Origin of the sequence: Flavobacterium sp. LHD-80 (assembly GCF_030929605.1) — a bacterium.
Taxonomy (GTDB): Bacteria; Bacteroidota; Bacteroidia; order Flavobacteriales; family Flavobacteriaceae; genus Flavobacterium.
In genome coordinates this window covers 288,358-346,028 of the sequence record NZ_JAVFVS010000011.1, presented here as the reverse complement: position 1 = coordinate 346,028, position 57,671 = coordinate 288,358, and the positions used below count along the sequence as shown (strand labels likewise).

Annotated in this window: 47 protein-coding genes and 2 tRNA genes (2 of these 49 only partly in view); 35 read left to right on the top strand and 14 right to left on the bottom strand. The window is 34.0% G+C overall.

Going from position 1 to position 57,671, the window contains the following annotated elements; all coding sequences use genetic code 11:
• The 4 genes from RB619_RS16400 to RB619_RS16385 all read left to right on the top strand — a co-directional run.
• Nucleotides 1–1,268: the 3' portion of an ATP-dependent DNA helicase RecQ gene (locus RB619_RS16400; RefSeq protein WP_308099399.1), read on the top strand. The gene continues 628 nt to the left of window position 1, outside the view; the window shows 1,268 of its 1,896 coding nt (coding positions 629–1,896); its start codon lies off the left edge, out of view; it ends in the stop codon at nt 1,266–1,268.
• The gene (fmt, locus tag RB619_RS16395; protein WP_308099398.1) at nt 1,268–2,215 is read left to right on the top strand and encodes a methionyl-tRNA formyltransferase; all 948 of its coding nucleotides are present in this window, start codon (nt 1,268–1,270) and stop codon (nt 2,213–2,215) included. The genes RB619_RS16400 and fmt overlap by 1 nt, the downstream gene beginning before the upstream one ends.
• A gap of 180 nt (nt 2,216–2,395) precedes the next feature.
• Nucleotides 2,396–2,668, top strand: a complete 273-nt coding sequence (locus RB619_RS16390; protein ID WP_012022249.1) for an HU family DNA-binding protein — start codon at nt 2,396–2,398, stop codon at nt 2,666–2,668.
• Nucleotides 2,669–2,796: 128 nt separating this feature from the next.
• Nucleotides 2,797–3,357 (top strand): YqgE/AlgH family protein, encoded by a 561-nt coding sequence (locus RB619_RS16385; RefSeq protein WP_144338807.1) that lies wholly within the window; start codon nt 2,797–2,799, stop codon nt 3,355–3,357.
• On the opposite strand, the gene RB619_RS16380 is transcribed toward RB619_RS16385, so the two are convergent.
• The gene (locus RB619_RS16380) at nt 3,354–4,190 is read right to left on the bottom strand and encodes an aminotransferase class IV (RefSeq protein WP_308099397.1); all 837 of its coding nucleotides are present in this window, start codon (nt 4,188–4,190) and stop codon (nt 3,354–3,356) included. The two genes, RB619_RS16385 and RB619_RS16380, sit on opposite strands and share 4 nt — an antisense overlap.
• A 54-nt stretch (nt 4,191–4,244) precedes the next feature.
• Nucleotides 4,245–4,637, bottom strand: coding sequence for an START-like domain-containing protein (locus RB619_RS16375; RefSeq protein WP_026727620.1), 393 nt, complete (start codon nt 4,635–4,637; stop codon nt 4,245–4,247).
• Nucleotides 4,638–4,790: 153 nt separating this feature from the next.
• Here RB619_RS16375 and RB619_RS16370 point away from each other — a divergent pair.
• A tRNA-Met gene (locus RB619_RS16370) sits at nt 4,791–4,864 on the top strand.
• Between the two features lie 129 nt (nt 4,865–4,993).
• Nucleotides 4,994–5,248, top strand: a complete 255-nt coding sequence (locus tag RB619_RS16365; protein ID WP_308099392.1) for a hypothetical protein — start codon at nt 4,994–4,996, stop codon at nt 5,246–5,248.
• Between the two features lie 26 nt (nt 5,249–5,274).
• On the opposite strand, the gene RB619_RS16360 is transcribed toward RB619_RS16365, so the two are convergent.
• Nucleotides 5,275–6,195 (bottom strand): helix-turn-helix domain-containing protein, encoded by a 921-nt coding sequence (locus RB619_RS16360; RefSeq protein ID WP_308099390.1) that lies wholly within the window; start codon nt 6,193–6,195, stop codon nt 5,275–5,277.
• 123 nt (nt 6,196–6,318) lie between these two features.
• Nucleotides 6,319–8,259, bottom strand: coding sequence for an oleate hydratase (locus RB619_RS16355; RefSeq protein WP_308099388.1), 1,941 nt, complete (start codon nt 8,257–8,259; stop codon nt 6,319–6,321).
• A 362-nt stretch (nt 8,260–8,621) separates the two neighbouring features.
• On the opposite strand from RB619_RS16355, the gene RB619_RS16350 reads away from it, so the two are divergent.
• From RB619_RS16350 to RB619_RS16330, 5 genes are all read left to right on the top strand, one after another.
• A complete protein-coding gene (locus RB619_RS16350) occupies nt 8,622–9,143 on the top strand; it encodes a sigma-70 family RNA polymerase sigma factor (RefSeq protein ID WP_308099386.1) in 522 nt (173 codons plus the stop codon).
• Nucleotides 9,144–9,189: 46 nt separating this feature from the next.
• Nucleotides 9,190–9,399 (top strand): hypothetical protein, encoded by a 210-nt coding sequence (locus RB619_RS16345; RefSeq protein ID WP_308099384.1) that lies wholly within the window; start codon nt 9,190–9,192, stop codon nt 9,397–9,399.
• A gap of 12 nt (nt 9,400–9,411) precedes the next feature.
• A complete protein-coding gene (locus RB619_RS16340) occupies nt 9,412–10,170 on the top strand; it encodes a FecR family protein (RefSeq protein ID WP_308099382.1) in 759 nt (252 codons plus the stop codon).
• 185 nt (nt 10,171–10,355) lie between these two features.
• The gene (locus RB619_RS16335; RefSeq protein ID WP_308099380.1) at nt 10,356–12,974 is read left to right on the top strand and encodes a TonB-dependent receptor; all 2,619 of its coding nucleotides are present in this window, start codon (nt 10,356–10,358) and stop codon (nt 12,972–12,974) included.
• A 4-nt stretch (nt 12,975–12,978) separates the two neighbouring features.
• Nucleotides 12,979–13,818 carry a DUF4249 domain-containing protein gene (locus tag RB619_RS16330; protein ID WP_308099378.1) on the top strand — a complete coding sequence of 280 codons (840 nt, stop codon included), beginning with the start codon at nt 12,979–12,981 and terminating at the stop codon, nt 13,816–13,818.
• Nucleotides 13,819–13,870: 52 nt separating this feature from the next.
• On the opposite strand, the gene RB619_RS16325 is transcribed toward RB619_RS16330, so the two are convergent.
• The 3 genes from RB619_RS16325 to RB619_RS16315 all read right to left on the bottom strand — a co-directional run bounded on the left by RB619_RS16325 (nt 13,871) and on the right by RB619_RS16315 (nt 17,279).
• Nucleotides 13,871–14,455 (bottom strand): nucleosidase, encoded by a 585-nt coding sequence (locus tag RB619_RS16325; protein ID WP_308099373.1) that lies wholly within the window; start codon nt 14,453–14,455, stop codon nt 13,871–13,873.
• A gap of 94 nt (nt 14,456–14,549) precedes the next feature.
• Nucleotides 14,550–15,179, bottom strand: a complete 630-nt coding sequence (locus RB619_RS16320) for an MgtC/SapB family protein (protein ID WP_308099371.1) — start codon at nt 15,177–15,179, stop codon at nt 14,550–14,552.
• Nucleotides 15,180–15,470: 291 nt separating this feature from the next.
• Nucleotides 15,471–17,279 carry a glycoside hydrolase family 2 TIM barrel-domain containing protein gene (locus tag RB619_RS16315; protein WP_308099369.1) on the bottom strand — a complete coding sequence of 603 codons (1,809 nt, stop codon included), beginning with the start codon at nt 17,277–17,279 and terminating at the stop codon, nt 15,471–15,473.
• 465 nt (nt 17,280–17,744) lie between these two features.
• On the opposite strand from RB619_RS16315, the gene RB619_RS16310 reads away from it, so the two are divergent.
• From RB619_RS16310 to RB619_RS16290, 5 genes are all read left to right on the top strand, one after another.
• Nucleotides 17,745–19,211 (top strand): glycoside hydrolase family 130 protein, encoded by a 1,467-nt coding sequence (locus tag RB619_RS16310; RefSeq protein ID WP_308099367.1) that lies wholly within the window; start codon nt 17,745–17,747, stop codon nt 19,209–19,211.
• A gap of 132 nt (nt 19,212–19,343) precedes the next feature.
• Nucleotides 19,344–19,907 carry a DUF6642 family protein gene (locus RB619_RS16305; RefSeq protein ID WP_308099365.1) on the top strand — a complete coding sequence of 188 codons (564 nt, stop codon included), beginning with the start codon at nt 19,344–19,346 and terminating at the stop codon, nt 19,905–19,907.
• 11 nt (nt 19,908–19,918) lie between these two features.
• Nucleotides 19,919–20,830, top strand: a complete 912-nt coding sequence (locus tag RB619_RS16300) for a helix-turn-helix domain-containing protein (protein ID WP_308099364.1) — start codon at nt 19,919–19,921, stop codon at nt 20,828–20,830.
• Between the two features lie 61 nt (nt 20,831–20,891).
• Nucleotides 20,892–21,101, top strand: coding sequence for a hypothetical protein (locus RB619_RS16295; protein WP_308099362.1), 210 nt, complete (start codon nt 20,892–20,894; stop codon nt 21,099–21,101).
• Between the two features lie 27 nt (nt 21,102–21,128).
• The gene (locus RB619_RS16290; RefSeq protein ID WP_308099360.1) at nt 21,129–21,701 is read left to right on the top strand and encodes a pentapeptide repeat-containing protein; all 573 of its coding nucleotides are present in this window, start codon (nt 21,129–21,131) and stop codon (nt 21,699–21,701) included.
• A 92-nt stretch (nt 21,702–21,793) separates the two neighbouring features.
• Here the strand turns inward: RB619_RS16290 and RB619_RS16285 are convergent, their stop codons facing one another.
• The 4 genes from RB619_RS16285 to RB619_RS16270 all read right to left on the bottom strand — a co-directional run bounded on the left by RB619_RS16285 (nt 21,794) and on the right by RB619_RS16270 (nt 30,156).
• Nucleotides 21,794–23,359 carry a DUF5123 domain-containing protein gene (locus RB619_RS16285; RefSeq protein ID WP_308099358.1) on the bottom strand — a complete coding sequence of 522 codons (1,566 nt, stop codon included), beginning with the start codon at nt 23,357–23,359 and terminating at the stop codon, nt 21,794–21,796.
• 31 nt (nt 23,360–23,390) lie between these two features.
• On the bottom strand, nt 23,391–25,181 hold the full coding sequence (locus RB619_RS16280) for a RagB/SusD family nutrient uptake outer membrane protein (protein ID WP_308099356.1): 1,791 nt from the start codon (nt 25,179–25,181) through the stop codon (nt 23,391–23,393).
• A gap of 20 nt (nt 25,182–25,201) precedes the next feature.
• Entirely contained in the window at nt 25,202–28,429 is a 3,228-nt protein-coding gene (locus RB619_RS16275; RefSeq protein ID WP_308099354.1) for a TonB-dependent receptor, read from the bottom strand.
• A 560-nt stretch (nt 28,430–28,989) separates the two neighbouring features.
• Nucleotides 28,990–30,156: an MFS transporter gene (locus tag RB619_RS16270; RefSeq protein ID WP_308099352.1), complete on the bottom strand. Its 1,167-nt coding sequence runs from the start codon at nt 30,154–30,156 to the stop codon at nt 28,990–28,992.
• Between the two features lie 104 nt (nt 30,157–30,260).
• Between RB619_RS16270 and RB619_RS16265 the strand changes: the two genes are divergently transcribed.
• From RB619_RS16265 to RB619_RS16235, 7 genes are all read left to right on the top strand, one after another.
• Nucleotides 30,261–31,094: an AraC family transcriptional regulator gene (locus tag RB619_RS16265; RefSeq protein WP_155103486.1), complete on the top strand. Its 834-nt coding sequence runs from the start codon at nt 30,261–30,263 to the stop codon at nt 31,092–31,094.
• A 69-nt stretch (nt 31,095–31,163) separates the two neighbouring features.
• On the top strand, nt 31,164–31,541 hold the full coding sequence (locus tag RB619_RS16260; protein WP_308099349.1) for a hypothetical protein: 378 nt from the start codon (nt 31,164–31,166) through the stop codon (nt 31,539–31,541).
• Between the two features lie 164 nt (nt 31,542–31,705).
• A complete protein-coding gene (locus RB619_RS16255; protein ID WP_308099348.1) occupies nt 31,706–32,236 on the top strand; it encodes a DUF3347 domain-containing protein in 531 nt (176 codons plus the stop codon).
• A gap of 2 nt (nt 32,237–32,238) precedes the next feature.
• Nucleotides 32,239–32,799, top strand: coding sequence for an AraC family transcriptional regulator (locus RB619_RS16250; protein WP_308099346.1), 561 nt, complete (start codon nt 32,239–32,241; stop codon nt 32,797–32,799).
• Nucleotides 32,800–33,016: 217 nt separating this feature from the next.
• Nucleotides 33,017–35,548: a heavy metal translocating P-type ATPase gene (locus RB619_RS16245; RefSeq protein WP_308099344.1), complete on the top strand. Its 2,532-nt coding sequence runs from the start codon at nt 33,017–33,019 to the stop codon at nt 35,546–35,548.
• A gap of 9 nt (nt 35,549–35,557) precedes the next feature.
• Nucleotides 35,558–37,810 (top strand): multicopper oxidase domain-containing protein, encoded by a 2,253-nt coding sequence (locus RB619_RS16240; RefSeq protein WP_308099342.1) that lies wholly within the window; start codon nt 35,558–35,560, stop codon nt 37,808–37,810.
• Between the two features lie 383 nt (nt 37,811–38,193).
• Nucleotides 38,194–38,349: a hypothetical protein gene (locus RB619_RS16235; RefSeq protein ID WP_308099340.1), complete on the top strand. Its 156-nt coding sequence runs from the start codon at nt 38,194–38,196 to the stop codon at nt 38,347–38,349.
• 141 nt (nt 38,350–38,490) lie between these two features.
• Here the strand turns inward: RB619_RS16235 and RB619_RS16230 are convergent, their stop codons facing one another.
• On the bottom strand, nt 38,491–38,943 hold the full coding sequence (locus tag RB619_RS16230; RefSeq protein ID WP_026727702.1) for a DUF4442 domain-containing protein: 453 nt from the start codon (nt 38,941–38,943) through the stop codon (nt 38,491–38,493).
• Nucleotides 38,944–39,173: 230 nt separating this feature from the next.
• Between RB619_RS16230 and RB619_RS16225 the strand changes: the two genes are divergently transcribed.
• The 5 genes from RB619_RS16225 to RB619_RS16205 all read left to right on the top strand — a co-directional run bounded on the left by RB619_RS16225 (nt 39,174) and on the right by RB619_RS16205 (nt 43,507).
• On the top strand, nt 39,174–39,653 hold the full coding sequence (locus RB619_RS16225) for a DUF4870 domain-containing protein (RefSeq protein WP_308099337.1): 480 nt from the start codon (nt 39,174–39,176) through the stop codon (nt 39,651–39,653).
• Nucleotides 39,654–39,774: 121 nt separating this feature from the next.
• Nucleotides 39,775–40,107 (top strand): PadR family transcriptional regulator, encoded by a 333-nt coding sequence (locus tag RB619_RS16220; RefSeq protein ID WP_017498072.1) that lies wholly within the window; start codon nt 39,775–39,777, stop codon nt 40,105–40,107.
• 3 nt (nt 40,108–40,110) lie between these two features.
• Entirely contained in the window at nt 40,111–41,841 is a 1,731-nt protein-coding gene (locus tag RB619_RS16215) for a PspC domain-containing protein (RefSeq protein ID WP_308099333.1), read from the top strand.
• Between the two features lie 11 nt (nt 41,842–41,852).
• Nucleotides 41,853–42,587, top strand: a complete 735-nt coding sequence (locus RB619_RS16210; protein WP_308099332.1) for a head GIN domain-containing protein — start codon at nt 41,853–41,855, stop codon at nt 42,585–42,587.
• Between the two features lie 86 nt (nt 42,588–42,673).
• Complete coding sequence (locus tag RB619_RS16205; protein WP_308099330.1) at nt 42,674–43,507, top strand: GIN domain-containing protein; 834 nt, start codon at nt 42,674–42,676, stop codon at nt 43,505–43,507.
• A gap of 158 nt (nt 43,508–43,665) precedes the next feature.
• On the opposite strand, the gene trxB is transcribed toward RB619_RS16205, so the two are convergent.
• Nucleotides 43,666–44,613 (bottom strand): thioredoxin-disulfide reductase, encoded by a 948-nt coding sequence (trxB, locus tag RB619_RS16200; protein WP_308099328.1) that lies wholly within the window; start codon nt 44,611–44,613, stop codon nt 43,666–43,668.
• 177 nt (nt 44,614–44,790) lie between these two features.
• Here trxB and RB619_RS16195 point away from each other — a divergent pair.
• Together RB619_RS16195 and RB619_RS16190 are read left to right on the top strand one after the other, a co-directional pair.
• Nucleotides 44,791–44,865: transfer RNA gene (locus tag RB619_RS16195), tRNA-Pro, on the top strand.
• A gap of 415 nt (nt 44,866–45,280) precedes the next feature.
• Nucleotides 45,281–50,125, top strand: a complete 4,845-nt coding sequence (locus RB619_RS16190) for a RecQ family ATP-dependent DNA helicase (RefSeq protein WP_308099653.1) — start codon at nt 45,281–45,283, stop codon at nt 50,123–50,125.
• A gap of 332 nt (nt 50,126–50,457) precedes the next feature.
• Here the strand turns inward: RB619_RS16190 and RB619_RS16185 are convergent, their stop codons facing one another.
• Entirely contained in the window at nt 50,458–52,638 is a 2,181-nt protein-coding gene (locus RB619_RS16185; RefSeq protein ID WP_308099325.1) for a hypothetical protein, read from the bottom strand.
• Between the two features lie 487 nt (nt 52,639–53,125).
• Here RB619_RS16185 and RB619_RS16180 point away from each other — a divergent pair, with 487 nt between their 5' ends.
• From RB619_RS16180 to lepB, 5 genes are all read left to right on the top strand, one after another.
• On the top strand, nt 53,126–53,893 hold the full coding sequence (locus RB619_RS16180) for an AAA family ATPase (RefSeq protein WP_308099323.1): 768 nt from the start codon (nt 53,126–53,128) through the stop codon (nt 53,891–53,893).
• Between the two features lie 5 nt (nt 53,894–53,898).
• A complete protein-coding gene (locus RB619_RS16175) occupies nt 53,899–54,801 on the top strand; it encodes a ParB/RepB/Spo0J family partition protein (RefSeq protein WP_308099321.1) in 903 nt (300 codons plus the stop codon).
• Nucleotides 54,801–55,364: a DUF5683 domain-containing protein gene (locus tag RB619_RS16170; RefSeq protein ID WP_133525368.1), complete on the top strand. Its 564-nt coding sequence runs from the start codon at nt 54,801–54,803 to the stop codon at nt 55,362–55,364. Before RB619_RS16175 ends, RB619_RS16170 begins: the two co-directional genes overlap by 1 nt.
• Before the next feature lie 36 nt (nt 55,365–55,400).
• Nucleotides 55,401–56,102, top strand: a complete 702-nt coding sequence (dapB, locus tag RB619_RS16165; protein WP_308099318.1) for a 4-hydroxy-tetrahydrodipicolinate reductase — start codon at nt 55,401–55,403, stop codon at nt 56,100–56,102.
• 65 nt (nt 56,103–56,167) lie between these two features.
• A protein-coding gene (lepB, locus tag RB619_RS16160) for a signal peptidase I (RefSeq protein ID WP_308099316.1) crosses the window boundary here: on the top strand, nt 56,168–57,671 show its 5' portion. Its footprint extends 53 nt past the window's final position; only the first 1,504 of its 1,557 coding nucleotides appear in the window; the start codon lies at nt 56,168–56,170; its stop codon lies off the right edge, out of view.

Here is a 57,671-nt window from a genome sequence, read left to right as displayed (position 1 = left end):
AAGTTGAAGACAAATTGTATCGCGTTGAACAAATTCTGAAGAAAAATCCACAGCCTTCTATTATATATGTACGAAACAGGAAATCGTGTCTGAATATGTCGACTCAATTGCAATCGTTAGGATTCAAAGCAACATATTATCACGGCGGACTTTCATCTCAGGAAAAAGATAAAAATATGCAATTGTGGATGTCTGAGCAAGCGCAGGTTATTGTTGCCACAAATGCGTTTGGAATGGGAATTGATAAAGACAATGTAAAAACGGTTATCCATACACAACTGCCAGAAAACTTAGAGAATTATTATCAAGAATCAGGAAGAGCGGGGCGAAATGGCGAAAAAGCATTTTCGGTTTTATTGTTTAATAATTCTGATGCAAACCAAACGGAACAGCAATTTATCAGCATTCTTCCAGATAAAAAATTCCTGAAAACCATGTACGTCAAGCTCTGCAATTATTTTCAGATTGCTTACGGCGAAGGTTTAGACGATTCGTATTCTTTTAAATTGAATCACTTTTGTAATAAATATGACTTCCCTACTTTAAAAACCTATAACGCTCTGCAATTTTTAAATCAGCAGGGAATCATTACAATGTCTCAGGAATTTTCGGAAAAAGTGACGATGCAGTTTTTAATTGAATCAAAAGAAGTGATTCGATATATGAGCTTGAATCCAAATGATGAAGAAATTATTTTGGCTATTCTAAGAACATATCCTGGAGTTCACGAAATGAAAACACCACTGAATCTTTCGCTTATTGCTAAAAAATCAAATCATACGGAAGAACAAGTTTCGGGGGTTTTAGAAAAATTAAAAGAGAAAGACATTATAGAATATAAATCTAAAAATAACGACGCGACTATTTTATTTAATGAAGTACGTGAAGATGATTTGACAATAAACCGAGTTTCGAAATATCTGGAAAAACAGAATAAACTGAAACGCGATCAGCTTTCGTCTGTTCTTTATTATATAAAGGAAGACAAAACGTGCAAGAACCGATTAGTTTTGGATTATTTTGGAGAAGAAACAAAATCAAATTGTGGCGTTTGCTCCTATTGCATTACGCAAAAAGGAAAAATTACCGAAGCCGATTCTATTGCTGATAAAATTTTACACTTATTAAAAGCAACTGCCTTAACTTCGCGAGAAATTCAGAATCAAATAAAACTAGACGCTAAAGATGTGATTTTAGTTCTTCAGGAATTATTAGAAAACAATCACATCGTTATTTTAGCAAACAATAAATACACATTAAAAACATAATGGAAAAATTACGAATTATATTTATGGGAACTCCAGAGTTTGCTGTTGGCATTCTGGACACCATTATCAAAAACAATTACGATGTTGTTGGCGTTATTACAGCTGCAGATAAACCAGCTGGTCGTGGACAAAAAATAAAATATTCAGCTGTTAAAGAATATGCTTTAGAAAACAACCTTACTTTATTACAGCCGACCAATTTAAAAGATGAAAGTTTTTTAGCCGAATTAAAAGCTTTGAATGCCAATTTACAAATTGTTGTTGCTTTTAGAATGTTGCCAAAAGTAGTTTGGGAAATGCCGAGTTTAGGAACCTTTAATCTTCACGCTTCGTTATTACCAAATTATCGCGGTGCGGCACCGATAAACTGGGCTATTATTAATGGAGAAACCAAAACCGGCGTTACAACATTCTTTATTGATGACAAAATTGATACTGGAGCGATGATCCTAAATTCGGAAATTGCGATTGAACCATCAGAAAATGCAGGACAATTGCACGACCGCTTAATGAATTTAGGAAGCACAACTGTAATTGACACTTTGAAAGTTATTGAAAGCGGAAATGTAACGACAACAATTCAAGAAGACAATGACGAAATCAAAACTGCATATAAATTAAACAAGGAAAATTGTAAAATAGACTGGACAAAATCTGGCAGTGAAATCAATAATTTAATTCGCGGTTTAAGTCCATATCCTGCTTCTTGGTGTTTTTTGAAAGATAAAAATGAGGAATTAAACATTAAGATTTATGATGCAAAATTAGTTTTAGAAAATCATTCTTATGAATCTGGAAAACTGATTAGCAGTAAAAAAGAAATCAAAATTGCAGTAAAAGATGGCTTCATTCAGCTTTTGAGCTTGCAATTTCCTGGAAAAAAGAGAATGCAAGCAGTAGAAATCTTGAATGGCATCACTTTTTCTGATGACGCAAAGGTGTATTAACCTCAGTAAAACAGGGGTTTCTACCTGATTTTCATCGATAAACAACATGCTTTATGAACAAAAAAAGCAAGTTATTAACAATTATTGCTAAAATTAAAGAAAACACTTGCACGCAACGGATTTCCTACTAAATTTGTGTATTAACAATTTTTTTTAACCAACAATTAATAACTAATTATTATGAACAAATCAGAATTAATCGATGCTATCGCTGCTGATGCAGGAATTACAAAAGCTGCGGCAAAATTAGCTTTAGAGTCATTTTTAGGAAATGTAGGAACTACTTTGAAAAAAGGAGGAAGAATTTCATTAGTAGGTTTCGGATCTTGGTCAGTATCTGCTAGAGCAGCTAGAGATGGTAGAAACCCTCAAACAGGAAAAACTATCAAAATTGCAGCTAAAAATGTAGTAAAATTCAAAGCAGGAGCTGAATTAGAAGGTGCAGTGAACTAAGTAAGAAAGTTCTCTAAACTTATAATATAATTAAAACCCTCCATTAGGAGGGTTTTTTTGTGCGGTTTAACGATTTTTTTTGGGCAGTTCGAAATTTTATGATTAAATTTAATAAAAATTGTAGCCGTATGATTTCAGAAAAATTAAAAAAAGGACACCTGCTTATTGCCGAGCCTTCAATAATTGGAGATTTATCTTTTAACAGATCGGTAATTTTATTAGCAGACCATAACAAAGAAGGATCAATTGGATTTATCATTAATAAGCCTTTAAAATACACTATTAATGATTTAATCCCAGAGATTGATGCCAATTTTAAAATATACAACGGAGGCCCTGTTGAACAGGACAATCTATATTTCATTCACAATATTCCAGAACTGATCCCGAATAGTGTCGAGATTTCTAATGGAATTTATTGGGGAGGTGATTTTGAATCCACAAAGGACTTAATAAACGACGGATCTATTAGTAAAAATAATATTCGTTTTTTCTTAGGCTATACTGGCTGGGATGAAAATCAGCTTGAAAATGAAATGCAAGGAAACTCCTGGATCATCGCTGATAATAATTACAAAAATAAAATTATCGGGAAATCGACCACGCATTTCTGGAAAGAACAAATTCTTGAGCTTGGCGGTGATTATCTTATTTGGTCAAATGCACCTGAAAATCCATATCTGAATTAATTTTCAGAAATGGATTCATTTAGTTTCTGCACTAATAAATGAGCTAGATTGCTTGTAAACTCTTTTTTTCGATATTTAGTTATCGGTTGTATTCCTGTGATTACATTTGTCAAGAATAATTCGTCGGCTTTTTGAAGATCAAACGGCGAAATTATTTCTTCGGCCACTTCTATGCCTTCAACTTTTTTTGCCAAGGCTAAAATTTGCTTGCGCATAATTCCGTTTAAACATCCTTCAGAAACTGGAGGCGTTATCAGTTTTTTGCCTGAAAGCATAAATAAATTGCCTTGAAGCGCTTCGACTACATTTTTTGTATCATTCAATAAAATACAGTTTGCCAGACCGTTTTCGTGAGCAAAAATACTTCCTGTTACGTTAATCATTTTATTTGTCGTTTTAATCGACGATAATAATTGTTTGGTCACGTAGAAGTCTTTATACAAATCAACTTCATAAACAGCAGTATTTAAAGCATATAAAGTATTTTCAAGAGGTGTTGCGTGAATTAAATACGAAACTTCGTTTGTTTTTGGCAAATACAAACCTCCGTCATTTCTAAAAACAGTAATTCTTGCTCTTGCTGATGCCGAAATATTTTTCTCCTGAACTAGTTTTAAAATTTGTTCTTCAAAATATTCCATGGTAAAATTCATCGGAATTTCCATTCTAACAACACGCATTGAAGCCATTAAGCGGAAATAATGATCTTCTACAAACAAAATTTTATTGTTTATAATTTTCACTGTTTCAAAAACTCCATCGCCGTATAAAAAAGCACGATTTTGAGTTAATATATTTTCTTCGTGTGCTATGTTTCCGTTAAAATTGATCATAAAAAAACCCTGAATTTTGTTCAGGGCAAATATAAGGGATAAAATAGTTTTATACTAAACAGAACCAATAAGATGTTTCAAATCTGAGATTTGATTCTCCCACAATTGTTTAGCTTCTCCTACTTCTTCTTTTTCAGCAAAATCAACCACCATAAGTGACACATCTTTAGTTAATTCATCTACTAAAATATGCAGTTCAAAAAAATACTCAGTATCCTTACTGCTTTCATCAACCCATTTAAACTTTACTTTTTCGCCAGTTTTTTTAGATGCCAAACGCGCTTTTTCTTGCGAGTCATTCCAGATAAAAGTGAAAAATTCGCCTCTTGAATTTACATTGTCTGCAAACCATTCTGACAAACCTGAAGGCGTTGATATATATTGATACAATAATTGCGGCGAAGAATTGATCGGGAACTCGATTTCGTAACGTATTTTTGAATCCATGTGCTGCGTTTAATTTTTTCGAAATATAAGAATATATGTCCAAAAACAATGCGTTTTTAAAAATATTTTTTTTTCTTCATTTTATGCTTGCGAGCTTTAATATTATTTCTATCTTTGCACCCGCAATCAGGAATTCATGATGATTGCAGTCCAGGCGAGGTAGCTCAGTTGGTTAGAGCGCAGGATTCATAACCCTGAGGTCACGGGTTCAACTCCCGTCCTCGCTACTAGGTAAAAAACATCACTTCAATAGTGATGTTTTTTTTATTTATAACACTTTGTAATTATAGCAGAATTGTGGTTATATTTACATGACCATCATTAAAACAGTATTTTACAATCTAAGTAATCTATAAATGGATATAGTCAAATTTAAAATCACATCAAAAACCATAAAAGTAGAAGTACGCAATTCTAACAATTATGTTTTTAATTTTAATACTGCTTTAGAAATTGAAAAAGCAGACAGAGATGTTTTATTAAAACTATATAACGCCTTAGATCTTCTTTTTAAGAAAGAAACCAACCCTGAAGTAAAAAACTATATTTCGCCTAACCAAACCAATATATTGGATCAAATTTCTGCTGCTGATAATTTAGAGCAGGAATAAAACCATTTCGCATCTATAACAAAGAATTACGACATATTTTGAAGTCGGCGATAATCTGTGGGAGAAATGGAGGAATGTTTTTTGAAAAAACGCCCAAACGCAGAAACCGAATTGAATCGAAGCCGATACGCAATATCACTTATATTGACCGATGGATTTCCTAACAAAACAACAGCTTCTTTCAATAAATAAGAATCAATAATTTCGTGTGGGGTTTTGTCTACAGCTTTTTTCACAATCTGAATCAAATACTTATTTGATATATGTAGTTTTTGAGCATAATAATTTACTCTTTTATGCTGACTTATATTTTCCATAACCAAATTCAGAAACTGAAAATACGTATTTCCTGGATTATTCTGGATTATAGTGTTTTCTGATTGTTCAGCAGGTAAAAACTCAGCTATTTCTAAAAGCAGATTAAAGATTAAAGTTCTTATTATTTCTTCTTTGAATTTGAGATCTAAATTAATTTTACTCTCAAGGTATTTCATTAGTTTGACTAGTCTATTCGACTCTTGTTCCTCAAGCTGTATTATTTCAAATAATCTATCTTCAAAAAAAAGCAACTTTTCAATTATAAACGGATCTGATATATTTTTAAGAAGAAAGTCTTTTTCAAAAAAAAGCAGTTTCATTCTAAAATCTTCGCTTTTATCTTGAAAAGAGATATTTGTTGCCGGTTTTGCCGCTAATAAATTGAACTGTTTTATTTGGTATTGTTGTCCGTCAATTGAAACTGTAATTTGTCCTTCTGTGCAAATACATAGCGAATAATAATCCATTCTAAAGGATTTTTGAGGATATTCCAATTGCTTTTTGCCTGATGATACATAATAAGGCAAATTGCAGTCAACCTCAAAATGGGCTAATGTATCTCTTATTTTGTCGTAAGTCTGATCCATTAAATAGTGCTTAAATTGTCCTGAAAAAACTATGGTATGCATAAAAATACACATTTTCAAAGTATAATTACCTATAACAATTGTTAATACAGCAAAGGCAAATAAAAAATGGAAACAAGACCAATGCCCTATTTCCATTTTATTAAACTATTATTTTAAGCTTTTTTAATCTCGAATTCCGCTTATCCAACCTTTCAGTTTATTCAACTGCTCGGTAAAAAATGATTCGTGCTCGTGGGCATCTTCGGCATTTTCGACAAGGAGATGTTCGTAATAAGTTCCTCTTAAAAACTTTCTCAAAAGCCCCTCACCTACAATTGGTTCGTAATCATTTAACGACTGAGCCGCTTTTAGCAAATGACGAATATCATATTGCAACGGATTTATATCTGGAACCTGCTTATTCAAGTTCAACAATTCGTAAACCGCAATTCTAGCCGTTCTTACTGAACTTTCCATTGTAAATACAATATCATTATTGGTTTCTACAAACTGCCCAACTAAACCTAAATTTGTACAACCTTCTGGAACAACTTGTGGGCGGTCGCCTTTTGCTCTCGGCATAAACATCGACGTGATATAAGGCATAAAGGAACTGCGTACAATTGTGTTTTCAACAATATTATCTAATTGATCAATAATACCTAAATGATAAGCCAATTCGGCCAAAAGCTCATTTCCTGAACATTCTGGCATTGTTTTTTTAATATAATCTCCTTGTTTATCCATAAAAAGAGCATAAACCCAAATTACCAAAATATCATCTGGCTGATCTGGAAAATGCGGTTGTCTATTACAAGTAAAACTCATCAACCAACCGGAATCGCTAATTGTAACAATACCGCCTGTTGCTGTTTTTCCAGAATAAGGATCATTTACGCATAACTCTTTTACTTTATCCACAAAAGCTGAAGGTCTGCAAGTTAGTGTTGCTGACTCCCAAGAAGATTTTTCAATATTACCACAGAATTTATCAGGCTTACCAAAAACCGGAGATTTAGCAGCAAGGTTTTTCCATAATTTCCAGCCCGCACTTTGTCCGCTGGTGCTATTATCTAAACCAATAATTGGTGCTGTTTTATTGTCTCCATAAAAAGTATCTTCTGTCATTGATCCTGTTGTGGCAATTACATAATTCCCTTTTCCAACAGTTATTCTTTCTTCTTTGCCATTTTTTTCGGTAATAATTGCCTCGACAACTTTACCTTCGATATTACTATGAATATCCAAATCTTTAACTAGCGTATTCAAATCAATTTGGACACCTTTGCTTTGAAGAAATTTTCGTAGAGGTGTAATAAAAGTATCGTACTGATTGTATTTTGGGAAAACCAAACACGAAAGATCTTTCATTCCGTCGATCGCATGCAGAAATCTATGCATATACAATTTGCATTCTAATAAACTGTGCCAATTTTCAAAAGCAAACATAGTTCGCCAAAAAAACCAAAAATTACTAGCCAAGAACGATTTGCTAAAATAATCTTCAATGGTAAGATCATCCAATTCTTCTTTCTTTTTAAGCAACAGTTTTATAATAGCAAGCTGGTCTTTTTTCTCCAATCCAAATTTGCTGAAATCTTTAATTTGCCCTTGATTATGAATTAATCTTGCTTTAGAATAATTGGGATCGTTATCATTTACTAAACGATATTCGTCTAAAACACTGTAAGGATCTGGCAACTCTAGAGCTGGAATATCCTGAAATATATCCCAAAGATTTTCATACGTCATATCCATTTCTCGTCCTCCACGGATGATATATCCGTCTGTAGCATTTCCTCCGCCATCAAGTGATCCTCCATCAACATGAAGCTGATCAAGAAAAATAATATTCTCACCAGGAATGTGCGCATCACGAATAAAATAATACGCAGCCGCCATTCCTGCTATACCGCTTCCGACAATATAAATTTTACTGTCTTTATAAGATTTTAAAGGGATTCCTTTGTTTCGCTGATAATTTCCAATCTGATCTGAAAAAGGCATTGTCTTTTCAGGCGTGTTGATTTGAATTTCTTTACTAGAATCTGGTTGATGGCTCACATGTCCATACTCTGAAGAACCATTTAATAATTTATCGAATTTAGAAGTGTCAGAACTCATAATAATTTATTTTTGATTTACTCAAAGTTAAGAGTACCAGCAAAATAACCTGCATCCTTAAATTCACTAATACTATCCCGAATTTCCTTTTTTCTTGAAAAGACCATAAAACCCAAACCAATATGATAAATCAAATTTATAATGCTTCTACTTCAAAACTTTTAAAACACACCAAAAAATCAATAAAAGAATATTCGAAAAACTGTAACATTTCCCCACAATTGCGTCAAAATATAAAATTTAATTCCGGTACTTTGTAACTTATTACATTCATAATTGCGATTAGCAACTTTTTGAATGCAATAATATTGAGGCCAATGAGTTTAAACTAGTTAAAAAAAGCTAGTCGCGATATTTTCGTTATGGACAATAAAAAGTTTATATTAAGTTTGAAAAAAGGTAATGAAGACGCCTTCAAAGAGGTGTATTTCAATTACTATGACAAGCTGATAAGCATTGCCAAACGATTTGACTCTTCTGTTTTAACTCCCGATGATTTTGTTCAAGAAACTTTTTTACGTCTTTACAATAAAAGAGAACTGCTCAACGAAGATGTTTTGCTTGACAGACAATTATTTACCATTTGCAAAAACATCATTCTCAATCATATTAACCGAGAAAACAAAATAGTACAGCTTGATACTTTTCAAATTGACGTTCTGGAAGAAGAATCTGATTCAGTAATTTTTGATGAAAGAAAAGAAAAATTATACGCTTTCATAAATCAGCTTCCTGAACAGCAACAAAAAATATTTACTTTACACAAACTGGAAAACCTTAGTTATAAAGAGATTGCAGAAATTACGGATCTTTCTGAAAAGACCATTGCCAATCATATTTATCTTGCCAGTAAATTTATTCGAAAAAAAATCGCAGAGCATTAGGAACTTTTCCATTCTCGTTTGTTATATATAAAAACGAGACCTCAAAATGCATATCGAAGCGTACAAAACCAATGTAAAAACAAAAAAAGATGCAAGCTTGCTTGTAGCACTTTTGCAATTCATTATTTCCGATTGTATCATAAAATTTGATTCGGAAAGTCGTGAAAAAATTCTGCGAATCGAAACCAACCGAGACATCAAGGAAATGGTTTATGGTGTTTTTAATAAACAAGGATTTCATTGCCAAATAATTTAACCACAAGAAATCATGGATAAAGACAACTTTGACGAAGAGTTTAAAAAATTATGGAACCAAACTCCAGCTTCACATTCAGAAAGTGATAAAGAAGCTTCTTGGGAAAAATTCCATTCAAAAACTTTTGCCGGTAAGAAAAAGAAAACTGCACCTTGGCGTTATTATGCCGCTGCAGCAGTTTTAGTATTTGCTCTTATTGGAACTGGGCTTTATTTCAATACTAAACCTCAACTAGAAAATGTTGTTCTGGCTGAAAATGTTATTGAAAATTCTACTCAAAAAATAAAATATGTTGTCTTGCCAGATGATTCGAAAGTTGAATTAAGTCCGAATTCTAAAATTACTTATGGCAATAATTTTGCTTTAAACAGAAAAATTGAACTTATTGGTCAGGCTTATTTCAAAGTTACCAAAGACAAAAAGCATCCATTTCAGGTTTTCTGCAATGAAACGACGACTACCGTTTTAGGAACTTCATTTATTGTGAAAGAATCAGACAAAAAAGAAGTTACTGTTGAACTTTATGAAGGAAGCGTTCAGATGAATGTAAAAGGCAACAATCAAAAATGGATTTTAAAACCGGGCGAAAAATTCACGTACGGAAATGAAACTGCAACAATTGCCGAATTTACCCGATTTATCGATTTTGACAATGAAAAACTAAGTGCTTTAAGTACTTACATCGAAGAAAATTATGGCTATAAAGTGATTCTTCCGAAAGAAAATATGGACCAAAAATCACAATCCGAATTAATAAAAAAGAGGATTTAAAAACAATTGTACAATTAATATCAGAAATGTATAACCTAAACTTTGAAATAAATGAAGATTTAAAACAGATTACTTTTCAGTAGAAAAAGAAAAAAGGATGCAAGCCGCGAAACTACACATCCTCCTTATAATCAGGATAACACGAAGTTATTCCATATAATAATAATCCAAAAATACAAAATTTCATGAAGCATATAATTTCAGCATGCTTTTTTTTATTCAGCTTATGTGTCTCTGCCCAAAAGATTACGGTAACTGTAGATCAAAATGTAACCTTAAAAGAATTCTTCAAACAAATTGAAAATCAAACCGATTTCAAATTTGCTTTTACAGATCAAATTGACACAAATCAAAAGTATTTTACCAAGAAAACCACTTTTAAACAAGTCGAAGTTGAAAAGCTTATTTCTGAATTGAACAAAATTACCTCTGTGCAATTCTCGATTGTAGGCAATAATATTTTTGTGAAACAGAAGTCTCAAAATCAGAAATCGGCTAAAAAAAAAAGCAAGTTAAAAGGACAGATTTTCGATGATGAAAAACAGCCTGTTATTGGTGCCAATATTTATATCAACGACTTACAAATTGGCACCGTAACGGATGTAAACGGACGATATAGCATTGAAATCCCAAATGGAAATTATACGGTTTCAATCAGCTACGTTGGTTTTAAGAATAAGGAAAGACAAATTAGCGTTTCTGATGATGTTACAATCAATTTCAACATAGAATCTGACAGTGAAGAATTAGGCGAAGTAATTGTCACAGGCAATAAAGCGGTTGATATTAAAAATACTCAAATGAGTGTCAACAGGCTTTCGATGCAGGAAATTAAAAGAATTCCAGTTGCAATGGGCGAGCCTGATCCTTTAAAATCAATTTTAACTTTGCCGGGAGTTACAAATGCTGGAGAAGCTTCTTCAGGATTTAATGTCCGCGGAGGCGCAGCAGATCAAAACTTGATTCTTTTAGATGGTGCTCCTGTTTATGCGGATTCACATATGTTTGGATTTTTCTCGATTTTTAATGCTGATATCATAAATGGTCTGGATTTATACAAAGGAGGAATTCCGTCAAAATTTGGAGGACGTGTTTCTTCTGTTTTAGATGTTACACAGCAAACTGGAGATTTCGAAAATTATAAAGTAAATGGAGGAATCGGTCTTATTTCCAGCCGACTTTTGGTTCAAGGCCCCATTCAAAAAGGAAAAGGTTCTTTTATAGTTTCTGGTCGTACTTCATACGCGCATGTATTCATGAAATTGGCTGACAATAAAAACTCGGCAATGTTTTATGATCTAAATGCGAAATTAAATTATCGTTTTAATGCCAATAATACCATTGCGTTTTCTGGTTATTTTGGAAATGATGTTTTTGATATTAACGATCGTTTCTCCAGTAAATACGGAAATACAATGGGTATTCTAAGCTGGAAACATTCCTTTTCTGATCGTTTAAACAGCAATTTATCTGCTTTTTACAGCGATTATAAATTCAATTTAGGGATTTCATCGGAAAATTTTGAATGGGACAGCAAGATTAGTAGCTACGGGCTCAAATATGTTTGGAATTATCAGCTATCAGATAAATTCAAAATCAACTACGGAATTGACGGTCAATATTACAATTTTAATCCTGGAATTGTACAGCCAACAAGTTCTGATTCTCCATTTAATTACAAACAACTGGATAAAAAATATGCTTTTGAAACTTCTGCATTTATTGATTTTGAAAATCAAATTACAGAAAAACTGAATTTTCGTTATGGACTTCGTTACAGCATGTTTTATCGTTTAGGTTCTGAAGAAATAAGTACTTACGAAAACAATCAGGCAGTTGTATATAATCCGTTATATAAAATTTACCAAGAAGGAACTCCAACAGGTTCTGTATATTATGGAAGCGGAAAAACGATCAGTAATTTTGGCAACTTTGAGCCAAGAGCTGCATTGTCTTATGCTTTTAATGAAAACACTTCTGTAAAGGCAAGTTATAACAGAATGGCGCAGTACATTCATATTTTATCGAATACGCAGTCACCAATGCCAATGAATATTTGGACACCAAGCGGGCCTTTTACTAAACCACAACTTTTAGATCAATACGCGATGGGTTATTTCAAAAATTTTAAAGACAATGATTATTCTTTTGAAGGAGAATTGTTTTATAAAAATGTTCAAAACCGTATCGACTATATTGATGGTGCCGATATTTTGGCAAATAATAATATCGAACAAGTTATTCTGACCGGAAAAGCCAGATCGTATGGTATGGAATTATTGTTTAGAAAAAACACCGGAAGATTCACTGGTTGGGTTTCGTACACTTTATCGCGCGCAGAACAAAAAACGCCGGGAAGAACTCCCGAAGAACCAGGAATTGCAAATGGCGACTGGTATTTATCTGGCTACGACAAGTTGCATAATTTGAGTATTGTGGGAAGTTATGAATTGAATCCGAAATGGTCTTTTAATGGAAATTTCACATTGCAGTCAGGTCAGCCGGTGACGTATCCGAACGGTTATTATGAATTTGGCGGTGTTCATGTTCCCAATTATTCTTTACGTAATGAAAACAGATTACCTCTTTTTCACCATTTAGATGTTGCGGCGACTTATACTCCAAAGCCAGACAAAAAGAAAGGCTGGCAAAGCTATTGGGTATTCAGTATTTACAATATTTATAATAGAAAAAATGCGGCGTCGATGAGTTTTACAACCAATGAAGATACAGGAGCAAATGAAACCAGAAGACTTTCGATCTTCGGAATTGTACCTGGGGTTTCTTATAATTTTAAATTTTAATGCTATGAAAAAATTAAACACATATTCTGTAATGAACAAAACATTGGCATTAATGAGTCTGCTTTTTATGCTGTTTTTCACTTCATGTGAAGATGTTGTAAATCTGGATCTGGATACTGCTGATCCAAAATTAGTAATCGATGCCGAGATCATTTGGAAAAAAGGAACCGACGGCAGTCAACAAACTATAAAAATCACCAAGACAGCTTCTTATTATAATGGTTCAACGCCAAAAGTTTCGGGAGCAATTGTACGAGTTGAAAACAGCAATGGCGATGTTTTTACTTTTAATCAAACCGAAGCTGGTGTTTATACTTGCACTAACTTTGTTCCAGTTCTCAACATGGAGTATAAATTATTTATTGAAGCAGAAGGAAAAAGCTTGACCGCCGTTGAAAAACTGACATCTGCAACTCCAATCGATAAAGTAGAGCAAAAAATTGTTCCTGATTTTGGAGGAGAAGATGTCATTGAAGTGACTTTTTATTATAAAGATCCAATTGATCAAGCCAATTATTATATAACAGATTATCAGAGTGAATTTCTAATTTATCCAGAATACGAAATCACTAATGATGAATTGTATAACGGAAACGAAATAAGCACGAGATATTCTCATGAAGATATGAAGCCTGGAAATACCTTAAAAATTACACATCGCGGTGTTTCTAAAAACTTCTTCAATTATATGAAATTAATTTTAGAAGCATCAAACTCAAATCCGTTTATGGTACCACCGGGAAATATTAGAGGAAACATTGTAAATACTAAAAATAATGATGATTATGCTTTAGGTTATTTTAGACTTTGCGAAGCTGATCAAGTTAATTATTTGGTGAAATAAAAAGTTAGAAAAACATAAAACCCTTAACAATCGCGTTAAGGGTTTTATGTTTTTATATTAATCCTAAAAGTTTGCCATAAGCAATTGCTGCTTTGTGAACTTGAACCGTCCAGTCTTCGGCTGCATTATCATCAGCACCATCTGAAATATATTTGAGACATAAAAAAGGAATATTTTCTTTCATGGCAATCATGGCTAAAGCATAAGCTTCCATATCGACAACATTGTACGCATCTGAACAATGCCCCATTTCAAAATTATCACCAGTTCCACAAATTCCTTCTTGCAAATCATCCATCAGCAAGCCGTATTTAAGAACGGTTGGCAAACCAGATAAAGGTGTTTCATATTGTGCAAAACCCAAACCGCGAACATCCATATCTCTTTGAACAAATTGCGTACAGCAAATTACTTCGCCTTTTTGGAAACAGCTGCTTCCCGCTGAACCGAGATTTATAATTACTGAAGGTTTTTTGTTTTGAATTGCTTTTGTCAATTCATAAGCGGCATTTACTTTTCCAATTCCGGTGAATACTACATTATTTTCTTTAAAAACTTCTGCCGCTTCAGATTCTAAAGCAAAACAGAATAATATATCTTCAAAAGCGAATGAATCCGTTTGATTAATTTTTATCATGAGTGATTTTGATTTCGGTCTGCAAAAATACGTTTAAAATTAAATAATCTCCTTTCTATGAAAAGCTCTTTTTATTGAATTTTAAACTTCTACATCACAACACCAATTCCTCAAAAGTTGGATCCTGCAAAAGTGCTGCAGACAAAGATTCCATTGAATGTTTAGAAGCATGAACTTGCCATTCTAAAGTAATATGATCCAGATTACGGCGTTGGACAACTAATTTTGATTTTATGGAATGGTCAGAAAATAATTCTTTGCATCTTTCATAACCATTATTCGTTCGATTAAATGTTATTCTAAGGATTTTATGTTCATTGCTGAGGTCAATCTTGTCTTGAAGAAACGTAAGAAGCGTTAATATCAGAAGAATCATCAGCGCAGCACAGGCCGAAGCAAAATAATAACCCGCTCCTACTCCCATACTCACCGCCGCAACCGACCATATTGTCGCGGCAGTTGTAATACCGGAAACATGATTATCTGATCTGAAAATTACGCCTGCACATAAAAAACCTAAACCCGTTACAATGTTAGAAGCAATTCTATCTGGGTTTCCCGGCCCGCCAATCCATTCTGACATTAAGGTAAAAAAACAGGCTCCTACAGAAATCATTATTGTAGTTCGAAGACCTGCTGCTTTTCCTCTATATTCTCTTTCAGCACCAATAACAGCTCCCCAAAACGCCGCTAAAAGAAGCCTGATTACAATTTCTATTTCCATACAAGTTGTATATTTTTTCAGTTAAAAATACGCAAAAACAGAAAACCTTCAAAATCTCAACGATTCTGAAGGTTTTAAACTTTATCTTAAATTGTTTTTAGATCGTTGGCTGTAATCCATATTTTTTTTTCAACACATAGAAACATAGATATCTATTTATCGAAAAGAGTTTAAAAAGAAACTAGTTTCTAACACATAGCCAACTATGTTTTTTAAACAAGTGAAACGCCTTTTTTTTTTGCGCCTCCTAAATCTATGTTTCTATGTGTTAGAATAAATTACAGCTGTTTTTTAATTATTCTTATATTCTTTCTCTTTCTGTGCGTACCAATCTTTCATCACATAAAAAGCTTTCTTCTTAATTCCGTTGCTGGAAATCAAACCTTTTCGATTAAAGAAATCCTGAATGTTTGGCAATTGTCTTCTCGGTGATCTAAAATCAACTAAAATCCATGGCGAAACTCCCGCTAAACCTTCAATTCGATTAAACATCTGCGTATTTTGAATGTATAATTCTTCCTGATATTCTTCGTTCCAGCGTTCTTTTTTATCGCCATGCAAACCTTGCAAAGCCTCGCCGCCAAATTCGCTGACAATAACTGGTTTGTTATACGGAATTACCCATTTCATGTCTTTACACGATTCGTTCGTTCCTCTGTACCAACCTAAATATTGATTAAAACTCACAATATCTACATATTCATTCATGTTATCTTGAAGCGTATTAACGTTGTTCGGACTTTTAGTCACTTCCATCGCCATACTTATTAAACGTGAATTGTCTTGTGTACGTGCGTATTTTGCCAATTTACTCAAGAAAACATCTCTATCGTCACCATGCGGTGTTTCATTTGCAATAGACCAAATTACAATTCCACATCTATTTTTATCTCTGTAAATCATATCATGCAATTGACGTTCAGCATTGGCATACGTACCCGGATTTGTCCATGAAATTGTCCAATAAACTGGAACTTCTGACCAAATCATCAATCCCATTTTTTCTGCCTGTTTTACCATGTTTTCGTTGTGCGGATAATGTGCTAAACGAACATAATTACAGCCCATTTCTTTTGCCCAAGTTAACAATGTAAACGCATCTTCTTCAGACCAAGCTCTTCCGGATCTAAATGGTGCTTCTTCATGAATACTGATTCCTCGTAAAAAAACCTTTTTTCCATTTAAAAGAATTTCTTTTCCTTTCGTTTCAATAGTTCTGAAACCTATTTTATCTACAATATTTTCATCTGCTTTGCTAACTTTAACTTCGTATAATTTTGGTTTTTCTGGCGTCCATAAAACTGGATTTGCTTTGATTTCAAAGTACGCCATTCCTTTATCATCAGTCGTAATGTCTTTTTTGATTTTTAATTCGGGAATAGAAATCGAAACCGTTTGATTTGCCGTTTCACTATTCAGTTTCACCCAGCCAGAAATTTTTCCTTTTTCTTTTTTGTCTAACTGAACCAGATAATCTTCAACATAAGTATTTGGAACTTGTGCCAAAGTAACGTCTCTCGTAATTCCACCGTAATTCCACCAATCCATATTAACTGTCGGAACATTATCTTTATGACGTTTGTTGTCTACTTTAACTACTACAAAATTATTTCCATCCACTAGCAAATTGGTTATATCGAAATTAAAAGGCGTGTAACCACCTACGTGAGTTCCAGCTAATTTTCCGTTTACATACACTTTCGCATCATAATTTACTGCTCCAAAATGAAGAATTCCTTTGCTTTGAGCATCTTTTTTATAAGTGAAGTCTTTTTGAAACCAAACTGTTCCTTCATAAAAAAACAATCTTTCGTCTTTCGAATTCCAGTCTGACGGAATATCCATAGTTGCTGAGGTTGCAAAATTATATTCTGAAAGTTCAGTGGTATTGAATTTTTTATTTTCAAAAAAACCATTGTCTTTTAAAGGCATCAAACGATAATCATAATACCCATTTTCAAGTGGATCGACAATATAGCGCCACTTTCCGTTTAAGTTGATATTATTTCGCGCTGCAATATTGGACAAAAGCGGTACTTCCTGCGCCATCGTTTTTCCAATAAATAAAAAAACAAAACACAACATTATAATTTTTCTCATTTCTAAAACATTTACTTTTTAAATTTTCTTTATTTTTTTACTGCTAAAGTTAATTTTTTCTGCGAAGGTTTAAACTTGATAATCCATAAAATACCCCATCAAATACTTATCAATTCTTTCTACAGAGTGTCAGATAGTACTTTTTTGGTATACAATTTAATTCTTAAAAGATCTTCTTGATAAATGTTTCTTTTTTCTACGCAGAGTGAAAGGTCGCCTTTTAATCTTTTTAAGAAATATATTTTGAACTTATTTACCACTAATCTCCAGCCTAAGATGCTAAAATTTTAAAAATAAAGTTTTTTTTCATTCACAAAATCACTAACTTGTTTATACTAAAGAATATGACACAATATTTTTCTTATTTAAACAGTTGTATTCTATACTTTCTAAGCAAATTGTACAATATCCCCGAAATAATTTTACTAACGGCACTCATTATTGTAATTAAAAAAAAGTAAAACTATGCGAGTTTCAGTAATCCGAAAAAATATAAAATTTACCCCAGATTCCAGAAGAGTTGTTGCCCGATATTTCATGAATGGCGACGAACGAACCCAGCAAATGATTATTAGGATAATGACGCTCGATGAGAAACAGGTTTATGATACTTTAGAACAGACACTTCGTGAATTTGCCAGAAGGCATCGAAATATTTCGGCTATATTTTTTAAGCACTGCGAGAAGGTCAAACCGCTTATTGAAGCTTTGAAAATTGATTATGAAGCCATGTCACTTAATCGAAAAATGCTCATTGGTTCGTATTGCACAATGGAATACGCAATTGAATCTGCCGCTATTTTTAATCCATCTATCATAGAAGATTTTGATCAATCTGGTCTTGAAGTCGGTGAAAAACGTGTTATTATTTCGTTTCGAGCAACTGGTGAAGGTCATATTTCTTCAATTGTTTTTAGAAGAGGAATTTTGGACAAGGATAATAACCTCCAAATAATGAAAATTGGAAATCAAATTGACAAGGCCGAAATTGAACATAAAACGTTATTAAACAAAGAACGTTTTCAAAGAAAATTGTCTGAAATGCATACCTCAGACAAATATATTGACCAAATGATGCAGGATTTACCAGATGCATTTGAATTTGTTGTTTTAAAAAATATGGTAAAAACTGCTTTAAACGATCCTTCAATTCGTCAGGAAAGAAGAACTGCTCTTGAAGAAATTGTCTGGCTTGCAAATTCTTTTTATGATGTGCAATTCAGTCATGATTCTGATATAACGGAGCGCGTTATTTTTCCGATTTCCGAATCGGAAAGCCGTGGAATTGAAGATGCACGTTTTGTTCGCTTTACAGATGACGACAATTCAACTCGCGTCATGGCTACGTACACTGCTTATAATGGTCACGCAATATTGCCAAAATTAATTTCAACCGAAGATTTCTATTCTTTTAGGGTTTTACCTCTTCATGGAGAAGGAGCTCAAAATAAGAATTTGGCGTTATTTCCAAAAAAAATAAAAGGCAAATATGCCATGCTTGCCCGAATTGACGGTGTCAACAATTATATCATGTACTCCGAAAGAGCCACGCAATGGAACAATCCTATTCTTTTGCAGGAGCCTAAATACACATGGGAATTCACTCAAATAGGAAATTGCGGTTCGCCGCTCTGGACAGAAGAAGGCTGGCTTGTCATTACACATGGCGTAGGCACCATGCGTCGTTATTGCATTGGTGCATCATTATTTGACCTTGATGATCCTTCAAAAGAAATTGGAAGACTTAAAGAACCTTTGCTCGCACCGCTTGAAGATGAGCGCGAAGGTTATGTTCCAAATGTTGTTTATTCTTGTGGTTCTATTATTCACAACAACAGCCTTATTTTGCCTTATGCAGTTTCTGATTATTCTTCAACTTATGCGGTGGTAAGTTTGGTCGAATTGTTAGGGGTTCTTAAAAATTGCAGTTAATTTTATTTTCAAACTTTAATCAAATCTAAAAAACACGTTAAAATCCTGATCGCATAACAGTTTTTCCGCATAAAAAAATACTTTTGTCTAAAACCACATTTTGATTTAATAAAGAAAGCAAAAGACATAAGTATGGATAATGAAAAATTTATATTCTGCCTAGAAGGCGTTCAGGACATAGATGAGGTTACCATTACTGATGTGGTTAAAAATCTGGAGGAAATTGCTATTGACCAAGGAATTGCAAGTATTCACAAAACTTGTGATACCATTGAAGGCTTAGAAGAAAGCTTGAATACATTGCTTTATGATGATCATAATTTTAAAGATTATGAAATCATTTATCTGGTAATGCCTGGGCAAGAAAACAACATTTGCCTTCATGATTATTATTACAGCCTTGAAGAAATAGCCGAACTTTTTGAAGGGAAAATGAAAGGGAAAATTATTCATTTTGCCAATAAAAAACGTTTGGACCTCAACGAAGACGAAGCACAATATTTTCTAGATATTACCGGAGCGAGAGCGATTTCTGGTTACGGATCTTCTTATAATAAAATTGCCAGTTACAAAACGATCGACAAAGCTTTTTTTACTTTATATCAGGAAAACGATGACTTGACAGAAGTAGTCGAAGAATTGTACCAAAAACATTATGCGCTTTGCAAATTACTTGATTTCAGATTGTATTATTAAAGATGAGATCAATGACGGGCGAAAAAATAAAAACCTACGAAGCAAAAGGATTTCGGGAGAAATTTCTTGGAGAAGATAATCCAATGCATTTGCTGTTTAAATCCAATTCGGATCATTTTTTTTGTTTGAAAACCGAAGAAATGATGCATTTGCAATTTCCCGTTCCGCCTTCTAAACATCTTTGCCACACTTTAATATTTGTCGAATCTGGATCGCATAAAATGAATGTGGGTTTTGAAGAATATGAAACTAAGCCGAACGAAATTATCGTAGTTCCGGCCGGACAGGTTTTTTCGATTGATAACATTTACAATACCTACGACGGCTACATTTGCCAGTTTCATCCTGATATTTTAATTGGCAAATATGGGAGCCGTGAGCTTCTAAATGATTTCGATTTCTTGAAAATTTCAGGAAACCCAAAAGTGCATTTATCTGCCGAAGATGCTCCTTTGATTACAGCTATTTTAAAACGTTTGGAAAAAGAATATACCAATACAAATCTAGCTAATCTCAATATTGTGCAAACGTATCTGACTGCTTTGTTTTATGAAATGAATAAAAACTCGGTTACCGCTTCTAAAGGTATTTCGGCCGCAGAAATCATAACCGGCAAGTTCAAAGAATTGATTCATCTTCATATAAAAACGCGCCATCAAGTCAATCATTATGCCTCTTTACTCAATGTTTCTCCCAATCATTTAAACAAATGCGTAAAAACCACAACTGGTAAATCGGCAGTAAAATGGATTGATGAGAATATTTTACTGGAAGCCAAATACTTACTCTTTCAAACTACGCTTTCTATCAGCGAAATCGCCACTCAGGTTGGCCACGAAGATCAATCGTATTTTAGCCGATTTTTTAAAAAACACGAAGGAATTTCTCCTGTTCAATACCGAAAAATGATTGATAAGTCCTAATTATTGATTATAGAATCCTAGCAAAAAGAAACACATTTTTCAGACATTTGCCACTTCAAAAATGCAAATTATGATTTATGTGTTTAAAACTTCCGTTGACAGTCCGTCAAAATTAGAATCGGCTACGGCGCTTCTTAACGAATTATTACCAGAAACTTTATGGAATTTTGATCTTGAAGATTGTGACAATATTTTGCGAATAGACAGCGAACTTGACATTGTTACGTTGCTTGCAGACAATACTATTTTTGATTGTGTCGAATTAGAATAAAACTAAAAACTCTCTTCCCTGATTTAAATGGAAACAAAATTATATCAAAACCGAACTTTCGACACGATCGATTATTCTGAAAAAAGTTTATCGCATACTGAATTTGTGAACTGTCAATTTATCAATTGCAACTTTTCAAAAAGCGATTTAAGCTATAATGACTTTTTAGATTCTACCTTCAAAAACTGTAATCTTTCATTAGCAGTTTTAAAGAATACTGGATTAAAAAACATGAAATTCATTGGCTGTAAATTAATGGGAATTGATTTTAGCGCCAGCAACAGCTTCTTGTTTTCGATGAGTTTTGAAGATTGTCTTTTAGATTATTCTACTTTCATTTACAAAAAATTAAAGAAAACCTATTTTACCGACTGCTCGATAAAAGATGTCGATTTCTCTAATACTGATTTATCATTAGCAATTTTTAAAAACTGTGATTTATCAAACGCCGCTTTTGTGGAGTGTAATTTGGAAAAAACAGATTTTAGAACTTCACGAAATTATGCTTTTGATCCATCTGAAAACAAAGTCAAAAAGACAAAAGTTTCACATACTGCACTTGCTGGCCTTTTGGAAAAATTTGATTTAGAAATTGAATAAAATCCAGAAACTAATTTCTCAAATTTGGGCCAAGAAATAAAAAAGGGATACAGAAAAAACTGTATCCCTTTAAAAACTAACTGTAAAAATATTTATTTAATCCACTGTGGATCACCTATTTTCTTATCTTTTATTGTTTGGTTTCCAACTGTAAAGTTTCCACCTGCAGCATTTGCAAATTGAGGATCCAAAGTAGTTGCAGAAGCATCTGGTCTATTATTACTTCCTACCAACGCTAAATTAGGCGAATTGAAATTGTTATTATTCAAAAATGTCGGTGGCGCAGTTGCAGTTGAATTTGTATAAACTGCCGAACCAACCGCAAACAATGTGTTACGCACTGTTGATGTATTTGAAGCAAAGCGTAGATACAAGATTCTACTTGCCAATGGCAATGTAGGAGCGTATATAGTACATTGATCAATTAACACATTACTTGTCAAACCAGTTCCTGTAAATCCAGCAGCTGCATCTAAACGGATAAAGTCGCGTGATGAACAATTGTCAAATGTACTTTTTGTTAAAGAAACACTGGCAACATAAGTAGTTCTGAAATCGACAAAATCAGCTACTCCAGCAATGTTTACATTTTTAATAGTACTATTTTCAACAGCGAACGATTTTAATTTAGCTTTTCCATTTCCATACATTAATTGAGAAGGATAATCATGAACATTACAACTGCTTATTAAAACATTTCCAAAAGTTGTAGCATATTCTGCACCAATTGCAATTGCGCCTCCTGTCGTACCAGTTCCGTTTAAATCCAAGTCAATTAAAGACAGACTTACTTCTTCACTAGCATTCGCAGGATTATTCGCTAAAGTAAAGTTTACTTTTAGTTTTGATTTATCACCTGTTTTCAAACCTCTTAGCGTTAGTGTTTTATTTATAGCTATTGTTCCAGTTTGAGCGCTAAAATCGTCATTCATGAAAACTAAAACAGATCCAGAAGGTGCATCAGCGATTTTTTTAAATATATCATCTGTAGCTTTAACTAGGATTCCTGTTCCAATATCGATTCCAGTCTTGAAAGTCGCTGTACCACGTTTCTTTGTTCCGTTTAGTAAAGTTGCAGTATAAGCAGTTTCACCTGTAAGCCCCTTAACAACAGCAACTCCGGCAGTTTTCTCAGTTGCTGTAATAGTATGAGAAATAGCTCCAGGTTGAGCAGTAATTTGAGTTACGTTGCTATTTGGAACCCATCTTAAAGTTACCTGTGTTGCCTCGATATCAGCATCTTGAACTGGGTAAAAAAGCTGTTCTGACAAAGTCGTTGCCGTAGTAATCGACCATGTAGAATCTTCTAAACCTGCTGAACTTACTGCTTTTACTCGAATGGAATAAACAGTTTCTCCTTCTAGTTGCACTTTTACAGGCAATTCAGATGGAGCCACATTTACTGTTTTAAAAATAGTTTCAAATTTAGGATCATCTGCACTAAATTGAACTACGTAATGATCTGCATCTGGCTTTGCAGTCCAGTTCAGCTCTACTGCAGTTTCATTTCGCACATTGGCTTTAAGATCTATCGGAGAAAACGCTCTGTTTACATCCAAAGTCTCAATTACTTCTTCTTGAAAAGTCTCACAAGAAGAAAAGGACAACGCAAGAACTAACGCCGCCATTGCTCCTTTTATAATATATTTTGCTTTCATAATCTTACTTTATTAATTTTCAGAAAAGTTATTAGTACCCATAATCATTAGTCAATTTTCCGTTGCTTCCATCAAGGAATACTTGCCATATCGGCCAGAATTGTCTATTGTCAGGATTAACTCCTGGTTTGTACAAAGTATTGATTTTAGTATCTGCTGTTGTACCTGTCCATGTCCATACAACACTGCTCCAACCGGTTCCTGGATTTGTAGTTTCTCCGCGGTTCAAACCATAGATATCAAGACTTACATTATCTGCTTTAAATTTATAGTATAAAGTAGATGGAACATCAGCATACTTTCCTGAACGAGCAGACAAATCTTTCATGTTAGCCTTAGCTTCGTCCATTTTTGCTTTAAGCAAATTCCAACGGATAAGGTTTTGTTTACGTTCCATTTCTCCTGTAAACTCAAATTTGTTTTCTTCAACAAGTGCTTTAAACATAGCGTCTTTTGTAGTCAAAGCATTTACATAAGCCTCCACTTTTATTGGCTGATCAGCTGCTGCGAATGCTCTTGCTCTTACTGCTTTCAAATATTGAGCAGCAGCAGCAGGTCCTTCTATTTCATTTGCTGCTTCAGCCGCAATCAATAACACTTCAGCATAACGCATATAAATTTTATTTACACCGTCATCATTTGTTGAAGTTACAAAACGCGTCATCCACTCATAACGGTATTTTCCAAAATACCAAGTATTCAAAGCTCCTAATTCTTGTTTTGCTACGTTGTTTACAGCTGTTCCGTATTTGTAAGGAACACAAGTCACGTCTCTTCTTGTATCTTTTTGATCATAATCATAAAACACAGTTGGAAGCGGTCCTGCAGTTCCTCCACGGTTTGGTCCATTTGCATGAAATTGGTCATTTGTAGTATGACGAACCGCAAAAGTAAACAACATACGGCCTCTACCTGATGAGAAAGGAAGTTCCCATAATGATTCTCCTCCTGCAACGATATACTCTTGATTGTATTTTTTCCAGAATGTTTCAAATGAAGATTCCAAATGTGCTGAACCACTCGCAATAATAGAGCGAGATTCATTTAAAGCCAAAGCATACATACTTGCAACTGACAAAGCTGGATCAGTACTTCTTCTGATTCCGTCAGGATATTGCTGATAACCACTTGCCGCCATCGCTAGACGAGCACGAAGCCCTTTTACGAAAGCTTTGTTGATTCTTTCCACATTACTTGTAGCTGGAGTTTCTCCTGGCCAAGGAACCAAAGTTGCTGCCTCGCCTAAGTCAGCTATAAGTTGCTTGTAAATTTCATCACGGCTTGATTTTCCAATATAAATTGTTGCATTGTTTAAAGGCTCAAATCTTGCAGGAAGATCTCCCCAAGCTTTTAACAAATCAGCATAATAAATTGCTCTTAAGGTCAAAGCCTCTCCCAATAAATATCCTAATTGAGATCCAGGAGTTGGATTGCCATAAGCACGCAAGCCACGAATACAAATATTGGCACGCTCGATACCTGAGTAACTCATTGCCCAAGAATTATTTGCTGTATTCATTTGCGAATTATTCGGTTTCGCATCATACGTACATAAGTCTGAAGCATCACTTACAGTCTGTGATGAGTTGTACCATTCTGTATCTGTATTTAATCCGTAAAAAGGAAGAAAACGTCCTCTATATGAGTTGGTTTCTGCAAACGGAATCTTAATGCCGTCAATTGCAGCTTCGGCTAAACCTGGACTAGAAAAAATAACTGATTCGTCCAATGTCGATTGTGCTGGAGCATCTAAATAATCGTCTGAGCAAGAAGCAAAAAGACTTGCAACAAACATTCCTGCTATTAATATTTTATGTTTCATCTTGTGAAAGTTTTTCTGAATTAAAAATTAAGGTTTAGACCAAAGATCAATTGTCTGCTTCGCGGATAAGCTGAATAATCAACTCCCGGTGTGTAAGGCGTATTTCTTCTAGTTGAAGATTCAGGATCTGGACCAGAATAATTAGACCAAACAAAAACATTACTTGCAGTAAAATAAAATCTCAACTTAGACACTCCTATAGCAGAAGTCAAAGCGTTTGGCGTCGTATAACCTAAACTCAAAGTATTAAGTCTTAAGAAAGACCCATCTTCAACAGCCCAGTCACTGAATACATAACGAGGCATATAAGGCGACCACATTGTTGTATTGGCATTTAAAGCTTCCAACTGCGTAGGATCTGTAACTAATTGTCCAGAAGTAGGATCAAGATTAGTCCATCTTTTTCCGTCTGCCATTTCAGAACTTAAATTTCTATATTGTCCATTCGGAATTGAAGAAGTAAATTCAATTTTATTAGCATTATAAACATCATTTCCAATGCTCCAGTTAAAAGCAGCAGAAAGATCAAATCCATAAGCATTTGCATTCAACACCATACCACCAGTACTTTTTGGATTTGCATTACCAATAACAGTTAAGTCATTAGCATTTACTTTTCCATCACCATCAATATCTTTTAATTTCATAGCACCTGGTTGCATTTTACCTACTACCGTGCTTCCATCTGGCACGCCACTTTTTAGAGTATAAGCTCCGGCAGCGTAATCAAAGTCAGCAACTTCATAACGTCCATCACTCTTATATCCGTACATGATACCTAATGGTTGTCCTACATTTACTAAATAATCTCCTGTAATTGATGAAGAAGCCCATCCAGATGCAGCAGTAAAGTTACTCATTACACCAAGCGAATTGATTTTATTAGTATTAAATGCCGCGTTGAAAGACAAACTTACTCCGTACTTTTCTCTTTCAATAAGATTAAGATTCAAAGTTGCCTCAACCCCACTGTTTTGAATTTCACCCATGTTTCTATATTGATTATCATAACCTCCAGAAATTGGGAAAAGCATCAATAAATCCTTTGTTTTATTTTTATATACCTCAACAGATCCTGTCACTTTGTTTTTGAACAAGTCAAAGTCTAAACCAATATTTTGCGTAACAGTAGTTTCCCATTTCAAATCAGGGTTAGCCATAGTTTTTGAAGCTGCCCAAAAATTATCAACACCATTAATCCAAGTAGATGTAGAAGAGATGAAACTTTGAACCATTTGTCCTGTTGGAATATTATTATTTCCAGCCTCACCATAACTCACTCTCAATTTAAGCAAGTTGATCCAAGAAGCATCTTTCAAAAACTCTTCTCCAGAAATTTTCCAAGCTGCTGCTGCTGCCGGGAAGAATCCCCATTTATTATCACCTAAGAATTTACTAGATCCATCGGCACGGTAAGTTGCAGTAAGAAGGTAACGATCTTTATAATCATAGTTCACACGTCCAAAGAAAGAAAGCAATTTGTCATCTGGATAATAGAAATTATCAACTGAAATTGGTGTACCTTGAGAAGTCAATTTTTTCGCTTCATCTAATTCAAAAGACAAAGGATAACCTTGAATGGTACTTGTAAGATCGTTTCTTTTATAATCTATAGATTCTTCTCCTGCTAGGAATTTCAAATTATGATTTTCACCAACTAATTTTTTCAAATCATAATTAAGTGTATTAGCATTTCTGAAACGAGTATCCTTTCTGTCCATCATAATCATAGCTGGCATATTTTGTCTTTCTGCCGCAGGATTGTTTTTAACATAGTACGTTGTACGTCCGTAGAAACGGTAATCTTGGTAATTGTAGTTATCTAAACCTAATTCTGTTTTAAATACTAGATCTGAAGTAAGTTTCCAAGAAAAACTTCCTAATGTATTAAAGTTTTTTCTAAACTGTTGACGGTTATTATCGACAATCGATACAAAAGGATGCGTTAAATTTTGAGCTACCGCTTCATCCGTATCATCAGTAGTTAAACCTGGAACCGGAATTGGAGCATATCCTACAACATTTTTCAAACGAGAATCTGCAGATGAAACCTCATTTTGCTCGTTCATACCTGCACCATTAATTTCTGTATCAGAGTAACGAACTGTAAAACTCAAATCAACTTTATCAGAAGCTTTACTGTTTAAGGCAAGAGACAAGTTGTTTCTGTTGAAATCAGATCCCATCATGATTGCTTTTTCATCATAATGAGCATAGTTAAAATTGTAGTTTATTTTATCAGATCCACCACGAATTGACAAGTCACGACTTTGAACTTCACCGGTACGTCCAAAAATTTGTTTTTGCCAGTTATTTCCTTTCATGCCTTTGTACATGTCGTAATCCTGCCAGTTTCCAAAATACTTTGTGTATGAACTTGGATTGCTCAAAATAGTTTTATCAGTTTGATCTAGCAAAGCATATTCATACTGCCATTTCACATAATCCTCTGGAGATGTAACATCGATCGTATTTGCCATTTGTTTCATTCCGTAGAACATATTGAAGTTCACAGCAATTTTACCATCTTTACCTTTTTTAGTCGTAACAATAATTACTCCATAAGCTCCTCTTGAACCATAGATTGCTGTAGATGATGCATCTTTAAGAACTGTCATAGTCTCAATATCAGAAGAAGAAATATCATTAATGTTGTTTACAGGAAATCCATCCACAATATATAATGGAGAAGCATCCTGGCTTAAAGAACCATTTCCACGAATCCTGATTTGAACATTTGAATCTGGAGAACCTTCAGAAGAAGTTACAGATACTCCGGCAATACGACCCGTCAAAGCTTCTGCTACGTTAGGAACAGGAATTTTACGAACCTCATTTCCTGAAAATGTAGCAACAGCACCAGTTAAATCAGATTTTTTTGAAGTACCATATCCAATTACAACAACCTCATTTAAGTTATTCGAATCTTCAGTCAAAACTACATCTATTTTAGTCTTTCCCGCGGCAGCAATTTCTTTAGTTCCGAATCCAATAAAAGAAAAAGTTACAATACCCTTAGGGTTATTCAATTTAATCTTATAATGTCCGTCAAAATCAGTAGAAACACCGTTTTTCGTCCCTTTTTCAAGTACATTAACTCCCGGCAAAGTAAGTCCGGCAGCATCCTTAACGGTCCCCTCAATAGTTGTAGTCTGTGCATTTACCTGACTACTCATAAGCAAGCACAATAAGAAAACAAGAGTGAAGCAATAGTTTGCTCCTTTGTTTAATAATTCTTTAAAGTTCATGGTTTATTGTTTAAGTTATTAATTGGTTAATGGTAATTTATGTGGTTTTGACAATCTAAATTCTATGTTTGAGTGGTTTTAAAATTCTTGAAAAACGTTGCAACAGCAGGGTTTTTCAATCGATTTCGTTTAAAAAAAATGACTTGAAATCAAAAAAAATCAAATCATGTAATCGATTACACAAACATAGATATTTTTTTTATATAAAAAATTTATTTTCATAAAAATTTGCTAAAAAAAATTACATATCAAAAATAAAAGCACTTTTTTATACCACATATGTAATTTATAATATGAATAAATAGTAATTATATTATTGCCAAATATTAATTTCTTTCGTTTTTATCAAAAAAACAATCGATTACATGAAAAAATAATATCGTTTTTACAAGACAACAAAATGTTCCTGCAAAAACGATATAAAACTGAACACAGTAGAAAAAACCAATCAATTCCTACAATAACACTCAAACTTACATTGGAAAGATCTTCAAAAAAGGCATAAAAAAACCCTTAAGTAATTAATATTAAGGGTATAAGTAAAAAAGTATTTGAAATGTTTAAGCTTTTTGAAGCTGCAAATTTGATTTATGTTTCTGCATTAAAGCCAAAGTAATAATCATTCCGGTCATCGCCATTCCAATACCAATAAGGTTAGGAGAAGCAAAACCATAACCGGCCGCCAAAGGCAATCCACCTAAAAATGCGCCTAAAGCATTTCCAATATTAAAACTTCCTTGAAGTGCTGCCGAAGCAATCATTTCAGCATCTTTAGCTGTTTTGATCATCAACATTTGAATTGGTGCAATTACCGAAAAAGATATTGCGCCAGTTAAAAATGTCAAAAACAAGGAAGCATATTGATTAAAAGAAAAAGTATAAACCAACAATAAATCGATTACCATTATAAATAATAACGCTAATACTGTAGGCGCCGGCGAATATTTATCAGCCAATTTACCGCCTGCAAAGTTTCCGACAACCATTCCGAGACCAGCAAGAATCAGAATATAAGAAACATCTTCTGGCGAAAATTTAGAAACGTTTATTAATAAAGGTGCAATATAACTGATCCAAGCAAACAAACCTCCAAAACCAATTGCAGTGATACCTATAATTAACCATGCTTCCGTTTTCTTAAAAAACAAAAGCTGTGTTTTCATATTTACACTTCCTGTTTGCTCCAATTTTGGCATCCATAACGAGATAAACAGAAAAGTCAACAAACCGACAAAAGCAATTAATATAAAGGTATAACGCCAAATAAAATGGTGACCTATATAAGTACCAATTGGAACACCTATTAAATTTGCCAATGTTAAACCTGAAAACATAATAGCAATTGCCTGTGCTTCTTTTCCTTTATCAGCCAAACGGCTTGCCACTACAGCACCAACGCCAAAAAAGGCTCCGTGCGGTAATCCTGAAAGAAATCTTGAAGCGAACAAGAAATTATAATTTGGTGCGATTATCGAAAGCGCATTAAAAACCGTCAACATTAATGCTAACAATAAAAGCATTTTTTTAGGAGGAAAATTTCTTCCTAAGATCACTAATAATGGCGCGCCTATAACAACGCCCAACGCGTATGATGAAATTAAATATCCTGCAACGGGAATCGAAACCTTCATATCTGAAGCAATATCAGGCAAAAGGCCCATCATAACAAACTCAGTTATTCCAATAGTTAAGCCTCCTAAAGACAAGGCTATAAGACTTTTTTTCATTTTGATTTTACTAGAAAGGAATGTACTTTTCTATGATACAAATTTAACACCGTTAACCTCAAAATAAATTGTACATTTGTGACATAAACTTGTAAATTTAAGTTATGCCTAAATTAAATCAGTTTGAAACTTTAGTGATTCATGAATTTGAAGATGAGAAATTTCACCTTCCGCCACACACGCATACCTATTATGAAATTATCTATATAAAAAAAGGAAGTGGCATTCACCATCTCAACAAAAATCTTCTTCCTTATAAAACAGGAGATTTGTTTGTAATATCGCCGGAAGACGAACATTATTTTGACATTAAAAAGAATACTAGGTTCGTTTACATCAAATTCACTGATAATTATTTCAATTCAAAACAGAATCTTACTTGCGACGAATTCTTAGTAAATACGCCAGAAAGTTTTATGCGCGACAAAATCTTGAAGGAAACTGTTTTAAAATTTGACGATCCGTGCAAAACGATTCTAAAAAATACGGTTGAAAATATTATCACATATGACCAATATATAGATGTAACGACATCGCCGATTGTTTTTTATCAGATTCTTTCGATTTTTGGATTGATAAAAGAAACCATTCGTGGTATGAATCTTCAGATGAAATCGACGCATCTTGATAACGAACAAATTGCTAATTATATTCATCAAAATGTTTATCAACCCAAATTGGTTCAAATCAAAGTAATTGCGGAACATTTTAATATTGCGCCAACGTATTTCAGTGCTTATTTTAAAAGAACATTTTCTATAAGTTATCGCGATTATATCAATAATTTGCGCACTACTTTAATCGAAAAACGTATTCAGAATAATCAATTGCCAATTAAACAGATTGCTTATGAATTTGGTTTTACTGATGAAAGTCATTTGTCGAATTACTTCAAAAAAAGAAAAAACATGAAACCAACAGATTTCAAAAAGCTTTAGTTATTGAAATCTTAAAAGATATTAGAGCTAAAGTTTTTTATCTAAATTTGTATTGCAAAACAATTTCCGTTGACAAAAAAAATACACATATTATTACTCGTTTTAACTTTTGGCTTCACTTTGATGTCAACTGCAAGTTATGCCTGTGGAAAATCTTCTGAAAAAAGTTCCTGCGAAAGGAATGCTGCTTCCTCAAAAAAAGAAACTGCTTCTTGTTTAAAAGATTGCTGTAAAAAAGATTCTCATTCTAAAAAAGGATGCAGTGGAAAATGTGATCATTCTGGTTGCACCACTCCAGGATTACAGCTTAGTTTGGTGATGCAAAACGAAATTGAATTAAGAAACAATTCTTTTAATTTGACTTTTAAAAAACCTATTGGATATTACAAAAACAGTATGATTTCTGATGGTTTTGCCTCTATTTGGTTAATTCCAAAAATAAACTAATTCTATTTGTGATAGCCATAATTGTGTTTAGTCTAAACGCAATCCCGATAGTTATCGGGAGCTAGGATTTACGCAAGGTTCGCAAAGTTTTTTTGCAAAATGAAACAAAAAATCTAAATCATTAAATACTAGGAATTTGAATTCCTCTTTAAAACTACATAAAAATGAAAAATATAATTTTAACCATAGCAGCAGTAATCACATTATTATTTTCTGCAAATACGATTCAGGCGAATACTTCAAAAGGTGAAAAAACAACAATTGAGATCGCAGAATCAAACCAATTACAAGCAGTTTATGATGCTTATTTTACAGTAAAAGATGCACTTATTAAAAGTGACAGCAAATTAACTTCGGCTAAAGCCAAAGATTTACTTACTGCAATTACGGCTGTAAAAATGAATAAGCTAAAAAGCAACGAACATACTGCTTGGATGAAAGCAGTAAAAAAACTTACTGCCGATGCTAAAAGCATCTCAACAACTACAGATCTTAAAAAACAGCGTGAAACTTTTAAATCGCTTTCTAAAAGTACTTACGATCTAATAAAAGTTTCAAGTCCAGACCAGCCGGTTTACAAACAATATTGCCCAATGGCTGATGCTGACTGGTTAAGCAAAGAAAAAGCAGTTAAGAATCCGTATTACGGTTCTTCGATGCTGACTTGCGGAAACGTGGTAGAAACCATCAAATAAATATGAAGCTTTACATCAAAAACATGGTGTGCGCTCGATGCAAAATGGTTGTGGAGTCTGAGTTTGAAAAACTCGGACTCCAGACTATTTCTGTTGAATTAGGCGAAGTTGAACTGCAAAATGAAATCACTGATTCTCAAAAAGAAGTTTTGCTTAAAAATCTGCAATTTTTAGGTTTTGATTTATTGGATGATAAAAAAACCAAATCCATCGAAAAGATAAAAAATCTTATTGTCGATTTGGTTCATCATAAAAACAGTGAGCTCAAAATCAATTTATCTGATTATTTAGCAGATAACCTCAGCCAAGATTACAGCACTTTGAGTAATCTTTTTTCTGAAATTGAAAATACAACAATTGAAAAATATTTTATAAGTCAGAAAATTGAGAAAGTAAAAGAGCTATTAATTTATAATGAGCTTTCATTGAGCGAAATTGCTGACATTCTCAACTACAGCAATGTAGCGCATTTGAGTAATCAGTTTAAGAAAATTACAGGTTTCACTCCTACTTCATTCAAACAATTGAAAGATAAAAACCGTATTCAAATCGAGAATTTGTAATTTTTTTTAACCGCAAAGAACGCAAGGGTTTACGCAAAGTTCGCAAAGTTATATACACATAGCTTTGCGAACTTTGCGCTTTTTATACATACAGCATATCAAAAATTCCTTGCGCTCTTTGCGGTTAAATAATTTTACAAATCATTCTCAAAATTATACAAACCGTTGTAAACCTTACTTCGGAAATTTGCATTGTAATACTTTAAAAGATAAAACAATGACTCATCAATATATAATTTCAGGAATGTCTTGTAATGGCTGCCGAACCAAAGTCGAAAAAAAGTTAAATGAAGTTGGCGGTATTCATGCCGAAGTAACGTTGGATCCACCAGTGGCAACCATAACAATGGAAAAACATGTTCCAACAGAAAAATTTCAGGAAGTTTTATCTGCTGTTGGAAACTATTCGATTGAAATGGATTCTCCTAAAAAAAGCGAATCTGAAGTAAAATCATGTTGTTCAGGTCATAAAAAAGAAGATCATTCTGGGCATTCTCACAAAAAGGAAAAAGCGATAATTCCTCATAATGCAACCGGCGTTTTTTATTGCCCAATGCATTGCGAAGGCGACAAAACGTATAATAAACCAGGAGATTGCCCGGTTTGCGGAATGGATTTGGTGCCACAAATAGCCATTGGAACACAATTTAGCTGCCCAATGCATCCGGAAGTTGTTTCCAATGAACCAGGCGACTGTCCCATCTGCGGAATGGATTTAGTACCTATGCAGGCCTCTGAATCTGACGAAAACAAAACCTACACTGACTTATTAAAGAAAATGAAGATTGCGACATTGTTCACGCTTCCTATTTTCATCATTTCAATGTCGGAAATGATTCCAAATAATCCGCTTTTTAAAATCATGTCAATTGAAAAATGGAATTGGGTTCAGTTTTTATTTTCAATTCCGGTTCTGTTTTATGCCGGATGGATGTTTTTTGTTCGCGCTTACAAATCAATTATTACTTGGAATCTCAATATGTTTACTCTAATTGGAATTGGAACCAGCGTTGCGTTTCTATTCAGCGTTGCTGGAATGTTCTTTCCTGATCTTTTTCCATCCGAATTTAAATCGCATCACGGAACCATTCATCTTTATTTTGAAGCCGCAACAGTTATTATAACGTTGGTTTTATTAGGACAATTGTTAGAAGCCAGAGCACACGGACAAACCAACGGAGCGATTAAAGCATTACTAAAATTAGCGCCAACCGAAGCCACTTTGGTAGAAAACGGAACAGATAGAACCATCTCCATTCACGATATCAAAAAAGGAGATTTATTACGAGTAAAACCGGGAGAAAAAATTCCGGTTGACGGAAAAATAACTTCTGGAGAAAGCAGTATTGACGAGGCTATGATCACCGGAGAACCTATTCCGGTTGACAAAAAAACGGGCGACAATGTGATTTCGGGAACTATAAACGGAACCAAATCATTTGTTATGATTGCCGAAAAAGTAGGTTCAGAAACGTTGCTTTCGCAGATAATTCAAATGGTAAACGATGCAAGTCGTTCGAGAGCGCCAATTCAAAAACTGGCCGACCGCGTTGCAAAATATTTTGTTCCAACTGTTGTTGGTATTGCTGTATTGACTTTTATTATTTGGGCAAAATTTGGTCCTGAACCCTCTTATATCTACGGATTAATAAATGCGATTGCAGTTTTAATTATTGCATGTCCTTGTGCTTTAGGACTCGCAACTCCGATGTCGGTTATGGTGGGAGTTGGAAAAGGTGCTCAGCACGGAATTTTAATTAAAAATGCCGAAGCACTCGAAAACATGAATAAAATCGATGTTTTAATTACCGATAAAACCGGAACGATTACAGAAGGAAAACCAACTGTCGAGAAAATTTATGCGATCGATAATAATGAAGATTTTCTTCTACAAAACATTGCTTCGCTAAATCAGCATAGCGAACATCCTTTGGCGCAAGCCGTTGTCAATTTTGCGAAAGACAAAAATCAAACTTTACTTGAAGTTCCCGATTTCGAAGCCGTTGCCGGAAAAGGAGTTTTAGGAACCGTTACTAATTCAAAAATTGCATTAGGAAATAAAAAACTAATGGAACAGATTAAAGCTTCTATTTCTGATGATTTTGAAAACAAAATTACAGCTGAGCAAAATCTGGGTAAAACGGTTTCATACATCGCCATAAACAATATTATTTCAGGATATGTAACCATTATAGATGCCATAAAAACAAACAGTGCCAAAGCAATTAAAGATTTAATAGATCAAGGTGTTGAAGTAATCATGCTTACGGGAGATAATAAAAATACTGCGAAAGCAGTAGCAGATCAGCTTCATTTAAGTTCTTTTAAAGCGGATTGTCTTCCTGAAGATAAACTGAGAGAAATTGAACGCTTGCAAGCTGAAGGAAAAATGGTAGCGATGGCGGGCGACGGAATCAACGATGCACCTGCTTTGGCTAAGGCTGATATTGGAATTGCAATGGGAACTGGAACCGATGTTGCAATTGAAAGTGCTAAAATAACGCTCGTAAAAGGCGATTTAAACGGAATTGTTAAAGCTAAAAAACTGAGTTTTTCGGTTATGAAAAATATTAAACAAAACCTGTTTTTTGCTTTTATATATAATGTTTTAGGAGTTCCAATTGCGGCCGGAATTTTATATCCGGTATTCGGAATTTTGCTTTCGCCGATGTTGGCCGCGCTGGCTATGAGTTTAAGTTCGGTTTCGGTAATTGCAAATGCTTTACGATTGCGAAATCAAAACCTTTAAAAAATCAACATGAAACTACATACTATTTTAATTGTCTTTTTGATTGCTTTGAGTGCAAAAGCCCAAAAAGTAGTTCGCTATGATTTACACGTTCGCGATACCATTGTGAATTTTTCTGGGAAAGAAAAACGCGCGCTTACCGTAAACGGACAAATTCCGATGCCGACATTGACTTTTACAGAAGGCGATATTGCAGAAATTTATGTGCATAACGATTTAAAAAATGAAGATACAGCTTTGCATTGGCACGGATTATTTCTTCCAAATAAAGAAGACGGTGTTCCCTATTTAACGCAAATGCCTATAAAACCTGGAACAATTCATAAATATACTTTTCCGATTATCCAGAACGGAACCTATTGGTATCACAGCCATTCAGGATTGCAGGAACAAATTGGGTTGTACGGACTTTTCATTATCAATAAAAAGAAAGACGATCCAACTTTTAGAAAAGGCATTGACGATTTGCCAACTGTTCCCATTATTTTAAGCGAATGGACGGATCTTAAACCAGAAAATATTCAGCGAATGCTTCATAATGCCAATGATTGGTTTGCCATAAAAAAGGGCACAACACAAAGTTATTCCGAGGCAATCAAGAAAGGGCAATTTTCGACTAAAGTCACTAATGAATGGAAACGTATGAACGCCATGGATGTGAGTGATGTTTATTATGAGAAGTTTTTAATTAATGGAAAAAATGAAGATCAGCTTTCACAATTTAAAGCCGGCGATAAAGTTCGATTACGAATTGCAAACGGAGGCGCTTCGAGTTATTTCTGGCTGACGTATGGCGGTGGAAAAATAACAGTTGTAGCGAGCGACGGAAACGACGTTGAGCCTGTTGAAGTCGACCGTTTGATTATTGCGGTTTCTGAAACTTACGATGTCGTGGTTACAATTCCTGAAGATAAAAAGTCCTTTGCTTTTTTGGCTACAGCCGAAGACAGAACCGGATCTGCTTCTTTATTTTTGGGAGGTGGTACTAAACAGTCTGTCAAACATCTCCCTAAATTAAAATATTTTGAAGGGATGAAAATGATGAATGATATGATGAAGATGAACGGCGAAATGAATGATATGGGCATGAATATGTCACTCAACAAAATGGACATGAATACTGTAATGTATCCTGAAATTTCCGGCGAAGAGGAATCTGAAAAAACAGAAGATCATTCTATGCATACTATGGAAGGCATGAAAATGGACGATATGAAAATGCCTGAAGATTCTACGGCAACTTCTGAAATTGTCACATTGAATTACGGAATGCTGAAATCTCCAATCAAAACAACATTGCCCAAAGACGCTCCGGTAAAAGAATTACGTTTTACACTGTCTGGAAATATGAACCGTTATGTTTGGAGTCTAGACAATAAAGTAGTTTCTGAAACCGATAAAATTTTAATTAAAAAAGGTGAAAACGTTCGGATTGTTTTATATAACGGATCAATGATGCGCCACCCAATGCATTTACACGGACATGATTTTAGGATTTTAAACGAACATGGCGATTATTCTCCGCTTAAAAATGTGATTGATATAATGCCAATGGAAACCGACACCATAGAATTTCAAGCAAATGCCGATGGTGATTGGTTTTTTCATTGTCATATCTTATATCATATGATGGCGGGAATGGGAAGGATTTTTAGTTATGAAAATTCGGCTCCAAATCCGTTGATTCATCATCCTGAAATGGCACATAAAATGCTAAAAATGGACGATCGTATGTTTCATTTTATGGCCGAAAATGATTTTGCCACAAACGGAAACGACGGAGAAGCGATGTACAGCAACACGCGCTGGAGCATTGGAACCGAATGGAGATTGGGTTATAATGACAGTCATGGTTATGAAACTGAAACACATATTGGCCGTTATATTGGAAAAAATCAATGGTTTATGCCTTTTATTGGTTTCGACTGGCGTTACCGAAAAATGGGAATGGACGAACAGGAACAAAATCTTTTTGGACAAAAAAACACAAAAGACAACCGTTCGGTTTTCAGTTTAGGAGCTGAATATACTTTGCCAATGCTCGTAAAAGCGCAAGTTGAAGTTTATACCGATGGAAATGTGAGAATCCAATTTGAGCGAAAAGATATTCCGCTCTCAAAACGTTTGCGAATGAATTTAATGTGGAATACGGATAAAGAATATATGGCTGGATTAAAATATGTGGCTGGCAGAAACTTCGGAATTACAACACATTATGATAGTGATATGGGAATTGGATTTGGAGTGAATTTGAATTATTAAAATAAGTGTAGTCCCTATGGGACAATGGAATGTTCATTTCTTTTTCTACCAATATTATACTCCTAGCGGAGTATCTGAAGAAGATATCTTGTAGAGATAAAATATTGGTAGAAAAAATAGACCGCATTTAAAATTGTCCCTTAGGGACTGCATGAACTGCAAGGAATTAATTGAAGTGATATGTGCGAGTGCATGTATCAAATTTATATTAAAAAGTAAAAACAAATGGGCTGTTGATAAAATAGAAGATGGCTGGATTGCTTAATTTTCACTCACATATTATTATCAAAACATTAACTAAATTGTAAGAATCAACCTTAAGAAATGTTACTATATTTGATTCACCAATTACAATTCTCTAACAAAAAATAAATTAAATCAAAATGACAAAAGTAGTTACAATTATTACCGTTGCTTTATTTACAATTGGCGTAAATGCTCAAGATTCTGCACCTAAAAAAGAAAAAGCAAAAAAAGAATCTTGCTGTAAAAAAACAACAGACAAAAAAGACAAAAAATCTTGTTGCGTTAAAAAATAAAATGAAATTCCATACCATAAAAAGACCTCAAAAAGTTAGAAACTCTTTGAGGTCTTTTTTTATGGTTGCGAAACTTTGTCAAAGTCTTAAACTTTGACAAAATTCTTAAAAAACTTTATTCGTGAATTTGTGGTAATAAAACTATTTCAATCTAACGCTCCATTCAAAATCCATTTCTGAGACTTGGACTCCTTCTTCATTTGTTCCAATAGATTTCATCCAGAAAGTTTGCCCTTCACCAGTTTCTATTGTTCTTTGAATGGCTTCGGCAATTAAATGCCCATCATTGCAGACAAAAGTAATTCTGCCAGTTGCTTTTTTAGTAAAGTTTCCTTTGTTGTTTGCTACCAGCATTGAGATTTTTCGACCGCTTTCCTGAATCTGAGAAATAACCAAAGCTCCAGTTGTAAGCTCCGCTGCCATAGCTTGCACGGCAAAATACATAGAATTAAACGGATTCTGATTTATCCAACGATGTTTGACAGAAACAATACAACTGTCTTTATCGATAGCTTTTACACGAACACCGCAAAAGTATGCTGATGGTAATTTGAACAATACAAATTTATTGAGTTTGGAAACTGAAACTGCCATGTGATATATTTTTTTAGTAAAAATACAAAAAAACTATGCGCGCACAATAAATTCACTGTACTTTCCTTAAACCTCAATAAAACAAAGCATTGCGAATGGTTTTCGGTGAATTAAAGCACATATTTAAATTTCAACTTTGTTAATGTTTTGTTAATATTTGGTACTATGCAAAACAAGATACTGTCTTTTAGCCATATATTTGCATAAGAAATTACTATATACTTTTAATCATGGAAACAACAACAACACTCATCATGGAAACAACATCAGAAAGAAACACTGCAACGTTCACACATTTAAGTACTTTAAGCCAGTACATTATTCCGTTTGGGAATTATATTTTCCCGATCATTATCTGGTCGAGCTACAAAGACAAATCAGAATTTGTAAATCACCACGGAAAACAGACATTGAATTTTCAATTGAGTTTACTGCTTTACACTTTGGTTTTGGCCTTAATTGCTATTCCAATTTTCGTATCGGTAGTTTTACAAAATATTCCAATGGAAGCCGTTTTTAATCACGACGATTTCTATATCAGAAATTTCAATTTTCAAGGAAACATTGGTTTATTAAGTATTGGTGCAACAGCTGTTTTACTTTTTGGAGTTTTAAAATTTATTGAATTCTTTTTAGTGATTTATGCTTCAATAAAAGCTTCAAACGGCGAATTATACAAATATCCGTTAACGATTCCTTTTATAAAGTAACACTTCGACTCCGCTCAGTGTGACACAAAAGGGTTAAAAGATTATAGACACAATCAATCATCAATCAATCATCATCAATCAAAAAACGAATTGTTCAATCTAAAAAAAACAAAATGAAATTATGAACATTGAAAACACAAAAGCACAGATGCGCAAAGGTGTTCTTGAGTTTTGCATCTTATCAGTATTAAAAGAAAAAGACGCATATACATCTGAAATATTAGACACTTTAAAAAACGCAAAATTATTAGTTGTTGAGGGCACAGTTTATCCGCTCTTGACCAGGCTGAAAAATGACGGTTTGCTAAATTATCGCTGGGAAGAATCGACCTCAGGTCCACCACGAAAATATTATGGATTAACCGAGATAGGACAAACTTTTTTAAACGAACTTAGCGGCACATGGACAGAATTATCTGACGCCGTAAAACTAATCACCAATCAAAATCAATAAGTCATGAACAAAACAGTAAATATTAACTTAGGCGGTATGTTTTTTCACATCGATGAAGATGCATATTTAAAATTGACACGCTATTTTGACGCTATAAAACGATCACTTAACAACTCATCTGGACAAGATGAAATTATTAAAGATATCGAAATGCGCGTTTCTGAATTATTAACAGAAAAACAAAAAAGCGAGAAACATGTTGTTGGCTTAAAAGACGTTGACGAAGTGATTGCGGTGATGGGACAACCAGAAGATTACCGAATTGAAGACGAAGAAAGCCAAAATCAATCTTTCAACAATTACGGCACAAGACAGCATAAAAAATTATACCGTGACAAAGAAAAAGGTATGATTGGTGGTGTTGCAACTGGTTTAGGGCATTATTTTGGAATTGATGCTGTTTGGATCAAAATCATATTCTTAATATTTGTTTTTGCTGGTTTTGGAACTGGAATTTTAGCTTATTTCGTACTTTGGATTGTAACTCCTGAAGCGGTAACAACTTCAGAGAAACTAGAAATGACAGGCGAACCTGTAACGATTTCAAACATTGAAAAAAAAGTTCGTGAAGAAATTGATTCATTATCTGATAAATTCAAAAATGCAGATTATGACAAAATGGGAAACCAGGTAAAGTCGGGAGCTGAGAGAATAAGTAGTTCATTTGGAGACTTTGTCATGACGGTTTTTAAAATCTTCGCTAAATTTTTAGGTGTAATTCTAATCATGGCAGGAATCTCTACTCTAATATTATTGTTAATTGGAGTATTCACTTTAGGAACAAATGTTTTTATTGATTTCCCTTGGCAAAACTTTGTTGAAGCAGGAAACTTTACAGACTATCCTATTTGGTCTTTCGGTTTATTGATGCTTTTTGCAGTTGGAATTCCATTTTTCTTCTTGACTTTGTTAGGATTTAAATTGTTATCTCCCAACTTAAAATCAATCGGAAATATTACAAAATATACTTTGCTTGCCATCTGGATTATCGCAATTGCAATTGTAATCAGCATCGGAATCAAACAAGCAACTGAAATATCTTATGATAACAAAACTGTTGAGAAAAAAACACTTAACATTACACCAAAAGATACTCTTTTTGTAAAATTCAGATACAACGATTATTATGCTAAAGATTTAGATCATCATCATGAATTTACATTTGTACAAGATTCAGCAAACAACAACCTGATTTATTCAAATGATGTTCGTTTGCATGTCCTACGCACTGATAATGCTTCTGCTTACTTACAAATCGAAAAAAGCGCCAGAGGAAATTCGTTTTCAAGTGCAAAGAAAAGAGCCGAAAAAATCAATTACGGAATTCAAATTAGCGGAAATCATTTAATTTTAGATAATTATTTTCTGACAGATGTAAAAAATAAATTCAGAGGACAAGAAGTTGATGTATATTTGTACTTGCCGGAAGGGCAATTATTTAAACCAGATTCTTCAGTACAAGATTACGACGATTCTGAGAATGATTTTTTCAACTTGCACTTCAGCGGTGATTACAATTACAAAGTTGAAGGTTCAAAAATAAAATGTTTAAACTGCCCTGCAGAAGAGAACGAGTATAATGATGGAGATTATAATAGTGAAGATACTATTATTGAAAATGACACTGTAAAGGAAGTTTCGATTAAAATTAACGGAAAAGAAGTTTTAAACGGGAAAAAAACCAAAGGAAAGTTAACCACTGATAAAAACGGAGTTATAATTAAAATCAACTAATAACTAAAGCCATGATCAAAATAATCATTCATATTACAAAATTTATTATTGCAACTGTTACCGCGTTATTGTTTGCCTCTTGCAACTTTAATTTGAATGCAGTTGAAGGAAGCGGAAATGTAACAACTGAAAAAAGAATTGTTCAGGGAGATTTCAAAAAAGTATCTGTAAGCAACGCGATTGATTTAGTAATCGTACAGTCTGATTCAACAGAAATAGTTGTTGAAGCTGATGATAATTTACAAAAAGAAATCATCACAAAAGTTGAAAACGGAACACTTGTAATTAGCTGTAAATTCAGTTCTTTCAAAAATGTTACTACTAAAAAAGTTACGGTAAAAATGCCTGTTATTGATAAAATTGAAGCTTCGAGTGCAGCATCTGTTCAAAGCAAAAATGTAATTCAGTCACAAGATATTGACTTGGAAACATCTAGCGCTGCAACAATGACTGTAAATGTAGAATCTGACAATATTACTGCTGATTCTGGAAGCGGAAGTACAATATCTGTAGAAGGTAAAGCTTTGAAAATAAAAACTTCGGCTTCAAGCGGTTCTAATATCAATGCAGAAAAATTATTAGCAAACGAAGTTCATGCAGAAGCATCAAGCGGAGGAAGCGTAAATGTTCACCCAATTGTAAGCTTGAAAGCAGAAGCATCTAGCGGAGGAAGCATTAACTACGATTCAACTCCAAAGACTGTTGAAAAATCTTCAAATTCTGGAGGAACTATCAGTCAGGGATAATTAACATTTATCTGCTAAATATAAAAGAAATCATTCATCAAAAGTGGATGATTTTTTTATATTTGTCAAAATCAAATCAAGAATTAATGAAAAAAAATACTGCCCTGATTCTGTTGCTATTAGTCACTACATTAACTTTTGCACAAAGAAGAGAAAAAATCAAAGGAACTAAAATCGTTACAACATCAATAAAAGAAGTTGGAAGTTTTGACGGGCTTGAAGTAGATGACAATTTAGAAGTTTACTTGGAGCGTGGCGAAAAAAACGAAATTAAAATTGAAGCCGATGATAATCTTCATGATATTGTTGCAATGGATTTAAGAGATAGAACGCTTCGTTTATATACTTCAAAAGAAAGCACAATTTTCAAAAAACTCTCTGTTCGTGTGACTTACACAGGAACTTTGAACAAAGTTATTGCTAAAAACGAAGCTGTTATTTACGCAATTCAAGAACTTAAATTAGACGATATTACTTTTAACAGCGTTGATTTTTCAAAACTATATTTAAATGTAAATGCAAAAAAATTCGGTTTAGTTGCTGACGACAAATCTAAATCGGAAATAAACCTAAAAGCAGACGAAGCGACGATTCAATTAAGCAAATATGCAGGATTGAAATCATTAGTTTCGGCAATCAAATTCAATTGTGATTTGTACCAAAAATCAAATGCTGCAATTGAAGGAATTGCTGAAAAAGCAACCATTCGTTTAGACAACAATTCAGTTTTCACCGGAACAAAATTCACTTTAAAAGATGCGAATGTTACTGCCGAAAGTTATTCTGTTGGCAGTATTCTAGCTGAAACTGCTATTTCAATCGCTGTTGGAGACAAAGCAGAACTTTCTTTATTTGGAAACCCGACTATTCAATTAACACGTTTTTCTGAAGAAGCTAAGTTGATTAAGAAGATTAAATAATTTTGTTTCAAGTTTTTCTTGTTTCAAGCTTCAAGTTGGAATAAAAAACATCAATATTTAAAACTAAAAAATCCCAATCTAAATTAGATTGGGATTTTTTTATGACAAAGTTTTAAGTGTTCCAACAACTTGAAACATGAAACCTGAAACTTTTTAACTTATTCCTTAGAAGCTAAATATCTTTCAGCATCAAGCGCAGCCATACATCCTGTACCTGCAGCAGTAATTGCTTGACGGTAAACGTGATCTGCAGCATCTCCGGCTACGAAAACTCCATCAACATTTGTTTTTGATGTTCCTGGAGTATTTATAATATATCCTGTTTCATCAAGCGTGATGTAATCTTTAAAAATATCGGTGTTTGGTTTGTGACCAATTGCCACGAAGAAACCAGTTGCTGGAATTTCGATAACTTCTCCAGTAGTTTTGTTTAATGCCTTAATTGCATGCACTACATTATTATCTCCAAGAACTTCAACAGTATCGTGATTCATTAAAATTTCGATATTCTCTGTTTTGCGAACGCGTTCTTCCATGATTTTTGACGCTCTGAATTTTTCGCTTCTTACTAACATCGTAACTTTTTTACAAAGTTTAGATAAGTAATGTGCTTCTTCACAAGCAGAATCTCCTGCTCCAACAATTACAACTTCTTGATTTCTGTAGAAAAAACCATCACAAACTGCACAAGCAGAAACTCCTCCACCCATATTTAAATAATGTTGTTCTGATGGCAATCCTAAATATTTAGCCGATGCTCCTGTTGAAATAATAACAGTTTCACAGTGTAATTCGATTGAATCGTTAATCCAAACTTTATGAATATCTCCTGAAAAATCAACTTTTGTAGCCCAGCCATCACGAATATCAGCACCAAAACGTTTTGCTTGTTCTTGTAACTGAATCATCATTTCTGGTCCAGTAACACCATCAACATAACCTGGAAAATTCTCTACTTCATTAGTTGTAGTCAATTGACCGCCAGGCTGCATTCCTTGGTATAAAACCGGATTCATATTTGCTCTGGCTGCATAAATAGCTGCAGTATAACCTGCAGGACCAGAACCTATAATAAGGCATTTAATTTTTTCTATTGTATCTGACATAATGTGTATAGTTTTTTTGTGATGCAAATGTAAACTTTATTATAAAAAATACAGACGAAAATAAATCCGAAATAACTATGTTCAAATAAGTTTTATTTATTTTCATTTTTTCCTTTTGCAAATCAAATTTATTTATATCTTTGCATCCGCTTACGGGCAGTACAACAAATACATCTTCGGGGTGTAGCGTAGCCCGGTTATCGCGCCTGCTTTGGGAGCAGGAGGCCGCAGGTTCGAATCCTGCCACCCCGACAAAAAGTCTTTTCATTTATTTGGAAAGACTTTTTTTTTTGCAATAAACTGAAAATCTTTTAAAAAAAAATATAATCAGGCACAAAAGCAGGAATAAGGTAAAAGATTATGTTTTAACGAACCACTTGTCATTCTGAGGAATTAAGAATCTTCCCATAACCCTAAAATGATTTTCGATTTATAATATATAGACCGTGGTTGAAACCGTCACTATTCACTTGATGCCCGGAAAAATAGGATTATAAAACTCATTGAAAACATTTGAGGTAATTCATGCCACGTTATCTTACATTAAAATTAAGTAAATCCTAAAAATCAGAAATTAAATACTAAATTAGCATATCATGCTCGCTATTAAATATTTATGATTTTATAGCCCGATAAGATTAACCAAACCGCAATTTTATTGAGTTTAATGCTAATAGATGAACAAAATATTACCAGTTTAATTACATTTATTGACACCGAAATAGAACCAAAGAAAGGTAAAATCCTTGATATAGGGGCAATTAAACAAAACGGAAGTCAATTCCACAAAGCATCTTTAGGGGATTTCGTCCATTTCCTCAAAGGCGGTGATTATGTGTGCGGGCATAACATTTTAAATCACGATATAAAATACATAAGTAGTGCAATTTATGATGCTGGTATTAACACCTCAAACATAATTGATACGCTATACCTGTCCCCCCTATTATTCCCCACAAAACCCTACCATGCATTATTGAAGGATGACAAACTTCAGACAGAAGACACAAATAACCCACTAAACGATTCCATTAAGGCACGGGATTTATTCAATAGTGAGGTTGCCACTTTTTGGCAAATTGATGAAACGTTTAAAGAAATCTTTTACCACCTCTTAAATTCCACGAAGGAATTTGGTGCATTTTTTAAGTTTGTAAATTACAGGAGTATTAATACTGATACAGAAGCTCTGATTAGATTAAAATTCCGTAATGAAATTTGCGAAGATGCAAATCTAACCAAAATAATAGCTGACCACCCTATTGAACTGGCGTATTGCCTGGCATTGATCAATTCATTTATAACCCATAAAACGGTTCATTCCATTACACCGCCTTGGGTTTTAAAGAACTTCCCTGAGGTAGAGCGCATAATGCGATTGTTGCGGAGTGAACCTTGCATAGCCGGCTGTATTTATTGTAATAACGCCCTTGACATATACAAAGGATTAAAACGATTTTTTGGTTTCGACTCATACCGAACTTATGGTGGCGAGCCACTCCAGGAAAAAGCTGTCAAGGCAGCCGTGAATAACAATTCTGTACTGGCTGTTTTCCCAACAGGTGGAGGAAAATCAATTACATTTCAGGTTCCAGCACTTATGAGCGCTGAAAATTCAAAAGGACTGACCATCGTAATTTCTCCACTTCAATCCCTAATGAAAGATCAGGTTGATAACCTCGAGAAGAATGGCATAACTGAAGCCGTTACTATTAACGGCCTATTAGATCCTATTGAAAGAGCCAAATCGTTTGAGCGTATTGAAGACGGTTCTGCATCTATTTTATATATTTCTCCTGAATCACTACGGTCAAGAACTATTGAAAAGCTGATTTTAGGAAGGAAAGTGGCCCGTTTTGTAATTGATGAAGCGCACTGCTTTTCCTCATGGGGACAAGATTTCAGGGTAGACTATCTCTACATTGGCGATTTTATAAAATTAATTCAACAAAAGAAAAACCTTGAAGATGGTATACCGGTGTCATGCTTTACCGCAACGGCCAAACAGAAGGTAATTGAAGACATACGGGATTATTTTAGCGAAAAGTTATCGCTGGATCTTAAAGTTTTTACTTCAAAAGCGTCAAGGACTAATCTTCAGTACAAGGTTTTTGAAAAACAAAATGAAGAAGAAAAATATTTGACCGCCCGGGATTTAATCGAAGAGAAAAACTGCCCCACTATTATTTACGTATCCCGAACCCGAAAAGCGTTTCTGCTTGCAGAAAGGTTAGCCAATGACGGTTTTAGTGCAAAACCGTACCATGGCAAAATGGATAAACAGGAAAAAACCGAAAACCAAGATGCCTTTTTAAATGGTGAAACGCAAATAATGGTGGCGACTTCTGCCTTTGGCATGGGCGTAGACAAAAAAGATGTGGGCTTGGTTATTCATTACGAAATCTCAGATTCACTTGAAAACTATGTTCAGGAAGCAGGGCGCGCAGGCAGGGATGAAAATATTTCAGCTGATTGTTTTGTACTATTCAATGAAGAAGATCTCAGTAAGCACTTTATTTTGCTGAACCAGACCAAACTTTCCATAAAAGAAATCCAGCAGGTATGGAAAGCGATAAAAGATATCACAAGATTTCGCTCTAAAGTATCCAATTCAGCATTGGAAATTGCCCGCAAAGCTGGTTGGGATGATAATGTTGTAGAAATAGAAACGCGTGTAACTACTGCTATTGCTGCCCTTGAAGATGCCGGATATCTTAAACGTGGCCAGAACATGCCAAGAGTGTTCGCTAATAGTATTTTATCTAAAAATGCACAGGAAGCCATTGATAAGATAAGCGCTTCCGAAAAGTTTGAAGAAAAGCAAAAAGAACAAGGCGTACGTATTATAAAGAAACTCTTTTCAAGCAAAAGCAGAAAACAGACCAATAACGAGACTGCCGAATCAAGGGTAGACTATATCAGTGATCATTTAGGCATTGTTAAAGAAGAAGTCATTAATGTGATAAACCTGCTACGTGAGGAGAATATCCTAGCCGATGCAAAGGACTTGACTGCATTTATTAAGAAAGCAGAAAATAAAAACCGCTCTCTTTTCATTGTAGAGACATATAGTAAAATTGAAAACTTTTTATTTCCGGTTTTCAAAGAGGAAGAAACTATCTTTCATTTGAAAGAATTGAACGAAGAGGCTGAAAAAAATGGATGTGATGGTGTAAATACCAATAAGCTGAAAACTGTCATTAACTTTTGGTCTATTAAAAACTGGATTAAAAGAAAAAATTTAGAACATTCTAAAAACCATATTGTTGTATGTTGCCTTCAAAGTAAAGATCAACTAAAAGAGAAACTTGAAAAACGGCATGAGCTTGCAAAATTTATTGTTGATTTTTTTTATGATAAGACCATCACTGAAGCCGTAAAAGATCAGGAAGACAAAGATGAGATTTTGGTGGAGTTTTCAGTACATGAACTAAAGGCTGCTTATGATAATAGTTTCAGCCTTTTCAAAAAAGAAATAAGCATTGATGATATTGAAGACACATTATTCTACCTTTCACGAATTGAAGCAATAAAGATAGAAGGCGGTTTTCTTGTTGTGTATAACCGCTTAACCATTGAGCGAACTGAGCAAAATAATAAAAAGCAATACACTAAAGACGATTATCAAAAGCTCAGTCAGTTTTACGAAAGCAAAGTCCAGCAAATTCACATTGTGGGCGAATATGCCCAAAGAATGATTAACGATTACAGGAATGCACTTCAGTTTGCAGAGGATTATTTCCAACTCAATTATAACTCTTTCTTAAACAAATATTTTAAAGGAAGCAGGCAAAATGAGATTAAACGAAATATTACCCCTGCAAAATTCAGACAGCTATTCGGTGAATTATCTCCTACACAGTTGAAAATTATTAATGATAATGAAACGAAGCATATAGTAATTGCTGCAGGCCCAGGCAGTGGAAAAACAAAGGTTTTGGTCCATAAACTGGCTTCGCTCCTGTTGATGGAGGATGTTAAACATGAGCAACTATTAATGCTGACATTTTCCAGGGCTGCTGCTACCGAATTTAAAAAGCGTTTACTAAAGCTGATTGGCAATGCCGCAAACTTTATTGAGATTAAAACATTCCATTCTTATTGTTTTGATCTTCTGGGGAAAGTTGGTACTTTAGAAAAATCAACAGATATTTTAAACACTACGGTTGAAAGAATTAAAAATGGTGATGTTGAGGTCAGTAAAATTACAAAGACCGTTTTAGTTATTGACGAAGCCCAAGATATGAATGCAGACGAGTTCGCTCTTATTAACGCATTGATGGAGCAGAATGAAGAAATGAGGGTTATTGCTGTGGGAGATGATGATCAAAATATTTATGAATTTAGGGGCGCGAGTTCTAAATATCTTGAACAGTTCATTTATGACAACAAGGCCATAAAACATGAATTGGTTGAAAATTACCGTAGTAAAAGCAATCTGGTTACATTCTCAAATCAATTTGTCCAACAAATTCACCACAGGTTAAAAGAAACACCGATTATTGCCAATCAAACCGATAATGAAATAATCAAAGTTGTTAGATATCAAAGCAATAATCTGATCACACCTCTTGTAACCGATGTCGCTAACACAGATCTTTCTGGAACCACATGTGTGCTCACAAAAACGAACGAGGAAGCTGTCAAAGTTGCCGGACTGCTTTTAAAGAATGGCATTAATGCAAAACTGATACAATCTAACGACGGTTTTAGTTTATATAATCTTGTTGAAGTCCGATTTTTACTGGATAAAGTAGATTTGGGAGCTGATATTTACACAATAAGTGATGAAGTTTGGAACAATGCTAAACAAGAGTTACTAAACACGTTCCGTAACAGCAATAAATTAGAAATCTACCTGAACATAATAAAAGATTTTGAAACCACTAATCCTTACAAAAAGTATAAATCTGACTTAGAAGTTTTGATCCGCGAATCTAAATTGGAGGATTTTTATAATGAAAATGGCGAAACAATTTTTGTCTCAACCATTCATAAAGCCAAGGGAAAAGAATTTGACAATGTATTCCTTTTACTTGAGAACTTTAACATAGCTACAGATGAAGCCAAGCGACAATTATATGTAGCAATGACCAGAGCTAAACACAATCTAAATGTGCATCTAAATGCAAACTATCTTAATCATTTGGTGGCGGAAAATCTCGAACAAATCGAAGATTTTGAAAATTACTATACACCTGATAAAATTGCTGTACATGCAACTCTGAAAGATATCTGGTTAGACTATTTCATCAACAAACAAGTTTTAGTTTCCCAACTGGTCTGTGGAGAAGTATTACATGTAAAGGGTGATGAGTGCTTAAATTCAAATGGGCAATCTGTGTTGAAATTTTCAAAGCTGCTCATTAAGAAAATTGAGGAAATGGAATCAAAACACTATAAATTGAAAAGCGTAAACGTGAATTTCATTTTGTACTGGCTTAAAGAAGAAACTTCGCAGGAAATCAAAATAATTTTACCTGAGCTTTATTTTGAAAGTATTTTGTCATAGTTAATTCGTAGAAAAGAATACTGGCCAAACAAATAAAAACCAAAAACTTAAAAGGATAAACAGCCATGTCACTATAAATAATTTGAGCAATGATATAGTTTTGTGTAGCAATAGAATTTTAATGCATTTAAATATATAACCTACATAGAATTATTGATGTTTGATTGAGTTAAAAACACAAAAGGACAAAAAATAATTTCTAAGAAACTTTCATTACAACAAACTAAAAAAAACAAAGCCTTACACAGAAAAACTACAATATATCGACTAAAAAACCTCTAAAAATCAATTGATTTTTAGAGGTTCTAATTTCAAAAATATTTTCTATTCATTTATTTCTCCATACTAATATAAGCAGGATACGATTCATTACTCGGCAAATTAAACGCTTCATCAAAAGGTTGTGTACCTTCTCCCTTATTGTATACCGCCACACGTTTTACACCAGTTGCTGTGCTTCCGCCAGTACTATTAATAACATTTTGAATATTTCCTGAACCTGCAAAACGAGTAATACACATTTTTTCAAGCGTCACATTTGGGCTATTAGGAGCTTCAAAACCATTTTTCTTATTTACATTTCCGTCAGTTCCCGTCATAACTGCATAAGACCCCATTCCTATACTATGATGCTCTTTTACGGTATTTGCAACTTTAAATGCAGCACAACCATCAACTTTGCCTCCTTGACTGCTCCAACTTGTTTGATTTGGAGCATCATATGGCGGTTCATTTTGAAAGAAATACGTTCTGCCGCGTTCTCCAAGCCATAACACCTCATATTCCTGAAAGTGCTCAACAAATAAACCATAAAGCGTAACATCATTTCCAGTAACAATAAGTCCGTTTTTGCATCTGTCTCTTACCCATCGAAGATCTCCACCTTTCTGCGAACCATGATCAGCACGCCATAACCAGAAATGATCACCAACCACATTATTGCTGTTTATTTGCATAGCAACCTGAATCTGAATATTTTTTGACTGAACCCCGCCTACTCGACAAGTAATATCTGTCAATAAAATAGGATCTGCGGAATGATCTCCTTTTGCTACTTCGTTTCCAATTCTAACCTGATACGTTGTACTATTAAATGAATCCATTAAAAGTCCGGCAATGATAATTCCATCCTTATCATCGGCATAAATACAACCCCAAGTGTTTTTCTCAGTTGGTTCCAGTGTCACCGAAGCTATTCCGGCACCTAGTAATATTGCATCTTTTCTGTTTACTTGAATAGGCGCATTCAATGAATAATGTCCTGGCGTAAAAAATACATTTTTGCCTGCTTTTAGCGCGGCATTGATTTCCACATCAGTATCACCTCCTTTGGCAACATACCACTCAGTAAGCAAATCTTGAATTTTACCTTTACCCATATCTGTTGCCGACCAAGAAACGCCTACTCTATCCTTTTGCCATGCTGGAACAAATACTTTGTATTCTCCATCTTTATCAATAAAAAGAAAAGGCTTTTCTCTTATAATAGGTGCCGTAGGAACCGGAGAGTTTTTCTCATCTTCTTGCGGAGGATTGACACAGCCTTGCCAAACCATATTATAAGAACCACCCATTGCTCCTGAACCCGAAGGAAAAACAGTATTTCTAGTATACCATTGTTGTTGTCCGGCCCAATTTGGCCTGGATGATGTATAATGAGTATCGGCAATAAAACCTCCACTTCCCCAAAAATTTGTGTTTCCAATGTCCGAAATATACTTCGAAGTACTTTCAATCAACAATCTTCTGGCGCTGGTTGACTGAGAAACGGTCCATGAAAAATCACGCATCACTTCAACATTTTCTACAGAACGCCAAAATGTGCATGTAGCATTTGCTCCGCCTGACAAATGAGGTCTTGTAAATATAGATCCCAATTTAACATCTGAAGGAACTTTACCCAAACCTCCTATATGAGAATAAAATCCTAATTCTATTGAATTGGCTTCCGCCGAAGATGCAGAACCAGATCCTCCAACATCATAAGTTTGACCATTAACATTGGCTTTAAAATAATAAGCTTGACGTTTTGTTGTCCACTCGCCATTTGCTCCGCCTAAACCAATAGTTGCGAATTGTGAATTAATTTCGTTTCGCGCAGCTTCTGCTTTCTCATGCTTTCTATCAAAGAAATACATATTGTCACCAAAAATCTGGTTTTCAAGGGAAATTATAATGGCAATATCGTTACGAGTAACTTTATAATAATTCTCATATTTATCAACATTTGGTTTAGTATCAGTAAAGGTCAATTTAGAAGTTGAACCTACTTGCACAAAATCTGATGCCAAACGACTTCCTCCTCTTGTAATTATATAATTTCCCGAAGAACCAAAAGCCGACCATGATAATGTCATGTCATGTTTCTTTTTGTTATAAAAAATTTTACTTTCGGCCTTTTTCTCCTGTACTTTTTCATTAACTGAATAAGGTGAAACAAAACTGCATAGAATCAGTATAAACACAAATGCTGTAAATACCGAAATCATTTTTTTACTCTTAAGAATGTTCATTTTTGTGGTTTAATAGTTTGTAATAATCTTAGTTTTTAGAGAACCCAAAATAGCGATAATCTTCAACCTAAAAGTCCACTTTTGCTCTCAATTTTCTTATCAAAAACTATACAAAGTCAGTATTTCCTACCATAAACAAGCTATCTACAATATTTCCATTGATTTCTAAACGATTTTGCTACCCAACAAAAATTAAAAAAATGAAGAATATAAACGATTGAAATTTCTTTTAATATAAAATCACATCATCTTTTAAATTTTAAAATAAGGTCGTTTCTTGAAGGCAAAATTAGATTCCTGACTTTTTACAGGAGCGACATCAACTAAATTGGTCAAGATTCCAATGGTAATTCTATTTACAACTTAAAATATTTTGTTCCGAACACCCATGAAACCACGAATAAGCAACGTTTCTTAAATGTTAACAAAATAGATTTTCAAAAACCATAAATAATTGTATTTTTACGGTTCAAAATTCAGAAAATAAATGGGCAAAATCATTGCTATTGCTAATCAAAAAGGAGGCGTTGGAAAGACTACTACATCAGTAAATCTTGCAGCCTCATTAGGTGTTTTAGAGAAAAAAGTATTACTAATCGATGCTGATCCTCAGGCCAATGCTACATCTGGTCTTGGAATTGATGTAGAATCAGTTGAAATTGGAACTTATCAAATTCTTGAGCATACTGTAACACCAAAAGAAGCCATTTTACAATGTACAGCTCCAAATGTTGACGTGATCCCTGCTCACATTGACCTTGTTGCTATCGAAATTGAATTGGTTGACAAAGAAAACCGCGAGTATATGCTTAAAAAAGCATTAGAGGAAGCAAAACAAGAATATGATTATATCATCATTGACTGTGCACCATCTCTAGGCTTGTTAACCTTGAATGCTTTAACAGCAGCAGATTCTGTAGTTATTCCTATTCAGTGCGAGTATTTTGCACTTGAAGGATTAGGAAAACTTTTGAACACTATTAAAAGTATTCAAAAAATACACAACCCAGATCTTGATATCGAAGGATTGTTATTAACGATGTACGATTCTAGATTACGTTTATCAAATCAGGTTGTTGAAGAGGTTCAAAAACACTTTAACGATATGGTTTTTGAAACTGTTATTCAGCGAAATGTAAAATTAAGTGAGGCACCAAGTTTTGGAGAAAGTATCATTAATTATGATGCAACTAGTAAAGGAGCCGTAAACTATATTCATTTAGCGCAAGAAATTATAAAGAAAAACAGCAAATAGTTTTTATGACAAAAGCAATTAAAAAACAAGCCTTAGGAAGAGGATTATCAGCATTATTAAAAGATCCCGAAAACGACATTAAATCAGTAGATGACAAAAATGCTGATAAGGTTGTTGGAAATATTATTGAGCTTGAAATAAGTGCTATCGAAATAAATCCGTTTCAGCCTAGAAGCAATTTTAATGAAGAATCATTACGCGAATTAGCCACTTCTATTAAAGAACTTGGCGTAATTCAACCTATTACTGTTCGAAAATTAGATTTTAACAAATACCAATTAATTTCTGGAGAACGTCGTTTGCGTGCTTCAACTATAGTTGGCTTAACTCATGTTCCTGCATATATTCGTATTGCTAATGACAATGAATCATTAGTAATGGCGTTAGTAGAGAATATTCAGCGTCATGATTTAGATCCAATCGAGATTGCTCTTTCGTATCAACGTTTAATTGACGAAATTCAGTTAACACAAGAACAAATGAGTGAGCGCGTTGGAAAAAAACGTTCTACAATTGCCAACTATTTACGTCTTTTAAAATTAGATCCAATTATCCAAACAGGAATTCGTGATGGTTTTATCAGCATGGGACATGGAAGAGCAATCATTAATATTGAAGATTTAGACGTTCAAACTGATATTTATCAGAAAATTGTAAGTCAAAATCTTTCTGTTCGTGAAACTGAAGCTTTAGTTAAAAATTATCACGAGGGTCAACAACCAAAAGCAGAAGGGAAGCCAAAAGCAGATTCTTCGTTTGTGGTTAGAGAAACACAAAAAAATACTTTCAACGATTATTTTGGTTCGAAAGTTGATATTAAAGTCGCTGGCAATGGAAAAGGAAAAATCACAATTCCGTTTAATTCTGAAGCCGACTTTAATAGAATTATAAAATTAATTAATGGATAGTGAATAAGATTGTCCCCATAAGTTTATTGTTCTTTCTCATAGGAACCGCTTCTATTTTTGCCCAGGCAAAATCAGATGCGGTTTTAGTCGCTAAAGACACTACCAAATTGGAAGAAATAGACCCGCTTACACCAGCAAAAGCTGCTTTTTATTCTGCAATTTTACCTGGTTTAGGCCAAGCATACAACAAAAAATATTGGAAAATTCCGCTCGTTTACGGAGCAATTGGAACCAGTCTTTATTTCTACATTGACAACAATAAAAAATACCACGATTATCGCGACGCATATAAACGCAGACTAGAAGGTTACAACGATGATAATTACCAATTTTTAGATGATGACCGCCTTATTGCTGGTCAAAAATTCTATCAAAGAAACCGAGATTTATCAGCGTTATTCGTGGTTGGCTTTTATGTTTTAAATATTATTGATGCGAATGTTGATGCCGCTTTGATTCAATTTAACGTAAACGAAAGATTATCAATGCGTCCCGAAATTTATCCCAGCGATGTAACTTTTAAACCAAACGTTGGACTAACTCTTAATTACACTTTTAAATAGCCTGAAAAGCTACTTGAAATTTAAAAAATATACAACATGAAAATTGCGCTTTTAGGATATGGCAAAATGGGTAAAGTAATTGAAAGAATTGCTTTAGAAAGATGCCATGAAATTGTTTTGAAAAAAGACGAATTTAACACTTACGAAGGACTTTCAACTGCCGATGTTGCTATTGACTTTAGTGTTCCAACAGCAGCTGTTGACAACATCTCAAACTGTTTTCATGCGAATGTTCCTGTAGTTTCTGGAACAACTGGATGGCTAGAACATTATGACGAAATGATCGCACTTTGCAATGAGAAAAAAGGCGGTTTTATATCAAGTTCTAATTTCAGTTTAGGTGTAAATATCTTCTTTGAATTAAATGAATATTTAGCCAAAATCATGGCACAATTTGATTCTTACAAAGTTTCAATGGAAGAAATTCACCATATCCATAAACTTGATGCTCCAAGCGGAACAGCAATTTCTTTAGCAAAAGGTGTTATTGAAAACAGCAATTATTCTGAATGGACTTTAGACGAAGCAAAAAACAATGAAATTCACATCGAAGCGAAAAGAATTGGCGAAGTTCCTGGTACTCATACCGTAAATTACGATTCAGCTATTGATAGCATTGAAATTAAACATACCGCTCACAATCGCGAAGGTTTTGCTCTTGGAGCTGTTATTGCTGCTGAATGGTTAGCAGGAAAAACAGGTATCTATACCATGAAAGACGTATTAAATCTAAAATAAAACTGATTTAAGGCTTAAGATTTCAAATTAGACAATCTTAAACTTCAAACTTTAAACAAAATATTATGACACTATATCTTTGGTTTGTATTTTTCCTTGCCGTTCAGGTGATTCATTTTATTGGAACATGGAAATTGTATCAAGCAGCAGGAAGAAAAAGTTGGGAAGCTGCAATTCCTGTTTACAACTCAATTGTTTTAATGAAAATAATCAGTCGCCCAACTTGGTGGACTTTACTGCTTTTCATTCCAATTATCAATCTAATTATGTTTCCAGTAGTTTGGGTTGAAACATTGAGAACTTTCGGAAAAAGATCAACTTTAGATACCATTCTAGGAATTTTTACTTTAGGTTTTTATATCTATTATGTGAACTACACTCAGAAATTAGAATATAATGCCAACCGTGATTTAACGCCAAAAACAAAAACTGCAGACACGGTTAGTTCATTACTTTTTGCTATAATTGTTGCAACATTAGTACACACTTACGTAGTACAGCCTTATACGATTCCAACATCATCTCTTGAAAAATCATTATTAATTGGCGACTTTTTGTTTGTCAGCAAATTAAATTATGGGCCAAGAGTTCCAATGACAACGGTTGCTTTACCAATGGTTCACGATTCGATACCAATGACAAAAAGCAAATCGTATTTGAAATGGCCACAATTACCCTATTTCAGATTACCTGCGTTTGAAAAAATAAAACGAACAGATATTGTTGTTTTCAACTGGCCTGCCGATACTGTACATTATTTTTATGAAAGAAAAGGACAACCAGGTGTTATAAAACCAATCGATAAAAGATCAAATTATGTAAAAAGATGTGTTGGTATTCCTGGAGACAGTTTATCAATTAAAGATGGTTATGTATTTATCAATGGCGCGAAATTAACTCTTCCGGAGCGCGCAAAACCTCAATATTCATATACAATAGCATTTGACGGAAAAACTCCTGTTGATTTACAATCTTTAGTAAAAGAATTGGATATCACTGACGGAGGTTATTTTAAAAATGAAGAAAAAAGAGACACACTAGTTCTAGGAGCTTTAACGGAAGCTGGAGCAGAACGATTCAGAAATACTCCTGGAGTAAGCGCTGTAATCAGAAAAGTTGACACAGGAAATGATAATGCAATTTATCCGCATATCAATAAAGGGAACCAAGACAATATGGGACCAATTTATATTCCTGAAGCTGGAAAAACAGTAGCATTGACAAATGAATCTTTGCCATATTACAAAGATATCATCACTAATTATGAAGGAAATACATTAGAACTAAAAGATTCTAAGTTTTTCATCAATGGAAAGCCAGCAACGACTTACACCTTCAAACAAAACTACTATTGGATGATGGGAGACAACCGTCATAACTCTGAAGATAGCCGTTATTGGGGATATGTTCCAGAAAATCACATTGTTGGAAAACCTGTTTTTATCTGGTTAAGCTGGGACACAAACGGAAAAGGTATCAACAAAATTCGTTGGAGCCGAGTTTTCACAACTGTTGATGGCGAAGGACAGCCACAATCTTATTTCAAATATTTCTTAATTTTACTTGCTC

What these genes read in the sequence shown, in the direction of transcription:
- fmt (WP_308099398.1), top strand. Translation starts at nt 1,268, where the DNA reads ATGGAAAAATTACGAATTATATTTATGGGAACTCCAGAGTTTGCTGTT.
- RB619_RS16390 (WP_012022249.1), top strand. Translation starts at nt 2,396, where the DNA reads ATGAACAAATCAGAATTAATCGATGCTATCGCTGCTGATGCAGGAATT.
- RB619_RS16385 (WP_144338807.1), top strand. Translation starts at nt 2,797, where the DNA reads ATGATTTCAGAAAAATTAAAAAAAGGACACCTGCTTATTGCCGAGCCT.
- RB619_RS16380 (WP_308099397.1), bottom strand. Translation starts at nt 4,190, where the DNA reads ATGATCAATTTTAACGGAAACATAGCACACGAAGAAAATATATTAACT.
- RB619_RS16375 (WP_026727620.1), bottom strand. Translation starts at nt 4,637, where the DNA reads ATGGATTCAAAAATACGTTACGAAATCGAGTTCCCGATCAATTCTTCG.
- RB619_RS16365 (WP_308099392.1), top strand. Translation starts at nt 4,994, where the DNA reads ATGGATATAGTCAAATTTAAAATCACATCAAAAACCATAAAAGTAGAA.
- RB619_RS16360 (WP_308099390.1), bottom strand. Translation starts at nt 6,195, where the DNA reads ATGCATACCATAGTTTTTTCAGGACAATTTAAGCACTATTTAATGGAT.
- RB619_RS16355 (WP_308099388.1), bottom strand. Translation starts at nt 8,259, where the DNA reads ATGAGTTCTGACACTTCTAAATTCGATAAATTATTAAATGGTTCTTCA.
- RB619_RS16350 (WP_308099386.1), top strand. Translation starts at nt 8,622, where the DNA reads ATGGACAATAAAAAGTTTATATTAAGTTTGAAAAAAGGTAATGAAGAC.
- RB619_RS16345 (WP_308099384.1), top strand. Translation starts at nt 9,190, where the DNA reads ATGCATATCGAAGCGTACAAAACCAATGTAAAAACAAAAAAAGATGCA.
- RB619_RS16340 (WP_308099382.1), top strand. Translation starts at nt 9,412, where the DNA reads ATGGATAAAGACAACTTTGACGAAGAGTTTAAAAAATTATGGAACCAA.
- RB619_RS16335 (WP_308099380.1), top strand. Translation starts at nt 10,356, where the DNA reads ATGAAGCATATAATTTCAGCATGCTTTTTTTTATTCAGCTTATGTGTC.
- RB619_RS16330 (WP_308099378.1), top strand. Translation starts at nt 12,979, where the DNA reads ATGAAAAAATTAAACACATATTCTGTAATGAACAAAACATTGGCATTA.
- RB619_RS16325 (WP_308099373.1), bottom strand. Translation starts at nt 14,455, where the DNA reads ATGATAAAAATTAATCAAACGGATTCATTCGCTTTTGAAGATATATTA.
- RB619_RS16320 (WP_308099371.1), bottom strand. Translation starts at nt 15,179, where the DNA reads ATGGAAATAGAAATTGTAATCAGGCTTCTTTTAGCGGCGTTTTGGGGA.
- RB619_RS16315 (WP_308099369.1), bottom strand. Translation starts at nt 17,279, where the DNA reads ATGAGAAAAATTATAATGTTGTGTTTTGTTTTTTTATTTATTGGAAAA.
- RB619_RS16310 (WP_308099367.1), top strand. Translation starts at nt 17,745, where the DNA reads ATGCGAGTTTCAGTAATCCGAAAAAATATAAAATTTACCCCAGATTCC.
- RB619_RS16305 (WP_308099365.1), top strand. Translation starts at nt 19,344, where the DNA reads ATGGATAATGAAAAATTTATATTCTGCCTAGAAGGCGTTCAGGACATA.
- RB619_RS16300 (WP_308099364.1), top strand. Translation starts at nt 19,919, where the DNA reads ATGACGGGCGAAAAAATAAAAACCTACGAAGCAAAAGGATTTCGGGAG.
- RB619_RS16295 (WP_308099362.1), top strand. Translation starts at nt 20,892, where the DNA reads ATGCAAATTATGATTTATGTGTTTAAAACTTCCGTTGACAGTCCGTCA.
- RB619_RS16290 (WP_308099360.1), top strand. Translation starts at nt 21,129, where the DNA reads ATGGAAACAAAATTATATCAAAACCGAACTTTCGACACGATCGATTAT.
- RB619_RS16285 (WP_308099358.1), bottom strand. Translation starts at nt 23,359, where the DNA reads ATGAAAGCAAAATATATTATAAAAGGAGCAATGGCGGCGTTAGTTCTT.
- RB619_RS16280 (WP_308099356.1), bottom strand. Translation starts at nt 25,181, where the DNA reads ATGAAACATAAAATATTAATAGCAGGAATGTTTGTTGCAAGTCTTTTT.
- RB619_RS16275 (WP_308099354.1), bottom strand. Translation starts at nt 28,429, where the DNA reads ATGAACTTTAAAGAATTATTAAACAAAGGAGCAAACTATTGCTTCACT.
- RB619_RS16270 (WP_308099352.1), bottom strand. Translation starts at nt 30,156, where the DNA reads ATGAAAAAAAGTCTTATAGCCTTGTCTTTAGGAGGCTTAACTATTGGA.
- RB619_RS16265 (WP_155103486.1), top strand. Translation starts at nt 30,261, where the DNA reads ATGCCTAAATTAAATCAGTTTGAAACTTTAGTGATTCATGAATTTGAA.
- RB619_RS16255 (WP_308099348.1), top strand. Translation starts at nt 31,706, where the DNA reads ATGAAAAATATAATTTTAACCATAGCAGCAGTAATCACATTATTATTT.
- RB619_RS16250 (WP_308099346.1), top strand. Translation starts at nt 32,239, where the DNA reads ATGAAGCTTTACATCAAAAACATGGTGTGCGCTCGATGCAAAATGGTT.
- RB619_RS16245 (WP_308099344.1), top strand. Translation starts at nt 33,017, where the DNA reads ATGACTCATCAATATATAATTTCAGGAATGTCTTGTAATGGCTGCCGA.
- RB619_RS16240 (WP_308099342.1), top strand. Translation starts at nt 35,558, where the DNA reads ATGAAACTACATACTATTTTAATTGTCTTTTTGATTGCTTTGAGTGCA.
- RB619_RS16235 (WP_308099340.1), top strand. Translation starts at nt 38,194, where the DNA reads ATGACAAAAGTAGTTACAATTATTACCGTTGCTTTATTTACAATTGGC.
- RB619_RS16230 (WP_026727702.1), bottom strand. Translation starts at nt 38,943, where the DNA reads ATGGCAGTTTCAGTTTCCAAACTCAATAAATTTGTATTGTTCAAATTA.
- RB619_RS16225 (WP_308099337.1), top strand. Translation starts at nt 39,174, where the DNA reads ATGGAAACAACAACAACACTCATCATGGAAACAACATCAGAAAGAAAC.
- RB619_RS16220 (WP_017498072.1), top strand. Translation starts at nt 39,775, where the DNA reads ATGAACATTGAAAACACAAAAGCACAGATGCGCAAAGGTGTTCTTGAG.
- RB619_RS16215 (WP_308099333.1), top strand. Translation starts at nt 40,111, where the DNA reads ATGAACAAAACAGTAAATATTAACTTAGGCGGTATGTTTTTTCACATC.
- RB619_RS16210 (WP_308099332.1), top strand. Translation starts at nt 41,853, where the DNA reads ATGATCAAAATAATCATTCATATTACAAAATTTATTATTGCAACTGTT.
- RB619_RS16205 (WP_308099330.1), top strand. Translation starts at nt 42,674, where the DNA reads ATGAAAAAAAATACTGCCCTGATTCTGTTGCTATTAGTCACTACATTA.
- trxB (WP_308099328.1), bottom strand. Translation starts at nt 44,613, where the DNA reads ATGTCAGATACAATAGAAAAAATTAAATGCCTTATTATAGGTTCTGGT.
- RB619_RS16190 (WP_308099653.1), top strand. Translation starts at nt 45,281, where the DNA reads ATGCTAATAGATGAACAAAATATTACCAGTTTAATTACATTTATTGAC.
- RB619_RS16185 (WP_308099325.1), bottom strand. Translation starts at nt 52,638, where the DNA reads ATGAACATTCTTAAGAGTAAAAAAATGATTTCGGTATTTACAGCATTT.
- RB619_RS16180 (WP_308099323.1), top strand. Translation starts at nt 53,126, where the DNA reads ATGGGCAAAATCATTGCTATTGCTAATCAAAAAGGAGGCGTTGGAAAG.
- RB619_RS16175 (WP_308099321.1), top strand. Translation starts at nt 53,899, where the DNA reads ATGACAAAAGCAATTAAAAAACAAGCCTTAGGAAGAGGATTATCAGCA.
- dapB (WP_308099318.1), top strand. Translation starts at nt 55,401, where the DNA reads ATGAAAATTGCGCTTTTAGGATATGGCAAAATGGGTAAAGTAATTGAA.